The 57,671-nt window shown below is 42.1% G+C and carries 53 protein-coding genes and 3 pseudogenes (1 of these 56 running past the window's edge); 31 read left to right on the top strand and 25 right to left on the bottom strand.

Annotation, left to right across the window (positions count from 1 at the left end; translation table 11 throughout):
• The 5 genes and pseudogenes from RMY63_RS22075 to RMY63_RS22055 all read left to right on the top strand — a co-directional run.
• Window positions 1-66 (top strand): annotated as a pseudogene (locus RMY63_RS22075) (transposase); its annotated part reaches 153 nt to the left of the window's first position; the annotation flags it as partial.
• An 85-nt stretch (window positions 67-151) separates the two neighbouring features.
• Complete coding sequence (locus tag RMY63_RS22070; protein WP_322730762.1) at window positions 152-1,612, top strand: protein kinase domain-containing protein; 1,461 nt, start codon at window positions 152-154, stop codon at window positions 1,610-1,612.
• Between the two features lie 683 nt (window positions 1,613-2,295).
• A complete protein-coding gene (locus tag RMY63_RS22065; protein ID WP_322730761.1) occupies window positions 2,296-2,655 on the top strand; it encodes a Mo-dependent nitrogenase C-terminal domain-containing protein in 360 nt (119 codons plus the stop codon).
• 21 nt (window positions 2,656-2,676) lie between these two features.
• Window positions 2,677-2,949: a cupin domain-containing protein gene (locus RMY63_RS22060; RefSeq protein WP_322730760.1), complete on the top strand. Its 273-nt coding sequence runs from the start codon at window positions 2,677-2,679 to the stop codon at window positions 2,947-2,949.
• A 394-nt stretch (window positions 2,950-3,343) separates the two neighbouring features.
• A complete protein-coding gene (locus RMY63_RS22055) occupies window positions 3,344-4,090 on the top strand; it encodes a creatininase family protein (protein ID WP_322730759.1) in 747 nt (248 codons plus the stop codon).
• Between the two features lie 161 nt (window positions 4,091-4,251).
• Here the strand turns inward: RMY63_RS22055 and RMY63_RS22050 are convergent, their stop codons facing one another.
• The 5 genes from RMY63_RS22050 to rimI all read right to left on the bottom strand — a co-directional run bounded on the left by RMY63_RS22050 (window position 4,252) and on the right by rimI (window position 10,781).
• A complete protein-coding gene (locus RMY63_RS22050) occupies window positions 4,252-4,434 on the bottom strand; it encodes a hypothetical protein (RefSeq protein WP_322730758.1) in 183 nt (60 codons plus the stop codon).
• Complete coding sequence (locus tag RMY63_RS22045; RefSeq protein ID WP_322730757.1) at window positions 4,431-4,703, bottom strand: hypothetical protein; 273 nt, start codon at window positions 4,701-4,703, stop codon at window positions 4,431-4,433. The genes RMY63_RS22050 and RMY63_RS22045 overlap by 4 nt, the downstream gene beginning before the upstream one ends.
• Before the next feature lie 188 nt (window positions 4,704-4,891).
• Window positions 4,892-6,934, bottom strand: a complete 2,043-nt coding sequence (locus tag RMY63_RS22040) for an AIPR family protein (protein ID WP_322730756.1) — start codon at window positions 6,932-6,934, stop codon at window positions 4,892-4,894.
• 165 nt (window positions 6,935-7,099) lie between these two features.
• On the bottom strand, window positions 7,100-9,568 hold the full coding sequence (locus tag RMY63_RS22035; RefSeq protein ID WP_322730755.1) for an ATP-dependent Clp protease ATP-binding subunit: 2,469 nt from the start codon (window positions 9,566-9,568) through the stop codon (window positions 7,100-7,102).
• Window positions 9,569-10,226: 658 nt separating this feature from the next.
• Window positions 10,227-10,781: a ribosomal protein S18-alanine N-acetyltransferase gene (gene rimI, locus RMY63_RS22030; RefSeq protein WP_322730754.1), complete on the bottom strand. Its 555-nt coding sequence runs from the start codon at window positions 10,779-10,781 to the stop codon at window positions 10,227-10,229.
• A 92-nt stretch (window positions 10,782-10,873) separates the two neighbouring features.
• Here rimI and lysA point away from each other — a divergent pair, with 92 nt between their 5' ends.
• The 6 genes from lysA to RMY63_RS22000 all read left to right on the top strand — a co-directional run bounded on the left by lysA (window position 10,874) and on the right by RMY63_RS22000 (window position 15,239).
• A complete protein-coding gene (gene lysA, locus RMY63_RS22025; protein WP_322730753.1) occupies window positions 10,874-12,283 on the top strand; it encodes a diaminopimelate decarboxylase in 1,410 nt (469 codons plus the stop codon).
• Window positions 12,284-12,391: 108 nt separating this feature from the next.
• On the top strand, window positions 12,392-13,315 hold the full coding sequence (cdaA, locus tag RMY63_RS22020) for a diadenylate cyclase CdaA (protein WP_322730752.1): 924 nt from the start codon (window positions 12,392-12,394) through the stop codon (window positions 13,313-13,315).
• Window positions 13,312-14,061 (top strand): isoprenyl transferase, encoded by a 750-nt coding sequence (locus RMY63_RS22015; RefSeq protein ID WP_322730751.1) that lies wholly within the window; start codon window positions 13,312-13,314, stop codon window positions 14,059-14,061. The genes cdaA and RMY63_RS22015 overlap by 4 nt, the downstream gene beginning before the upstream one ends.
• Window positions 14,062-14,215: 154 nt before the next feature.
• Complete coding sequence (locus RMY63_RS22010) at window positions 14,216-14,515, top strand: hypothetical protein (protein WP_322730750.1); 300 nt, start codon at window positions 14,216-14,218, stop codon at window positions 14,513-14,515.
• The gene (locus tag RMY63_RS22005; protein WP_322730749.1) at window positions 14,512-14,940 is read left to right on the top strand and encodes a type II toxin-antitoxin system VapC family toxin; all 429 of its coding nucleotides are present in this window, start codon (window positions 14,512-14,514) and stop codon (window positions 14,938-14,940) included. The genes RMY63_RS22010 and RMY63_RS22005 overlap by 4 nt, the downstream gene beginning before the upstream one ends.
• 155 nt (window positions 14,941-15,095) lie before the next feature.
• Window positions 15,096-15,239, top strand: coding sequence for a hypothetical protein (locus RMY63_RS22000; protein ID WP_322730748.1), 144 nt, complete (start codon window positions 15,096-15,098; stop codon window positions 15,237-15,239).
• Window positions 15,240-15,462: 223 nt separating this feature from the next.
• Here the strand turns inward: RMY63_RS22000 and RMY63_RS21995 are convergent, their stop codons facing one another.
• A complete protein-coding gene (locus RMY63_RS21995) occupies window positions 15,463-16,479 on the bottom strand; it encodes a potassium channel protein (RefSeq protein ID WP_322730747.1) in 1,017 nt (338 codons plus the stop codon).
• 242 nt (window positions 16,480-16,721) lie between these two features.
• Window positions 16,722-16,901 carry a hypothetical protein gene (locus RMY63_RS21990; RefSeq protein WP_322695359.1) on the bottom strand — a complete coding sequence of 60 codons (180 nt, stop codon included), beginning with the start codon at window positions 16,899-16,901 and terminating at the stop codon, window positions 16,722-16,724.
• A 125-nt stretch (window positions 16,902-17,026) separates the two neighbouring features.
• On the opposite strand from RMY63_RS21990, the gene RMY63_RS21985 reads away from it, so the two are divergent.
• The 3 genes from RMY63_RS21985 to RMY63_RS21975 all read left to right on the top strand — a co-directional run bounded on the left by RMY63_RS21985 (window position 17,027) and on the right by RMY63_RS21975 (window position 19,692).
• The gene (locus RMY63_RS21985; protein ID WP_322730746.1) at window positions 17,027-17,404 is read left to right on the top strand and encodes a hypothetical protein; all 378 of its coding nucleotides are present in this window, start codon (window positions 17,027-17,029) and stop codon (window positions 17,402-17,404) included.
• A 252-nt stretch (window positions 17,405-17,656) separates the two neighbouring features.
• Window positions 17,657-17,929, top strand: a complete 273-nt coding sequence (locus RMY63_RS21980; protein WP_322730745.1) for a hypothetical protein — start codon at window positions 17,657-17,659, stop codon at window positions 17,927-17,929.
• Window positions 17,930-18,408: 479 nt separating this feature from the next.
• Window positions 18,409-19,692: an aspartate aminotransferase family protein gene (locus tag RMY63_RS21975; RefSeq protein ID WP_322730744.1), complete on the top strand. Its 1,284-nt coding sequence runs from the start codon at window positions 18,409-18,411 to the stop codon at window positions 19,690-19,692.
• 47 nt (window positions 19,693-19,739) lie between these two features.
• Here the strand turns inward: RMY63_RS21975 and RMY63_RS21970 are convergent, their stop codons facing one another.
• From RMY63_RS21970 to RMY63_RS21960, 3 genes are all read right to left on the bottom strand, one after another.
• Window positions 19,740-20,345, bottom strand: coding sequence for a DUF4129 domain-containing protein (locus RMY63_RS21970; RefSeq protein ID WP_322730743.1), 606 nt, complete (start codon window positions 20,343-20,345; stop codon window positions 19,740-19,742).
• Between the two features lie 224 nt (window positions 20,346-20,569).
• Window positions 20,570-21,055, bottom strand: coding sequence for a DUF2243 domain-containing protein (locus RMY63_RS21965; protein ID WP_322730742.1), 486 nt, complete (start codon window positions 21,053-21,055; stop codon window positions 20,570-20,572).
• A gap of 125 nt (window positions 21,056-21,180) precedes the next feature.
• Window positions 21,181-21,618 carry an RrF2 family transcriptional regulator gene (locus RMY63_RS21960; RefSeq protein ID WP_292819127.1) on the bottom strand — a complete coding sequence of 146 codons (438 nt, stop codon included), beginning with the start codon at window positions 21,616-21,618 and terminating at the stop codon, window positions 21,181-21,183.
• A 538-nt stretch (window positions 21,619-22,156) separates the two neighbouring features.
• Here RMY63_RS21960 and RMY63_RS21955 point away from each other — a divergent pair.
• Window positions 22,157-23,380 (top strand): SEFIR domain-containing protein, encoded by a 1,224-nt coding sequence (locus tag RMY63_RS21955; protein WP_322730741.1) that lies wholly within the window; start codon window positions 22,157-22,159, stop codon window positions 23,378-23,380.
• A gap of 219 nt (window positions 23,381-23,599) precedes the next feature.
• Here RMY63_RS21955 and RMY63_RS21950 read toward each other — a convergent pair whose 3' ends face one another.
• From RMY63_RS21950 to RMY63_RS21930, 5 genes and pseudogenes are all read right to left on the bottom strand, one after another.
• Entirely contained in the window at window positions 23,600-26,560 is a 2,961-nt protein-coding gene (locus tag RMY63_RS21950; protein WP_322730791.1) for a tetratricopeptide repeat protein, read from the bottom strand.
• A 165-nt stretch (window positions 26,561-26,725) separates the two neighbouring features.
• Window positions 26,726-27,325, bottom strand: a pseudogene (locus tag RMY63_RS21945) (S1 family peptidase); the annotation flags it as partial.
• Window positions 27,326-27,575: 250 nt separating this feature from the next.
• A complete protein-coding gene (locus RMY63_RS21940) occupies window positions 27,576-28,100 on the bottom strand; it encodes a COP23 domain-containing protein (RefSeq protein ID WP_322730740.1) in 525 nt (174 codons plus the stop codon).
• Window positions 28,101-28,305: 205 nt separating this feature from the next.
• Complete coding sequence (locus RMY63_RS21935; protein ID WP_322730739.1) at window positions 28,306-28,494, bottom strand: site-specific integrase; 189 nt, start codon at window positions 28,492-28,494, stop codon at window positions 28,306-28,308.
• A gap of 27 nt (window positions 28,495-28,521) precedes the next feature.
• Window positions 28,522-29,871, bottom strand: a complete 1,350-nt coding sequence (locus RMY63_RS21930) for an ATP-binding protein (protein WP_322730738.1) — start codon at window positions 29,869-29,871, stop codon at window positions 28,522-28,524.
• 437 nt (window positions 29,872-30,308) lie between these two features.
• On the opposite strand from RMY63_RS21930, the pseudogene RMY63_RS21925 reads away from it, so the two are divergent.
• Window positions 30,309-30,935: pseudogene (locus RMY63_RS21925) on the top strand (hypothetical protein); the annotation flags it as partial.
• A gap of 149 nt (window positions 30,936-31,084) precedes the next feature.
• A complete protein-coding gene (locus RMY63_RS21920) occupies window positions 31,085-31,486 on the top strand; it encodes a transposase (protein WP_322730736.1) in 402 nt (133 codons plus the stop codon).
• A gap of 7 nt (window positions 31,487-31,493) precedes the next feature.
• Here RMY63_RS21920 and RMY63_RS21915 read toward each other — a convergent pair whose 3' ends face one another.
• A complete protein-coding gene (locus tag RMY63_RS21915; protein ID WP_322730735.1) occupies window positions 31,494-31,640 on the bottom strand; it encodes a hypothetical protein in 147 nt (48 codons plus the stop codon).
• Window positions 31,641-32,121: 481 nt separating this feature from the next.
• On the opposite strand from RMY63_RS21915, the gene pyrE reads away from it, so the two are divergent.
• From pyrE to RMY63_RS21900, 4 genes are all read left to right on the top strand, one after another.
• Entirely contained in the window at window positions 32,122-32,718 is a 597-nt protein-coding gene (pyrE, locus tag RMY63_RS21910; protein WP_322730734.1) for an orotate phosphoribosyltransferase, read from the top strand.
• Window positions 32,719-32,749: 31 nt separating this feature from the next.
• Window positions 32,750-34,162, top strand: a complete 1,413-nt coding sequence (locus RMY63_RS21905) for an amidase (RefSeq protein WP_322730733.1) — start codon at window positions 32,750-32,752, stop codon at window positions 34,160-34,162.
• Between the two features lie 6 nt (window positions 34,163-34,168).
• Window positions 34,169-34,492, top strand: a complete 324-nt coding sequence (locus RMY63_RS41880; protein WP_416212541.1) for a GFA family protein — start codon at window positions 34,169-34,171, stop codon at window positions 34,490-34,492.
• 586 nt (window positions 34,493-35,078) lie between these two features.
• Window positions 35,079-36,614, top strand: a complete 1,536-nt coding sequence (locus tag RMY63_RS21900; RefSeq protein ID WP_322730732.1) for an FAD-dependent oxidoreductase — start codon at window positions 35,079-35,081, stop codon at window positions 36,612-36,614.
• A gap of 324 nt (window positions 36,615-36,938) precedes the next feature.
• On the opposite strand, the gene RMY63_RS21895 is transcribed toward RMY63_RS21900, so the two are convergent.
• From RMY63_RS21895 to RMY63_RS21880, 4 genes are all read right to left on the bottom strand, one after another.
• Complete coding sequence (locus tag RMY63_RS21895; RefSeq protein WP_322730731.1) at window positions 36,939-38,177, bottom strand: acyl-CoA dehydrogenase family protein; 1,239 nt, start codon at window positions 38,175-38,177, stop codon at window positions 36,939-36,941.
• Window positions 38,178-38,213: 36 nt separating this feature from the next.
• Window positions 38,214-39,560 (bottom strand): LLM class flavin-dependent oxidoreductase, encoded by a 1,347-nt coding sequence (locus tag RMY63_RS21890; protein WP_322730730.1) that lies wholly within the window; start codon window positions 39,558-39,560, stop codon window positions 38,214-38,216.
• 78 nt (window positions 39,561-39,638) lie between these two features.
• Complete coding sequence (locus RMY63_RS21885; RefSeq protein ID WP_322730729.1) at window positions 39,639-40,313, bottom strand: O-methyltransferase; 675 nt, start codon at window positions 40,311-40,313, stop codon at window positions 39,639-39,641.
• Between the two features lie 81 nt (window positions 40,314-40,394).
• Window positions 40,395-41,000 (bottom strand): nitroreductase family protein, encoded by a 606-nt coding sequence (locus RMY63_RS21880; protein ID WP_322730728.1) that lies wholly within the window; start codon window positions 40,998-41,000, stop codon window positions 40,395-40,397.
• A gap of 265 nt (window positions 41,001-41,265) precedes the next feature.
• Here RMY63_RS21880 and RMY63_RS21875 point away from each other — a divergent pair, with 265 nt between their 5' ends.
• The 4 genes from RMY63_RS21875 to RMY63_RS21860 all read left to right on the top strand — a co-directional run bounded on the left by RMY63_RS21875 (window position 41,266) and on the right by RMY63_RS21860 (window position 45,317).
• Entirely contained in the window at window positions 41,266-42,003 is a 738-nt protein-coding gene (locus tag RMY63_RS21875; protein ID WP_322730727.1) for a hypothetical protein, read from the top strand.
• A 360-nt stretch (window positions 42,004-42,363) separates the two neighbouring features.
• Window positions 42,364-43,317, top strand: a complete 954-nt coding sequence (locus tag RMY63_RS21870) for a D-2-hydroxyacid dehydrogenase (protein ID WP_322730726.1) — start codon at window positions 42,364-42,366, stop codon at window positions 43,315-43,317.
• Window positions 43,318-43,338: 21 nt separating this feature from the next.
• The gene (locus tag RMY63_RS21865; protein WP_322730725.1) at window positions 43,339-44,943 is read left to right on the top strand and encodes an FAD-binding protein; all 1,605 of its coding nucleotides are present in this window, start codon (window positions 43,339-43,341) and stop codon (window positions 44,941-44,943) included.
• Window positions 44,943-45,317, top strand: coding sequence for a ferredoxin family protein (locus tag RMY63_RS21860; RefSeq protein WP_322730724.1), 375 nt, complete (start codon window positions 44,943-44,945; stop codon window positions 45,315-45,317). The genes RMY63_RS21865 and RMY63_RS21860 overlap by 1 nt, the downstream gene beginning before the upstream one ends.
• 71 nt (window positions 45,318-45,388) lie before the next feature.
• On the opposite strand, the gene RMY63_RS21855 is transcribed toward RMY63_RS21860, so the two are convergent.
• Together RMY63_RS21855 and RMY63_RS21850 are read right to left on the bottom strand one after the other, a co-directional pair.
• Window positions 45,389-46,123: a CatB-related O-acetyltransferase gene (locus RMY63_RS21855; protein ID WP_322730723.1), complete on the bottom strand. Its 735-nt coding sequence runs from the start codon at window positions 46,121-46,123 to the stop codon at window positions 45,389-45,391.
• 7 nt (window positions 46,124-46,130) lie between these two features.
• Window positions 46,131-47,135 carry an aldo/keto reductase gene (locus tag RMY63_RS21850; protein ID WP_174709858.1) on the bottom strand — a complete coding sequence of 335 codons (1,005 nt, stop codon included), beginning with the start codon at window positions 47,133-47,135 and terminating at the stop codon, window positions 46,131-46,133.
• Window positions 47,136-47,320: 185 nt separating this feature from the next.
• Between RMY63_RS21850 and RMY63_RS21845 the strand changes: the two genes are divergently transcribed.
• Entirely contained in the window at window positions 47,321-47,446 is a 126-nt protein-coding gene (locus RMY63_RS21845) for a hypothetical protein (protein ID WP_322730722.1), read from the top strand.
• A 665-nt stretch (window positions 47,447-48,111) separates the two neighbouring features.
• Window positions 48,112-49,371: a nitrogenase component 1 gene (locus tag RMY63_RS21840; RefSeq protein WP_322730721.1), complete on the top strand. Its 1,260-nt coding sequence runs from the start codon at window positions 48,112-48,114 to the stop codon at window positions 49,369-49,371.
• A 1-nt stretch (window position 49,372) separates the two neighbouring features.
• On the opposite strand, the gene RMY63_RS21835 is transcribed toward RMY63_RS21840, so the two are convergent.
• Window positions 49,373-50,064 (bottom strand): IS1 family transposase gene (locus tag RMY63_RS21835; protein ID WP_322730720.1). Its coding sequence is split into 2 segments (ribosomal slippage): window positions 49,373-49,740 and window positions 49,740-50,064, totalling 693 coding nucleotides; the frame shifts between segments, so codons are not numbered across the junction.
• An 11-nt stretch (window positions 50,065-50,075) separates the two neighbouring features.
• Complete coding sequence (locus tag RMY63_RS21830; RefSeq protein WP_322730719.1) at window positions 50,076-51,839, bottom strand: ABC transporter ATP-binding protein; 1,764 nt, start codon at window positions 51,837-51,839, stop codon at window positions 50,076-50,078.
• A gap of 403 nt (window positions 51,840-52,242) precedes the next feature.
• On the opposite strand from RMY63_RS21830, the gene RMY63_RS21825 reads away from it, so the two are divergent.
• Window positions 52,243-52,365, top strand: coding sequence for a hypothetical protein (locus tag RMY63_RS21825; protein WP_322730718.1), 123 nt, complete (start codon window positions 52,243-52,245; stop codon window positions 52,363-52,365).
• Window positions 52,366-52,666: 301 nt separating this feature from the next.
• On the opposite strand, the gene RMY63_RS21820 is transcribed toward RMY63_RS21825, so the two are convergent.
• Window positions 52,667-53,938, bottom strand: coding sequence for an MFS transporter (locus tag RMY63_RS21820; RefSeq protein ID WP_322730717.1), 1,272 nt, complete (start codon window positions 53,936-53,938; stop codon window positions 52,667-52,669).
• 334 nt (window positions 53,939-54,272) lie between these two features.
• Here RMY63_RS21820 and RMY63_RS21815 point away from each other — a divergent pair, with 334 nt between their 5' ends.
• The 3 genes from RMY63_RS21815 (at window position 54,273) to RMY63_RS21805 (ending at window position 57,522) form a co-directional block, all read left to right on the top strand.
• Window positions 54,273-55,235 (top strand): TauD/TfdA dioxygenase family protein, encoded by a 963-nt coding sequence (locus RMY63_RS21815; RefSeq protein ID WP_322730716.1) that lies wholly within the window; start codon window positions 54,273-54,275, stop codon window positions 55,233-55,235.
• A 144-nt stretch (window positions 55,236-55,379) separates the two neighbouring features.
• On the top strand, window positions 55,380-56,261 hold the full coding sequence (locus RMY63_RS21810) for a TauD/TfdA dioxygenase family protein (RefSeq protein WP_322730715.1): 882 nt from the start codon (window positions 55,380-55,382) through the stop codon (window positions 56,259-56,261).
• Window positions 56,262-56,448: 187 nt separating this feature from the next.
• Complete coding sequence (locus RMY63_RS21805) at window positions 56,449-57,522, top strand: aliphatic sulfonate ABC transporter substrate-binding protein (RefSeq protein ID WP_322730714.1); 1,074 nt, start codon at window positions 56,449-56,451, stop codon at window positions 57,520-57,522.
• The last annotated feature ends 149 nt before the right edge of the window (window positions 57,523-57,671 follow it).

Below are 57,671 nucleotides of genomic sequence, written 5' to 3'. Positions count from 1 at the left end.
GCCAGGGGAGAGCGAGGAAACTATACTACAGAACGTGTTAAATTTTACTCGAACCATTCTCCTTAACTTTTTGTTACATAACTATAAATTTTTCCGCCGACTTACTTAGTTTTGGGGAAAACTATCTTATGAATATCGCTTGTAATCTCCCATGACAATACAGCTGTTGAATGATCGCTATCAAGTTATCTGCACACTGGGTGCTGGTGGGTTTGGTGAAACCTATCTAGCTGAAGACACCTATATGCCTTCAAAGCGCCGTTGTGTGGTTAAACAACTAAGACCGATTCACAACAATCCCCAAATTTACCAGTTAGTACAAGAGAGGTTTCAACGCGAAGCAGCTATTTTAGAAGAACTCGGTGGCACAAATGACCAAATTCCGGCATTATATGCCTACTTTTCTTCAGGTGGACAATTTTACTTAGTTCAAGAATGGGTTGAAGGCGATACCTTAACCGCAAAAGTCCAGAAGCAGGGGCTATTTAGTGAAGGCGCTGTTCAGGAATTATTCATGAATTTATTACCAGTCCTGGATTACGTTCACTCTAAGCATATCGTTCACCGGGATATTAAGCCGGATAACATTATTGTGCGTTATCGGGATGCTAAACCAGTGCTGATTGATTTTGGTGCTGTGCGGGAGTCAATGGGAACAGTAGTAAATTCTCAAGGCAATCCTACCAGTTCGATTGTGATTGGTACACCGGGCTATATGCCGAGCGAACAAGCCGCAGGTAGACCAGTTTATTCTAGTGATTTATACAGTTTAGGAATGACGGTAATTTATTTGCTGACTGGTAAACAAGCGCAACAACTAGAAACCGATTCCCAAACGGGTGAAATTGTCTGGCGGCAATATGCCAGTCATGTTAGCCCAATTATGGCAAGAGTAATCGATCGGGCGATCGCTTATCATCCACGCGATCGCTACCCTACAGCCAGAGCAATGCTAGATTCTTTGCAGAGCATAGCAAATCCAATTCCACCAACGCAACCCCTCTTGACTCAACCAACTGTAGTCTCTGCACCGCCACCTCAGACAGCACCTGTTAAACCACAGCCTAGCTCTCAAAGTAGCAATGGTCAGAATAATATTCTCATGGGCAGTTTGATTGCAGGTGGGTTAATTGGTGCATCTGTGATTATTAGTCAAGTGTTACCAAAATCTTCTCAATCTACAGCAGACAAAACAGTATTACCTTCAGAAACACCGTCAAATGTTACAAGCCCCGTGGTGGAAACTCCCAAATTTACACCAACTACCCCATCTGTTCCAACTCAATCACCTTCCTCGACTACATCAATACCGCCAATTGATACCACGACTCTCAACAATTATTTCTGGCTTTCTCAAAGACTTGTAACCGATGCAGATTTGAATGGTAAAAGCGGTTTTGAACTAGATATTATGCGAAATTCGATTTTTGCCATTCATGGCCGCCGTTTTGATAATATTGAATTGCAAAATTACTTTAATAACCAACCTTGGTATCGTCCTACATATTCACCAAAGACATTTCCACCTAAATTGCTGTCAAAATTAGAGCAACAGAATGTAGAATATATCAGCAAATATCAGGCTAATACTGGGTTAAGATATTTTAAATAATAAGTTTTTCATCATCAGGGAGTGAGGATTGAGGAGAATAACCAATACTTTTCTACAAGAGGCTGTGCTAAAGGTAAAATCTCACGGTGAGTAGTTGCACAAAGCTGATTATAAAAACTGTAGAATTACTCAGTACAAGTGCCCCTTGCTCTTGTATAAGTCCTTACATTAGTTTTGACTTATCAATCGATTTATGGCTACTTATTAGATAATATCTAGGTTAGCTTGTGTAGCATATCAGACAATTTTATGGATATTCAATACCCTAAAATCGAAAGATATTAGGGGCTAATCCTAGCGAAATGTATGTTGAGTCAGAACAAAACTGTGTTTGTGTACCATAAACTACATCTCTAGATACTAGTCAGTTTCCGAACCAGGCATTTATATATAATATATAAGATTGTTATTTTTAAGATTAGAAATCCATAAGTTAAAGAAATGCCATTTTTATATTTTCTTTGTTATTTTGTATTTAACGGGACAGTTCTTCATGATTTGGTGGGCTTAAATAACAATTAGTTAAACCATTTCTCTTCCCAAAGATGCATGTAAATTGTTTGCATTATGCTTACTTTGCTTCTTAATCTACAAGCACAGTGCAAATTGACTAAACATATTACATGGTGATATTCTCAATCGGCAAATAGTTCATATTCACAAGGAAAACCTTGCCTAAAACTATGCTTAAAACACAGAATCAGCGTATTTTTCTGCCTGCTTTTATTAAACCTTTAGAAGAAAAGAATCAAGCAGGTAGTAAAAAGCAATTTGCTCAAACCAAATTAGATTTACTGCAACCATTACGTAAATGGCTCGATAAAATTGAGATTCAGAATCGGAAATTAGCTAGATTTATTGCTAAATTAATTCCTGCCCAGTGTCCATTTGAGCGTGATCTCATGCTTTTTGGTCGCAAAATAGGACACATTCCGCCAATGTGCAAGCTGAATCCCCTTTATAACGAACTTGTCTACTTGCGTTTTCGCGCTTTGTGTTATCTAGTAGATCAGTGTGGAGAGGATATTCAATCTTACTGCTGAATATAACTAGTAAAAAACAATATGGAAATTAAAATTGAGCATCAACCCAGACAAGAATATCTCAATGAATTAGGTGTATTTAAATGGGAAATTTGGAAAAAGGAAGTTTCAAAATTCCCTTGGACTTATGATTCTCAAGAAACTTGCTATTTTTTGGAAGGTGACGTACTTGTTACTCCTGATGGCGGAGAACCAGTGCAAATGGGTAAGGGTGATTTAGTGATTTTTCCCGCTGGTATGTCCTGTACATGGGAAATTACAAGGGACGTAAAGAAGCATTATTACTTTGAGTAGTCAAAAATCAAAATTGATCAACTTTTTTTCTTGATTATCCAGAAAAGCAACATTTCATAAATCAATTTTGATTTCTATCATCGGAAGGTTTGCAGCGAGTATCGTAGGCTAAAATAGCAGAATCAGTAAATTGCTTATATCCATCTCTGTCAAAACTTGTTGCAACTCCGTCGCCTAAACAATATTAGTAGAAATAGATCGCTGATTATCTCCAAATTTGGCAGTAAACAAAGATCCCCGACAACTTTTGCGAAGTCGGGGATCTTGTGCTATTACCAGCACAGAAAATTCAGAGAGTTCATAATCATGTTAGTGGGAGTTTAGTTACAGAATATGCTGTTTAGCAGCAAAAGGTTTGATCCCACCGCAATTTTATTGAGGAAAATCATTAACAATGTTACTGCATTTAAGTACTTGGCAAGAAGTCGAAGCTTATTTACAGCAGTCAAAGGGGATTATTTTCCCTATTGGCTCCACAGAACAACATGGGCCAACAGGGTTAATTGGTACTGATGCTATTTGTGCAGAAGCGATCGCAGCCGGTGTGGGTGATGCAACTGGTGCGATCGTTGGCCCTACAATCAATGTAGGGATGGCACTACACCATACTGCTTTTCCTGGCTCAATCAGTCTGCGTCCCAGCACTTTAATTCAAGTAGTGCGAGATTATGTAACTTGTTTAAGCAAAGCTGGTTTTAGCAAGTTCTACTTTATTAACGGACACGGTGGTAATATTGCTACCCTCAAAGCTGCTTTCTCAGAAACTTATGCTCATTTGGAAGATTTGCAGATTGCCAATGCTCAACAGGTGCAATGTCAAGTGGCAAACTGGTTTATGTGCGGTTCTGTATATAAGCTAGCTAAAGAATTATATGGGGATCAAGAAGGTTCTCATGCAACGCCAAGCGAAGTCGCCCTAACTCAATACGTTTATCCAGAAGCGATTAAGCAAGCACCCCTTTCACCAGAAGTTGCAAGCGGACATAGGATTTATAGCGCTGCTGACTTTCGAGTGCGTTATCCAGATGGACGCATGGGATCAAATCCAGCTTTAGCAACACCAGAACATGGTAAGCAATTTTATGATTTAGCAGTGAAAGAACTTAGCAATGGATATTTGGAATTTGTGAACGCAGAATAAAACTTATGAAAATACATTGTAGAGATGCGGGTAAAATCGTGTCTCTGCATCAAATATCTTGCGAAAGGTTATTAAATATCTGGTGAAATTAAAAAATATACGTTATCCAGAATCCTTGTAGAGATGCCTTAACGTGGTGCAGCGTTCGCGATAGCGTCTCGCTAGATTTGCAGGTGCTCATACAGTAAAGGTAAACCCAATAAAACAACTGCTTCTGGTGGTAGACAAAGGTAATCTGTAAAACCTGTGTCTATAACAAATTCAATAGTAAAATCTGGTAGATTTGGCAGTCGAAATTGTACATTAACGGTTGCGTGTGCATCCTTGACAATACCAGAAATCACTGCGAATCACGCTCCAGAAAACCACAGAAAGAAACAGCAACTTTGTAACCAATGCGAATACCATATAGTCGAGCAAATGGGTGTTTGTTACGTAAATATCGTGCTGATTCTATACCTATTTTGTCAACTGCATATTCACCTGTTTCTATATCAATAATCACCATCTTACCGATGTTTTCTTCTTGCTCTACTTGTTGACGAATGCTGTTTTCATATAGTTCTTTCGCACGTCGTGCAACTTCTTCGCGGCTTAAAAGTATGGCTTGCACGTTCTTGCTCCTTAATTCCTGCTTTGTATTGATTTTATCTCAACATCTCAACATATAACTATGTGCGTTAGCAAAGTTTGCCGTAGGCATCCAGCTAAATTTCACAATTGGGATAAAAACGAAAATCTATGTAAATTAGTTTGAGGCACGAAACTCAACACTAATATCAGATTAGTTAGGCTTGTTGCTTAATCTATTAATTCAACATTTGTTGCAAAGTTGGATCTGTCATTATTCCCCATTTCAAATTTGACGTTTTTATTGGAAACTAACTCTTTGATATCTCCTTTGTAAGCACGATTATCAAAGTATACATTTTCATATTGGTATCCACGTTTAATGAAACCGTACCAATGCCCATTTTCCTGTTTTATTCTGAAAATCGTTCCTTTATAAACTGTTTCAGCATCTTTTTCAGTTGTTGGAACTTGATTTTGAATAAAATGCTCACATGATTGTTGGATAAGCAAATCCGTGAATTCCTTATTATCTTTGATACTAAAACGGCTTCTACTTTCAGTCCATAGATTTTGTGTTGTATCAAACATATACAATACTTTGCCTATTTGATTTTTAAACTGAGGTTCTTTCAAAAAAGCTAATAGCTTATCACAATAGGAATCTAAGGCTCTTGATTTTATAAGTTGTTTGGGAGGAAATTCGCCAACGCTATACTTGAATATTAGATAAAGATGTGCCTTATATGGTCTGTACTTCTTATCAATCCATTCTTCTCTAAAATATTTCTCAAATATGTACCAAGTTAGAGTACAGATGTAGTATGGGCAGGGGCTATGATCATCTCTAAAAATCTTTCTTTTTTCTTTTTCTCCGGCATATTCTTCTAGCAATTTGGCTTCGTGTCTGTGGGAAGCATGAGGAGAATTTAAAAACATACCGACAAATGCTTGAGTTAAAATCCTCAAATTGACTATTTGCGTTTTATTTATAAGTGGGTCATTGTTATATTGTTTTGCACGTCTTTCATAATAAATTTTTACATCATTTTCAAATGCAAGAAAAAATGGCTCTAAAGTTTCTTGATGAAAAGGAAGCGTGGCCTCAAAAGCTTCGTCTAAAACTTGATTTTGCTTATTTGTCCCTCTAACTATTTTATTAGATATACTCAAGTTTTCTGTAGAGATGAGTCTTACAAGTAACTGTGCTTTTTTAATATTTGAAGTATTTTTAAGATTGAAAAGAGAATTACTTGTTTGACACCCATTAACAATTTGAGGATTCTCAATTTTAACTAATTTGTCCCGAACTTGCTCAAAATCACTACAGACTATAGTAATACCATTATTGCACAGCAAGAACATTTCAGGGCTATCTGTTATCGTTTTTTCAATTTCACTGTTTACTGCTCCATTAGCACCTAAATAATCACGAACATTATCATTGAATAAAGAGCGGCGCAATGTTCCATCTTCTTTTTCCAAAATTTTCAGAAATTCTGAAGCATTACAAGTAAAGGCATAAGCTTTTTTAACGTCTGCTTTTGAGTCTACAATTAGAGGGAAAATATCAATAATATTCATTTGGACTTCAAACTTATTTTCCAATTCTCGGCAAAATTTAATCAGTTGCCTTCCACCTATAACGTTTACTTCAACATTGCCAAAAAAATATCCACCTTCTGTAAGTTCTTTCTTAAGCAATTTCAGGTTTCCCTTAAAGTTTTCATCTGTCGGTTCTGTTCCAGTGCTAATATAGTAAAGATAAATACTTGGATTTTTCTCAAGTTTTGAAATTATTTTATTGTCAGAATAGATAAAGTTTTTAATATCTCGAAATTCTTTAATTTTACTATTTTCTGTCAAATAACCATCTGAAAAAAAGTTTTTTACACCCGTTCCAAAGGTGGTAAATTCTGAAGTATCAAACTTTGTCTGCATTTTGGACTGAATAAACACAAACTCAACATTGATTTTCTTATTTGCTTGGGTAATTTGGCTTACTTCATCACTATTTCGCACTAATCTATCATTAACCTTGATTCCTATTCCATCTATACCAGTGTCGTAACCACCACCGATACAGACAAAATCTAACAATTCTGCATCTGCTGTAAAAATATCCGGGTAATCTAAACTTAACAAAACATAATTTACAAATTTTTCAAACGCTTTTGCATCTTTTTTTTTGTCTTCTTCAGAAGATGCAGTAGTAGAAATTATTTCAAATGCTTGTTTGAAATTATTGAAATGACCTCTTAGAATAGGTTCCATTATGATTCTCTCTATGTGAGTAAGCCAGAATAGTCCAGTATAATAACTACACCACCAAATGCAAAGTAGGTGTTGTTAATTTTTTAATACAAAAAACGGTAGAGCAATTAATACTCTACCGTTTTCTAATTTTTTATTTGAGACTTAAATCCCAAACCCTAAATCTTACTCAACACCTTGGGGTAACAATTCCCGACGCTGTTGAGAACTAACTTGCACAACGCCATTCTCATCCACATCAACTAAGGCTGTATCACCATCCTTAATGCGACCAGACAGAATTTCTTCTGCTAGGCTATCTTCTAGCAGGCGCATAATTGCCCGACGTAATGGCCTTGCGCCGTAGCTGGGACTGTAACCTTCAGTGATCAAACGATCCTTGAAGCGATCGCTAACTTCTAAGGTGATACCCTTTTCAGTAAGACGACCAAATACTTCCTTGAGCATAATTTCGGCGATTTGGGTCACTTCAGGCTTGCTCAACTGACGGAAGACAATAATTTCATCGAGTCGGTTGAGGAACTCTGGACGGAAGTACTGCTTCAATTCTTCGTTCACCAAGGAGCGAATCCGGTTGTAAGTTGACTCGCTAGCATCTTCGGAGAATTCAAAGCCGATACCGCTACCGCCTTTTTCAATTACCTTAGAACCAATATTGGAAGTTAAAATCAGCAAAGTGTTCTTGAAGTCCACCGTGCGACCTTTGGCATCAGTTAACCGACCGTCTTCCAAAATTTGCAGCAGCATATTGAATACATCGGGGTGTGCTTTTTCGATTTCGTCGAACAACACCACGGTGTAAGGACGCCGCCGCACGGCTTCAGTTAGTTGACCACCTTCGTTATAACCAACATAACCTGGAGGGGAACCAATCAGCTTGCTGACGGTGTGACGCTCCATGTATTCGGACATGTCTAAGCGGATCATCGCTTCTTCGGAACCGAAGAAGTAAGCAGCTAAGGATTTCGCCAACTCGGTTTTACCTACACCAGTCGGTCCAGAGAACACAAAGCTAGCGATGGGTCGATTAGGATTCTTCAAACCGACACGAGCGCGACGAATTGCCCGTGAAACTGCTCTCACAGCTTCATCTTGACCAATTAAACGCTGATGCAAGGTGTCTTCCATATGCAGCAGCTTTTCAGATTCAGATTCGGTGAGTTTGTTCACCGGTACCCCAGTCCAAGAAGCGACAATGTGGGCAATGTCTTCTTCTGTAACTACAGGTTCTTCATGTTCAGTGCCAGTTGCATTGGTCTTGCTTTGAGCGATCGCCCGGATTTCAGCTTTGATTTCCATTTCGCGATCGCGCAATTCCCCAGCTTTATCAAAGTCTTGAGAGCGCACCGCGTCATCTTTTTCTTTTAATATCTGACGCAGTTCTTTGTCTAACTCTTTGGCTGCGGGTGGCAGCTGGGAGTTAATCAAGCGCACTCTCGAGCCAGCTTCATCAACTAAGTCGATGGCTTTATCTGGAAGGTAGCGATCGCTAATGTAACGATCTGATAACTTCGCCGCCGCTACCAATGCTTCGTCGGAGATTTTCAGTTTGTGGTGTTGCTCGTAGCGTTCGCGCAAACCATATAAAATTTCAATTGTTTCATCAACTGTAGGTTCGCCAACCATTACTGGTTGGAAACGCCGCTCTAGCGCTGCATCTCGCTCGATGTGCTTCCGGTATTCATCTAGGGTTGTAGCGCCGATGCACTGCAACTCACCTCTGGCCAAAGCTGGCTTGAGGATATTCGCTGCGTCAATCGCACCTTCTGCCGCACCTGCACCAATTAAGGTGTGTACCTCATCAATCACGAGAATGACATTACCCGCAGAGCGGATTTCATCCATGATTTTTTTCAAGCGTTCTTCAAATTCACCCCGGTACTTGGTTCCTGCTACAAGTAAACCAATATCCAGCGTGACAACGCGTTTATCTTCGAGGATATCAGGGACATCTTTGGTGGCAATGCGTGAAGCTAAACCTTCAGCGATCGCTGTTTTACCAACCCCTGGTTCCCCAATCAGCACTGGGTTATTTTTGGTTCGGCGACCCAATATTTGAATCACCCGCTCAATTTCTTTGGCGCGTCCTACCACTGGATCGAGCTTATTGTCCATCGCCATTTGGGTCAGGTTTGAACCAAATTCATCCAGAGTCGGGGTTTTTGTGCGCCCGGATGAACCGCCTGGTGAAACTTCGGCAGTTTCTCCCAACATCCGAATGACTTGAGTTCTTACCTTAGATAGATCCACACCGAGGTTTTCTAGCACTCTGGCTGCGACGCCTTCCCCTTCGCGGATTAGGCCCAACAGCAGATGCTCGGTGCCAATGTAGTTATGCCCCAGTTGGCGTGCTTCTTCCAAGGAGAGCTCCAAAACTCGCTTTGCCCGTGGCGTAAACGGAATTTCCACGGCCACAAAGCCCGATCCCCGGCCTATAATTTTTTCAACTTCAATCCGAGCATCTTTGAGATTGACGCCCATTGATTTCAGCACCTTCGCGGCCACACCGGTGCCTTCACCAATCAGACCCAAGAGGATCTGCTCAGTGCCGACAAAATTGTGGCCTAAACGGCGGGCCTCTTCTTGGGCCAGCATGATTACCTTAATGGCTTTTTCTGTGAAGCGCTCAAACATGGCTTTATCCCATCATCTGCGGTCGTGCCGGTATGCTGATTTTAGCACAGGCAAAGCTTTTGGATGCCTGTATAACAGATTATAGACATCCTGAAGCTATGACTTGAGTTGATAGGCTAATTGTTACTATTGACTACTTTTATCTAGCTAGTGTACTGAGGAGCTTTAGTTCACCAGCATTTTTGGGATTTATTACGAATAGCTAATTGCTTAAATTAAGGGTTTCTTGACTCAATCCCAAACATTTATTTATAACATATATATTTCTTAATATCAAGCAAAAATAATTTATATAATATATTTTTATAGTAAAACATTTTTTGTTCAAATATTTAAATTTAGATTAGTGTAGCAAAGTTGCATTTTTTTGCTGAGGCTGATCGCAAGCCTCAATAATTCAAAATTAATAATCCCTAACACTTAAACCAATTCGCAATTCGCAATGACGCTCGTTCGCCCTTGGCGTCTCCCCTTCTCCCAAAGGGAGAGGCTAGCGCCAAGGGAGAAGACTCGCTACCGCTTCGCTAACCCAATTCGCAATTCGCTTTTTCCGTGTTGTAACGGGGATAAAGACAAGAGCCACAACACTTGTGGCTTGATAGAAGCCGGGGATTTAAACCTTTACACTTTATTAAAATAATTCATAATTAATTACGAATTACGAATTAGTTAAAAAGTGCCAAGAGGATTTGTCCAGGCGATCGCTGACAATGGAATACCACTGGTCTAAAGTTGCTTGAAATTTGGGGTGTTGTAAATCTGGTAGCCAAAGGATTAAAGCGTCCTCATCGTTATCTTGGTAGTAACGCCGCCGCCGCCCTGCTGTTTTGAAGCCAAATTTTTGATATAAAGATATAGCCCCCAGGTTGGAAGCTCGCACTTCCAGGGTAGCTCGCTCCATTTTGCGATCGCAAGCTGTCTTAATGAGTGAATATAATAAAGCCTGTCCCAAACCTTGACGGTGATATTCGGGATGAACCGCCAAAATTGTAATGTGAGCTTCCTCTAAAATTGACCAAAAGCAACCCATCCCCAGCAGTCTCGAATTATAGACAGGAGAGAATAAACCCAGCAAATCGCTGTTAGGACTGTCCAACTCTCGTTGGTAGCCCTCCATTGTCCATAGACCACCAAAACAGGCTCGATCCAGTTCTAACAAGGCACTCAGATGTTCTGGGGTGAGTAATTTAATTTCTAAGTCTAATGAAATCACATTTATTGAATAACGTTACAAACCCTTTGTAAACTGGGAATTGGGAGATGAACTCAAAGCCCGTAATTTGAACAAGGAAAATTTTTATAGTTATGGTATCGACTCACCCCACTGGGGTTCAACATTCTGGAAGTCAATATTTACCTCAAAGGCGTGACACCAACGCAAATCCATCGCCCAATCAAGAACTTTTACCCTTGACTGCCAGAGTTCATGATCATGACCTCTTGGAGATTGGTGGGTGTGATGTCACAACCCTAGTTGAGCAATTTGGTTCACCTTTATATATTTTAGATGAAGAAACCTTGCGTTCGGCTTGTCAGCAGTACCGAGATACTTTCAAGCAATACTACAAGGGCGAATCTCAAGTATTGTACGCCTCAAAAGCTTGGAATTGTTTAGCAGTTTGTGCGATCGCGGCTTCTGTTGGATTAGGAATAGATGTAGCATCTGGGGGAGAGCTCTACACCGCCCTACAAGCGGGTGTCAGTGCTGATAAAATCTACCTTCATAACAATAACAAATCTCGTGAGGAACTAATTTTTGCCATAGAATCCGGTTGCACTATTGTGGTGGATAACTGGCACGAGTTACGTACTATAGTAGAAATTGTAGAGAAGTTGTATACAACTCTACAAAAACCTCGAATTATGTTGCGGTTGACTCCAGGTATTGAATGTCATACGCACGAATATATCCGCACGGGACAACTAGATAGTAAATTTGGCTTTGATCCCAATCAGCTAGGGGAATTGTTTGCTTTTGTCAGTCAACAATCTGTCATTAACTGCGTAGGGTTACATGCTCATATCGGTTCCCAAATTTTTGAGCGCCAACCGCATCAAGATTTAGCTGCTCTCATGGTGCAGTGGCTGCGAGATGCCGCAAAGTATGGTTTAAAGATTACAGAGTTAAATGTTGGTGGCGGTTTAGGGATTAAGTATATAGAATCAGACGATCCCCCTAGCATTGAAGAGTGGGTGAAGGCGATTTGTGAAGTAATTCAAGCAGCTTGTGCAGCCGAAAACCTGCCTTTGCCGAAATTACTGAGTGAACCAGGGCGATCGCTAATTGCCACGGCTTGCGTTACTGCTTATACTATTGGTTCATCCAAAGTTATTCCAGAAATTCGTACCTACGTGGCAATTGATGGCGGAATGTCTGACAATCCCCGCCCGATTACTTACCAATCAGTTTATCGGGCAGTCATTGCCAATAAAATGTCTTCTCCCTTAACCCAAACAGTCACAATTGCTGGTAAACATTGTGAATCAGGAGATATTCTGATTGAAAATGCACTACTTCCAAAGACTGAACCAGGGGATATTCTCGTAGTTATGGGAACTGGTGCGTACAATTACAGTATGGCATCTAACTACAACCGCTTGCCCCGACCGGCAGCAGTCGTAGTGGCGAATGGCGAAGCAAATTTAATTTTGCAACGTGAAACTTATGAAGATTTAATTCGACAAGATCGCCTACCAGAAAGACTAAAAAAATAGTCATTTGTCCTTGGTCATTAGTCATTAGCCAGGAACTAATTACAAATGACTAATGACTAATGACTAATGACTAATTGTAATTAGAGACAAAAGTTTAATCCAGATGTCATGAGAGATTGGTGGAAGCAATGGCTGACAAACCTGGGGTGGTCACAGTCCTTGCTACTTGGGACTCTGGATATTGTCTTAGTGCTGGCGCTGACGTACATGATACTAGTTATTATTAGTGAGCGCCGGACACTATGGATGGTGCGGGGATTCATTATCTTAATGCTAGCCTCAGGACTAAGTGGCAGATTCGGACTACCTCTGCTAAGTTTTGTACTAGAAAAGTTGGTGATTGGTTGTGCTGTGGCGATGGCAGTTGCTCTACAGTCAGAATTTCGGCGGTTTCTGGAGCAATTGGGGCGTGGTGAATTCCGCCAGCTGTTTCAACCCGACCGTCTGGCAATCCCCAAATCTGATAGTGTAATTGATGAAATTGTTGAGGCTGTTAAAGAATTGTCAAAAAACCGCATTGGAGCTTTATTAATTGTGGAAACCACAGGGCCAATTGATGAGCGAGATTTTTCTGTGCCAGGGGTAAAGCTAAATGCGGAAGTTTCTAAAGAACTAATCCAGACAATTTTTCAGCCGAAAACTTTGTTACACGATGGAGCGACATTGATTCGTGGCTCACGGATTGTGTCATCGGGTATAATTTTACCACTTTCGGGACGCACAGCCTCGCGCCAGTTGGGAACACGCCACCGGGCAGCAATGGGAATTACTGAGCGGGTCGAAAATTGCATTTGTGTCGTTGTCTCTGAAGAAACGGGTTCTATTTCCTTAGCGGAACGGGGAACCCTAAATAGACCGCTGACGATTAGGACGCTGAAAGAGTCATTAGAGGCTGTTTTGTCTCCAACCGTAGATAGGGAAGCAGGTGCTCCTGGTCTGTTGAGTTTTGTTCGTCGGATAGGTGGGAAGACACTAGCACTAGTTTCACGTTTACTCAGATTACCATCGACCGCTTCTCGAGATAAAAAATGACAGCACAACAAACTAAACTGCAAGATTTACCTACTGATTTAAAACGAGAATTATTGCCGCAGCACGTTGCGGTGATTATGGATGGTAATGGTCGATGGGCTAAACGTCAGGGTCTACCCCGAATTATGGGTCATAAACGAGGAGTAGACGCTCTTAAGGATTTACTTCGCTGTTGTCAGGATTGGGGAATTCAGGCGTTGACAGCTTATGCTTTTTCAACGGAGAACTGGAAAAGACCGCAGGAAGAAGTAGATTTTTTGATGACTCTATTTCAAAGAGTTTTGCGCCAAGAACTGCGGGAAATGGTCGAAGAGAATGTTCAAATTAAGTTTGTCGGGAATTTGCAAGACCTGCCACGATCGCTCCAACAAGAAATATCCCGTTCAATGGAAGAAACTAAGGATAATCGTGGTATCCGGTTTTCGGTAGCAACTAATTATGGCGGACGGCAAGAAATTTTACAAGCTTGTCAGGCGATCGCAAAGCAAGTCCAGCAAGGTATGCTACAACCCGATGAAATTAATGAACAGGTGTTTGAAAGGCACTTGTACACAGCCGGAATTACTGACCCAGATTTGTTAATTCGCACCAGTGGAGAAATGCGCCTTTCAAATTTTCTTCTCTGGCAAATGGCTTATGGAGAAATTTATATTACCGATGCTTTCTGGCCCGATTTTGACCGGGCTGAGTTTCACCGCGCCCTGTGTGCCTATCAGCAACGAGAACGGCGATTTGGGAAAGTTTAGCGAATGGGAATAAGGTAAGCTGTTGTGTCTTTAATTTTCCAGAGTGTTCTTGTTGCAACAAGGGTTTGTTAGCGTTTCTCTATATCTTGGAAAAATTAGATACAATTGTAATAAAAGAAAATGTAATTTTATCAGGTCGAGGTAAATAAATCTTGTGGATAACTGGAATATTTTATTAGAAACTACAGCTGATGGTTTTACTACAGCTACTGTCCTAGAAGTTCCTGATTGCCAAATAAAAGATAAAACGAAACTTGGTGCAGTTGAAAAAGTTCAGCAGCTATTACAAAAACGTCTAGCCAAAGCCGAAATTTTTAAGATTCCAGCGCCAATACAAGCACTGGAAGAGGAGAATCCTTTAATGAAGTTTGCTGGAATTTTTCAGGACGATCCAGATTTTATGGAAATTATCAAAGAAATGAGAGCAGAACGCGAAGATAACAGTGAAATATGAGCTTATGGATTATCGATACTGACCAGGCTTCACTGTTTCTAGCTGGAAATAAGTCAATCATTGCTCAAGTTGCAACGCATTCTAATAATGTAGCAATTACCGTGATTACTGTGCAAGAGCTATTTAATGGTTGGACTGGGAGATTGAATGATCCTGCACAAGCTAATAATCTTGCTCACCTTTACACCAAGCTGTGGGAAACTACCGAGTTTTTCAAGGTAATAACTGTTTTTAATTTTGACAAAAATGCCGAAAATCGCTATCAAATATTAAGGCAAAGCTCTAAGGCTCTAGCAAAAAAGAGAATTGAAAAAGACCTACGAATTGCATCAATTGCTTTGGCTCAGAATGCAACAATCGTTACACGTAATTACAAAGATTTTTCACAAATTCCAAACCTGAAAATAGAAAATTGGGCAGAGTGAAAATTTCATAAAAGCGATAACGATGAGCGATCGCACTACAATATTGGCGATTTATTTGTCCGCTCATGGAAAACCAAAACGCGATCACTCACTAGGTTTGTAGCATTTATGTATTAGAAACGTACTCACCCAAAAAACTCAATGAGCGATCGCTTGTGCCAATTTCATTAATCCACTCCCAAAATCCCAAAACGCGAATCGCATTTTCTGGTAGCGATCGTTTGACTTTTAAGATAGTCGCTAGAAGATTGGTGATGCCTGCGGCGGTAAACTACGCATTTAGCATTCATAGTGCGTAGACGCACAGCGGCTTGTCGATAGACATCGCCCTCCTGCCTTTTCAACCGCGATTGCATCTCAACTCAAACGATGAGCGATCGCACTGCTGAACTTTTCCACGATCACTAATTTAGAAACTTGGCTTGCAGAAAATAGCTAGGCGATCGCATTTATACCAAGGGATTGGGGATTGGGTGAAAAGTCTTTTTGTGTCTAAGTTTTATCATCTGTTAAAAAATAAAATCAGTTATTTTTCGGTTGTCGCAGTTTCTTGGAATTCATTGGGCCGAGAATTTGATTCAGGCTACGCAACTGCTCTGCTGTACCCATACCAATTAGCCGATCTCCCGGCATTAAAATCGTATCGCCAGTGGGGCCACCGATTAAAGTCCCATCAACACGGTGAATTGCCAGAACCAATGCCCCAGATTGCGATCGCAATCTCGCCTTTTGCAAACTTTGACCCACAACAGGACAGAAAGCCGGGTCGAGTAAAAATTCTTCCATATACAACTGGCGGTCTGCACCTGTCAAAATCCCATCTACAAAGTCTAACACCTGGGGTCTGAGTGCCGCAGCAGCCATCCGCTTCCCACCAGTAATATAGGGGGATATCACTTCATCTGCGCCACCGCGTCGTAACTTCTGCAAAGCTTCTTCTGTACTTGCTCGTGCGATCACCCGAATTCCTGAATTCAGTGTTTTTGCTGATAAAACAATATATAAATTTTCAGCATCAGAAGGAAGGGCTGCAACAATACACATCGCCCGTTCAATACCAACTTTTAGGAGTGTGTCATCTAATGTAGCGTCACCTTGGTATGCTGTATAACCTTCAGCCTGCGCCCTTTGTATTGATTCCGTCTCCGAATCAATTACTACAAAAGCTACACCTTCTGTCCGAAATTCCTTGGCAATTTGCCGACCAGTCCGACTAAATCCACAGATGATGTAATGTTCTGATAAGGATTCCATTAACCGCCTCTGTTGTTGTAGCCGAATTCCTTGTTGAAAATAGCCTTGAATGATCGCTTCTGTAAATCTGTTGACAATGTAACCGATATTGACTACACCCAACAAAATCAGGGCAATTGTAAATAATCGTCCTCGGCTACCTAGTGGATGCGTCTCTCCATATCCCACAGTTGCTAAAGTGATGATTGTCATGTAAGCCGCATCTTCCCATGACCACCCCTCCACTAACGAGTACCACAAAGTGCCAATAAAGAAAACACCACCAAGAGCGATCGCCCCAGCCATCAACTCCTTTTGGATACGTTGATATTTTTGCTCAAGTGTTGAGAATGAGGTAACAATAGTACTTTTAACCTACTTTTTCTAGTTTTCTATTAACTTTAAAGTTATCTATAGTTATTTAAACAGATATCAAAAGAAACATTTAAAAGTAAGTAGGCAACGAAAAGAGTATTGCAAGAGATTGGCGTACTCCATCATCCAATCTAACGATTTGAGTGTCAAACTAATAGTCCAATAACTCAGGACTACTTACCTTTTTTCTTATCTAGTGCTTCTTGGATAGCGCGTCTACAGAATTCTGGAGGATCTTCTTGTGCTTTCACCTCTTCCTTCATTTCCTTAGTAACCCGAAAGTTCAGTTGTTCGGTTAGTTCTTTACTTGGTTGATTTCCAAAATTTTCAGGTTTACCTTTAGGGTTAGGCATTGTTGAGAGATGTGAAAAACGCTTGAATCGATGTTAACAACGAAATAAAGTTTAAATCGGTAGGTATCATCCCTGGAAAAGTTGTTACCTACCGATACCACTTTTACAAGAGGTAACTCTATTTTATGTTCACGCGTTCCGAGTTAGAAATCAAAACTATCCCAGAATTACGCGACTTATGCCGTGGATACGGTATTAAGCCTACAGGAAGTGCAGCATACAAAGTCAGCTACATGACTTCTCTGATGGCATTTCCTCAGCTAGCACTCCAGCAGGTAAGAGAAGGAAGGGGATTAAAATCTCCTGGATTTAGCGTCATTCAATTTTTTGAAGGGGTGATAGATGAAATGAATTCACCCACAGATGAGCAAGCAGCACTGATCAAAATAACCTTGGAAGGTAGGAGAATGGCTTACCCCGATAGGTTTGACCAAGAGAACTTGCTGAATTTGCACAAAGCTAAGATGCACCTTGAAATGTTTGTTGGGCTACTAAGCCAGTAACATTTTCAATTTATCGCTAAACTCCCTTCATCGCAGAGGGGAGTTTTTTTGTACTTATCTCTTATACCTCTGAAGTTGTTCAAGTAATACTCCAAAAACTAAACAGAACCCTTCTTGATGTAAAGGGGTTTCAGATGTGAGACTTTAAAGCTATGAGAGCGCTTCCAAAGCAGGAAAGGTAAGAAAAGTGGGAAAAGTAGGGAATTTTGTATCAATAGTTTACTAGTTTGTTGATATGCAGTAATCTGATGTATGGAATACATAATTAAATATTTATTAGAGAAACTCATGGCTGACATTAAAATCACTGATTTACACAAAACTGATGCAAAAGCCCCACTGATGGAAGAACTGTCCGAGGAGGAAATGAGCGCAGTGCTAGGAGGAGCAGGAGATGGAATACAGAACGATTTTGCGGGGACGGGGTTTATGTTCAGTGTAGGCAACCTTATCGTGAGCGGTGGGAGCAGAGTGAAGTTGTTTAACCAGAATTCTGATAACGCAGCAGATCCAAGTAGTACATAATAGTACACAACTTCTTTCATAAAAGTAATCAATAGTTTTGAAAATAATAGTTTAAAAACTAATACCTTTTGGGAGCTTTCCTAGAGGGTATTAACTATGATGGAGTGATTTCACTTGAGCGATGCTACAGCTTTCCCACACACAGCAAGGGTAATTTCTTCATGTACCCTAGCACCGTTAAAACCCCAGGTTAGACAGCAGTTGACGAGTGAAGTATGTACTCCGTAAGAAAACCCCTGGACTCTATGCAAGACTTGCGGTGCCTAAGTTGGGCTGCGCCTATGCAAATTGCCTGTCGCTCATACTCTTGCTCAAGCGTTGAGTAAAAAGTTTTTTTTAACCACCGCCGTGCGTTCGAGGTTATATAAGCGTTAGCTTAAGAAGAAGTACGAGCTGTGCATAAATAAAAAGTATTTTTTAGGGATTTCTAGGAAACTAGTAAATAACTATATAATGAAAAACTTTCAGGAGGAGCGGTAGTGAGCCTACAAACTCTCGTTGACCAAGCCACCATCCCCCCAGATTCAGGGTCTGTAGCATCTAGTCCCTTTGATACAGATAGCTTTAATGAAGCTGTCATGTCTACCTACGCTCGGTTTCCCTTAGCCCTAGAACGGGGCGCTGGATGCCGGGTTTGGGATACGCAGGGGCAGGAATATCTGGACTTTGTAGCGGGAATTGCTACTTGTACTTTAGGACATGCCCACCCAGCGATGGTAGAAGCGGTAACACGCCAAATCCAAAAGCTGCACCATGTCTCTAATTTGTATTACATTCCTGAGCAAGGTGAATTGGCAAAATGGCTTGTCGATCATTCCTGTGCCGATCGCGTATTTTTCTGCAACTCTGGAGCTGAAGCTAACGAAGCTGCAATTAAACTGGCGCGGAAATACGCCCACACAGTATTAGACATTGAAAAACCGATTATTCTAACCGCCAATGCCAGTTTCCACGGAAGGACTTTGGCAACGATTACCGCTACAGCACAACCGAAGTATCAAAAGTACTTTGATCCCTTAGTTCCTGGGTTCCACTACGTAAATTACAACGATATTAACGCTGTGGAAGTGGCGATTAGCGAGTTGGATGAAGGCGATTATCGGGTAGCGGCGATTCTGATCGAGCCATTGCAGGGAGAAGGCGGTGTACGTCCAGGAGATGTTGCCTATTTCAAAAAGCTCCGGAAAATTTGCGATGAAACTGGCGTTTTGTTGATTTTTGACGAAGTGCAAGTTGGTATGGGGCGTAGCGGCAAATTATGGGCTTACGAACATCTCGGCGTTGAACCGGATATTTTCACCAGTGCTAAAGGCTTAGGTGGGGGTGTCCCCATCGGTGCAATGATGAGCAAGAAATTCTGCGACGTTTTTCAACCAGGGGAACACGCCAGTACCTTTGGCGGTAATCCTTTTGTGTGTGGTGTAGCACTCAGTGTTTGCCAGACATTGGAACGAGAAAATATTTTGCAGAATGTGCAAGACAGGGGCGAACAGTTGCGATCTGGATTGAAAGCGATTGCAACGAAATATCCTCAGCATATTAGCGAAGTTAGGGGTTGGGGTTTAATCAACGGTTTGGAATTACGAGCCGATATTCAAATAACCGCAGCAGATATCGTCAATGCTGCCATCAAAGAGGGCGTATTGCTAGTACCAGCCGGGCCAAAAGTAGTCCGATTTGTGCCACCACTTATTGTTACAGAGGCGGAAGTCAATACTGCTTTGGAAGCTGTGGATCGAGCGATCGCGATTTTTACCAAATAGAATATTGTTTGTTTTGTGTAGAGACGTTGCAATGCAGCGTCTCTTTTTCATTCCGGGGAAATTTCTCGATAAGCTTGCCGACACTGCTCATAATTGTCTGGCAAAATCTCGGCATTCCCAAAACATAATTGCTCGTGAGTGGTAATTAAAGTTTCATAAGGTTGTATGGGAGTCACAGACGATCGCAGCAATTGCAGATATTCTCCATCAGTACGGCTGAGTTTGTGGGGTGCGATCGCATTTTTATCCAACTGCTGCAACATTGCTAAATAAACACAACGGCAAGCCTCACGGTAATTACCTTGACGATAAAATTCTTGCGATCGCTCCAACAAAAGAGCAATGGATGACTCATTGGAGCGAGTTTTTACGCGAAAATCAGTAAGATTGCCACTTCTATTTAGCCAAGAATATATATAGGGACTGAATTCTCGCCATAATCGCCAACCTACCCACGCTATAAATAATCCCAGTACCAGCCAAAACAGGAATTTCAGCAATTCACCAAGCCTTGGGCTAATTGACCATCCAGTAGGCAATTCGGGTATTGCCTGTTCAAAGCGGTAAAACTGGTATTCCCACCATTCACCCGCTTGTTGTTGGAATTGAGACAAATGCCAACTCCAGCTAGTTTTTTCAAAAGTATCTGTCATAAGGGGGAGTGGGGGGCAGGGGGCAGGGGAGCAGGGGAGCAGGGGAGAAGTAGCAGTAAGTCTTTCCCCTCTGCCCCTTGTGCCCAATGCCCCTCAAGAGTGCTGAGTCATGTTAGCGGTAGCGGGGCGTTTAGCCCGTACTGAGTGCTGAGTTGGGAATCTTGCTTCTTTACTCAGGACTCGGAACTCGGAAAAAAGGAACTGTTTTGCCCCATGCCCAATGACTAATGACTAATGACTCTTGACTTTTTTATCATTAGCCAGCCGATGACAACAAGTAGCGCACCGAATGCCAGAAATCCTAAATCCCAAGCTAACTCATTTGGGCCTGGTTTGACATGATGGACACCGAGAATTTGGTGGTCAATTAAACCTTCAACCAAGTCGAACAACCCAGTCCCAATCAGTATCGATCCAATAAAGGTTTGTGATGACCAAGGAACATCATCACGTCTTCCAGCACCCCATAATAACACAAGTCCTGTCACGGTGAATACCCAATCTAAGGTATGAAATAACCCATCCCATACCATGTTCAAATCTATATTCGCCCTATTTGTCAGAGGTCTAATGTTACTGAGCATGTGATGCCACTGGAGGATTTGATGCAGTAAAATTCCATCTATAAAGCCTCCAAGACCCACACCAAGAAAAATTCCAGCAGTGATTAGTGGTGCGTGTCGGTTGAGGATTTCACTTTTTGCCTCCATTGTCAACCTCATAGATAGGTTTTTTCCCAAAATACAACTCTTTTAAGAGAAATATCTTCTATCTTGAGGCAAGTACGATCATTCAATTTACTAATTACGAATTAGTAATGATTTGGTCATCCTTCCTAAATGTAATACATTAGTTCCTTCTGTTCTCGGATTGATCTTCGTTCACAAAGGTCTTGGAGTGTATATTTTTCCAAAACGGAGTTAGCAGCCTGACGTGCTTCTTGCCAAACTTCCTGAATTAGCTCACCTTCTACCGTGTTGGGAGTCGGCTCACAGGGAGAGACAACAATATCTGACCCTTCCATGCAGCTAAAAGCATCCAAGACTGTAATCTTTCCGGGATCTCGTGCCAGAACATAGCCACCTTTGGCTCCGCGTATACTCTTAATTAAACCTCCACGTCTTAATGTTGCCAGGAGTTGTTCTAAATAGCGGTTTGGGATGTCTTGCAATGCCGCTATCTCTCGAATTTGTAAGGCTTCACCGTTAGGGTAGCAGGTTGCCAACTCTAACAGGGCTAGAAGTGCATATTCTGATTTGTTAGAGATTACCACAGGCGCAATATTTTAAGCTCATATTTAAAGATACAAAGTTTTTGAGTTCGTTTCCCTAAGCGACTGCGAAGAAAAACTTTACAATCAACCTATTGTTGACCGGCTAACTCTACTTTAAAGACCTTCTAGCATACAAGCAATTACTTTTTTTTTTAAATTCGATAAATAAAAGTGATTGATGAGAGTACACAGTCTTCCTAATTTGTCTAAGTCCCGGTAGCAGGACTATATTGCTATAATCCCGCTCCCGCAGAGAGCGTAACGAATTGAACGTTAGGAAAATATTTGAAATGGTCTGTAAATATTAATTATTTTGGTATTCAAGAAAAAAATATGTGTTTTATTATAATTACAATACTCAAAGAAATAGCTTAAGATACTTTTGTCCAAATAAATGTGAATAAATTATATAACATTTATGGACATCGCCTTATTCATCTTGATCCGAGATGTTCGACGTGAAAGTTGTACATCTCGGATCAATACTGATTGATATGGCTTAAAATAATAACCATTTTTATTCAAACCCAACAATAGCATGAATTCCGTTTCTAACGCCCCAAAGGTTTTCATTAGCTACAGTCATGATTCACAGGAGCATAGAGACAAGGTTTTAGACCTCGCCAACCGTTTGCGGGCTGAAGGAGTTGATTGCAACATCGACCAGTATGAAGAATCATCTTCGGAGGGGTGGCCCCGATGGATGATGAACCAACTAGAATGGGCTGATTTTATAGTTGTAGTTTGCACCGAGCAGTACGATCGCAGATTTCGAGGTCGGGAAGAACTAGGTATAGGACGAGGAGTCACTTGGGAAGGAGCAATTATTACTCAAGAACTCTACGATTCCCATGCAAAAAGCACAAAGTTTGTCCCCATTATACTTTCTTCTACGGATGGAAACTTTATTCCTATTATGATTCGCGGGTTTAGTCGGTACGATTTGTATACCGAAGAGGGATATCAAGCCTTCTACCGCCGTCTTACCAATCAACCGCTTAACCTGAAACCCCCATTGGGTAAGAAGGTAGAGCTTGCACCGCGTGTATTACCAGCATTACCGCCACGCGAACGCAAACAAACTTTCGACTATCAGAACACTCTGAATCAGCAAAAATCTGGAACCAGAGTTGTAGTCCCAGAAGTATCCCAGAATAGCAATGTCACTCCTGAGACCAAAACAAAAAACAATAAAGTGATAATTACTCGTCAGCTTGCGCTATTTATTGGCATTATCACCTTTGTTTCTAGTTTACTTATATTCCCTTTTTTAAAAAATCCTTTTTTGTTTTATGATTCCAATCAAGATTTTAATCAAGATTCTAATCAAAATTATAAAGTTAGCATAGAATATCCCCCAAATTGGCAAGCTAGAAAAGGAGACCCAATTAAAGGTGAAATTGCTAAATTCGTCTCTGAGAAAGAAAATCAATTTGATACTTTTCAAGAATATGTCCTAATTAGTATTGACACTCCAGAATCACCAAAAACATTAGACGAATATACCCAAAAAACCGTTAATCAAATTAGTCATGAATTGACAAAGGATATTATTTCTCCACATCCAGTACTGTTAGCTGGTAAGGAAGCGCGTCAAATAATATACACAGAAAAATCTCAAGGGCAGAGTTATAAAAAAAAACAAATTTGGACGTTAAATAACGATAAATTTTATGTCATTACCTATGTGGCGAAACAGGATAAGTTTTCTCAATTCGAGCCAAAAGTACAGCACATGATTAATTCGTTTAAAATCGATTAATGCTACAACTCCCATCACCAGCCGCCACGTTACACCTGAAAGTCTTACTACAAAATGGTTACAAAAATAAAGGTGACAGCTTGGCCACTTTTACCCCATTTACGGTAATATATCCTATCTTGTTTCGTTTTTTTTATTTTAAATTAGACAGAGAGTAATAGCATCACAACTATACAGGATTTATCATGGATTAGGTAAACGATATTTAATCATAGAAGACTACTTCTGAAGTTCTCTTACTTTGTCCATTACTATTTTGTACATTTCCTTATTATCTTGTTGCTGATACAATTCTGCGGATTTTTGAAAATCTTCACTCGCTCTCTGTTTATCTCCTTGTTTAGCGTAAGCAAGTCCTCGATTGTAGTAAACTTCAGCAAATTTAGAGTCAAAAATTTGCGCTCTGATGATGCTTACATTAAAAGCACTTTTGTCAGCGTGGATCGCTCTCAATTTTACAGATGTTCCCACTTTGCCACGAATTAGTTGAACCGCCTGTTCTAAATTCATACCGGTAGTAGACTTACCATCTATTGCTAAAATTTGATCCCCTGGTTTCAGTCCACCTCTTTGAGCGGGAGAATTTTTAATTATCTCAGTAACTATCAATACTTTCGTTTGCGGATTAAGTTCTGTTTTAACACCTATCCCTGAAAATTCTTGAGGACGCAACACTTGAGTGTAATCCTCAATCGCTTCTTTGTATTGCTTCAAATCCGCACGTACCAATCCTCGATAATAGTAAGCATCTAGCGAATTAGGTTGTAGACGTAATACTGTGTTAAAATCTTCAATCGCTTTTTGCTTTTCATCTTTCTGAGCTAAGGCGAAGGCGATGGCTCGACCAAAATAGGCTTCTGCATAGTTAGCTTTAAGGCGAATCGCTTCGTTATAATTAGTAATCGCTCCATCATAATCTCCTTGGCTACGGCGAGCGTTAGCTCTTTTTAGGTAGACTTCTGCATCTTGAGTATTTAATCCTTCCTTGCTGGAATTATCTTGGCTTACTTCCTTAACCTTCGTAGCAGTAAACTCACCATTTTGAGTTCTTCCAGCAATATTATTAGCTCCAGCCTCAAGAGTATATACACCTTTCAATTTATCATTTCCTATAAATTCAATTTTCACTTTAGTATCAAAAAAACCAGCAGTTTCTAAAGTGCCAACAATTCCTGATAAATCCGCAACATTATTTGAATTTATAACTCCTTCAAGTAGTCCCTCTCCATTAAGCCCTTGAGTAAACTCTATTTGAACTTTAATTTTACGAGATTTAAAATCTATTTCAGCTATCTTTATAGTGACATGACCAGGATATTTATAAGTTGTATTTAAAGCATTTCCTTGATATGTAGCAACATTTCGTAAATCAACATTTGATGAAAAACTTTGAATCTCTTGTATTCTAGCCTGTGCTTGTTTTGAAAAGAAATCTTTTCCTTGTTCTGTAAATAGTCTCACAGCTTGTTGAAAATTTTCTAAGGCTGCCTTGGGATTTTCTATCTTATAATTAGCAAGCCCTCTAGAATAATAAAATTCTCCAATCAATGGATTAATTTTAAGGGCTTTATCATAATATCTAATAGCTTCTTGATAGTCTCCTTCGTTATAATAAATTCCACCCCATCTAAAATAAAAATACGGATTTTTGGGGTCAAGTTGTATTGCTTTTCCTAAGTCATTTATTCCTTGCTGTTTATCTTCTAAATAATATCTAAAAATACCTCTGTTGAAATAGCCCCCAGCATAATATGGGGCAATTTGAATAGCTTTGTTGAAATAATCTAAGGCTGCATTTTTATTTCCCGATGTATATTCTTCATGACCCAGACTTATATATGCATCAGCATAGTCGGGAGAAATCTCTATAACTTTTTTAAAATCTGCGATGGCTTGCTGTCTACGTCCTAAATAACCGTAAACTAAACCCCGATTATAGTATGCCAAAGGATGAGGTTTAATTCCAATTGCCTTGTCATAAGCTATAATAGCATCTTCATAACGTCCCAATGTTTGCAGTACAGTTCCTTGCCAAATATAAACAAGTAAATCCTCGGGCTTCAGTGCGATCGCTTTTTCAAATGATTCCAAAGCCTCTTTATATCTGTTTAAATTGATTAAAGCTTGACCTCTACCTCGCCAAGCAGGAGCAAATTCTTTCTTACTTTCCTGGCTAGCTTGAATTGCTTTATTAAAAGCATCTAAAGCTTCTGAGTATTTTTCTTGACTTAATAGCGACAATCCACGCGCATACCAGGCTTCATAGAGTTTAGGACTGATTCTTATCGCTTGATCAAAAGCTGCCAGTGCATCTTCATAGTTAGATAAACGCCACTGCTGATTACCAAAATTAAGCCAAGCGACTGCATCGCTATTATCTGTTGGTTGTTTTAACTTAAGTAAAGCTTTAACTATAGAATTTTGTTCTTTATCTGTTAGTGGTAATGGTTGTTTGTTGTAAATTTTTAGTTGCCCTGACTCTATCCCTGTGTGAGTAAGTAAACTCAAAAAGGTACTAATTGGAATACCAAGGCTATAACCAAGATTCATGGTACGACGGCCATAGCCAGCTTGTTCAACCACTACCTCTGCTTCTGCTCTTCCGTGAATTCCAATAACATCTCCACGAGAATCTAAAATAGGTCCACCGCTAACTCCACCCTCAGTAACGTTAGTATAAACTAAACCATAGCCGTAAGTTAAACGAACTGGGTCTTTCGCCTGTAAAATTCCCCATTGTTTCTCGAAAAGAGTTCCAGCAGTGAATAGAGGAATAATTTTTCCCTCATTTGGTTTTGAGCCTACCCATCCAGAAACGAAAACTAAACCACCCTTTTTTTCTAAATCATGGTTCGCCAGAGTTGCAACTTGGTAGTTTTCGCTGCTAGTAAATTGCAATACTGCTAGGTCTACTGATAGTTTTTTCACTGTGTTGTCGCTAACTTTAACTATATGGCTATTTCCATCAGGGGTGACAACTTTAACTTCCAAATTAGTTTGATCTCGCAACACATGTTCAGCAGTTAGTACATAGTAAGTATTTTCCTTCTTGGCAATAATAACCCCTGAACCGTTACCCTTTGGCAATTTGATTAAGACTGTTATCTCTTGAGCAATGCTATTTACCTCATTTGCTATTGCAGGTAGTCCTTCATTCGAGGGGCTATTTGACGCAGGCAAGGCATCCTGCGAAATATATTGGGGAGCTAGTTGAGCTATTGTCTGAATTGGAATTCCCCAACTGTAGCGGCTCATTAAATCACGCTCTGCGGGGGTGGGTTGAGAACCATCCTCATAAATGTAAGGATTGCCCCACAGGGGATTCGCATGGATGCCATTGATACCAATAACTTTTCCTTGACGATTGAGTATCGGACCTCCGCTCATACCCTTCTCAATATCGTTGCTATACCCTATCCGATAACCTTCTTTGAGAGCCTGCTGTGGCACTAGCCTTACTTTTCCTTCTGTAAAGACAAATCCATTTGACTGAGATGGGTCACTATCAAAAGGGAATCCTGCGGAAAATATTTGCTCGTTGACTGCTATTGTCGATAAATTACCTAAAGAAGCCACGGCATAATTAGCATTGCCACGAAATTCCAAAAAAACTAAATCCTTACCTTTAAAGTTAATTCCTTTGACTAAATTTGCTTGATAGATGCGACCATCAGGAGTCTGAATGCGAGACATTTGTCCTCGCTTTAAAACATGTTGATTGGTCAAAACAGTATAAAACTCTCCGTTTTTCTTAATTAAAACCCCCGATCCTCCACTATCTCCAGATAAAATTTTGACTGTTATCGACTGAGCTAATTGTTTCAGTTGCGTTTGAGGCAACTGAAGAGTAGGTTGTTGAGCAACAACTCTTGGAGCAGAAACACAAACATAAATTACCTGTACAGGCAGTATTAGTAATACTCCTATCCAAGTAACTAACGCCATTGATTGATTAATGCCCTGTTGTCTCATATTGATTTATAGCCCTCGAAATATAATATTTTTCCCATTGCATTCCAATACTAGGTGAGCTTTACCTAGCCGAGGTAAGAGGCTCAGTATAGCTAGCAGTAATCAAGCAGGAATCCTAATATATTGAGATGTAAAAATGGTTAATACACCCAAATTTAATACTGAATATACAAATTCTTGTACCCAGCTAGGAAAGCAAAGTAGCAACTAAAAATGCTTGAAATTACTCATTTTTTTGTACTAAGTCTAACTTTTTTTGTATGTCGTAGTAGTACTGAATAGAACCATCTTGTTTTTGAGTGAGCGGGCCTTCCGCACGAAAACCCACACCTATAAGTTTTTGAATGACTTCATCAGGATTTTCACCATGTCTTAACGTGAGCAGCAACTGACTACAAGGAGCTCCATAATCACTGGTAGCGCATATAACTGGTTGACCGCTCATAATTCCACTCGTGATGAATTTTAGAACTTCTTTTTCAGAAGCAATCTGAAATCTACTAGAAACCTCTTTACAACGTGATTCTGGGGTATACTCACCACCCCAGTTTTTTGACCAGCGAATTACTGCTATCTTTTTTCCAGTTTCAGTACGTGCATAGGTAGTAGGTGTGCCATCTCTACTTTTGCCGCAGGAGTAAGTTGTTGTTGTTTGTGCCTGAGCCAAGCTTGGATAATTGATTGTAGCAATATAGCTAAAGGCAACTGTACTGAGGGCTAAGACCGTAACAAATAACTTTAGTCGCATAGTTTTATGACACTTTTGTGTTTAGCTTTGAAACTCTTTAAATTCAAAAATTAGATTGTATGTATCAACTCTAGTATGTATATTTTCGTAAAAAAAGAAGAAGGATAAATTTAATATTTGGTTTTTAATTTAAGTAATATACACTACTTGCTAAAGGAACAATGATTTTTACAATATAAATCTTCACATTGAGAGCGATCGCTAATTAAAACGGCTCAGACCATCGCTTAACTAAAACTTCTCCAGAACTCCTATCAGGGCTAACGTGCAGATATTTATTCGTAGTATCCAAACTTGTATGCCCTAAAGTAGCCCTCACCAAATGCACCGGAACACCTTCTTCGATTGCGTGGGTAGCATGACTGTGCCTAAACCAGTGGGCTGAAACATTCATGGCAAGCAAAATTTTGAGTGCAAGCCGCTATACATGGAAATTTCTCGAAAATGGGAGAATGACTGTAAAGGTAGTTCCGGCACCGATCGCACTTTCGACTGTAATCTCGCCGCCGTGTAAATCTACAGCTTGCTTGACGATGGACATCCCCAATCCCATTCCTGGGATATTCACTGTATTAGTAGCGCGATGGAAGGGTTCAAAGATGTGTTCAATGTCAGAAAGGGGAATGCCAATACCAGAGTCTTGAGTCTGAAATATAGCTTGCTGGTTGCTAGTGGTTACAGAAAACCTAACGGTACTATCAAGGGGAGAGTATTTTAGACAATTCGACAATAAATTACTCAAGATTTGCCGTAGTAGTTTGGCGTCTAAATTAGCCCTTGTACATTGGCACTCACTGCTAAAAACGATCGCGTGTTGTGAGCGATCGCTCTGTTGTAATTCTTCTAATAAATCGCGGCAAAATTCTACTAAATTTATGGGTGTTGGGTTAAACTCTAACTTGCCTGTTTCATCCTGACTCAGTACCAATACATCATTCAATAACTGGGTTATATGCATCACTGATTTTTGAATGCGGCGCAGGTGGGTATGTTGTCGCTGTTCGCTCCAGAGGTGGCGATAATGTTCTAAAAGTTCTGCAGAAGAGTGGATGGTAGCCAAAGGGGTGCGAAACTCATGGGAGGTGATGGTAAGCAAACGGGATTTAAGTTCGCTAAACTGCCTTTCTTTAGCAAGTGCTTGTCGCATCGCCTCTTCTGCCCATTGCAGCTTGGCTTGGGTTCGCTTACTTTCGCTAATATCGCGTAATAGCCAGCGTAGACCAACTAACTTACTATATTGATTATGGATAGCAACTACCTTAACCGCAGCCATAATAGGTGTTTTGTCACACGGTCGCAGGTTGACTTCCCACTCTTGCATTTTCCAGTCTGGAAATTGGGTGCGATCGCGCAGATGAGTTATTTTTAAATGAAAAGCAATTATTTCTTTCTCAAGTACAAAAATCCCTATGGATTTGCCCAACAACAAACTTTTAGAAATGTTAAGCAGAGTGGTAGCGGCTGAGTTAGCTTCCTGAATTATCCCTTTTGTATCAGTCACAAAATAAGCGTCTGGTACTTCCTCAAATAGTTCTTGGTAGCGCTGACCTTGTGCTACCAAGGCTTGTTGAGTATTGGATAATTCTTCATTCTGCTGCTTTAAATCTTCATTTACTAGTTGGAGTTCTTCCAAAGCTAGGTAAACTTCTTTGAATACTGCGTTGACGAGTTCAATATCTGCTTGTACTTTTTGCTGTTCACTCTGGCGTTGCAAGAGGGCGACGCGCTTACGCATATTCTCTATCTGCAAAGCTAAATCGTCCAAATTCACGCTCTTGCTCCTAAATTTTAAAGTTGGGTTTTATTTTAGATTCCCTACTTGGACGATCTTAACTTTTGGAGTTTAGCAGTTATCAGTAATTTTAGTGTAGTTTTAGGTAATTTTTATTTTTTGGGGCGATTAGGACTGAATACAGCAGAATTCAGAAGTAAAACACTCTTTCTAGCTGGTTTTAAGACGAATCGTTGTGTAATATCATGTCCGCATAATTAGTTATGATTTCCACAGCGGCACGCGTTGCTAACCCTCAGATTCCAGACAATCCGACTATATCTGGAAAACTAGTACCAATGGTTTATTCGCTGCATCTGCACGGCGAACCTTCTAAAGTACCAGCTGATACAACTATCGATGCCATGCGTGGACACGGTAGGATACACACCACCAGAGGTGTAGATTACCAAAAAACTTATGGTGTCAAAGAAGGAGATATTGCGATCGCCCAAATAGCTACCCAGTTTATCGGTAAATCAGCTGCGCCACCTGAAACATCTTCAAGCACTCGGAATTACGAGCAAGCATGGGGAGAACGCGCCAACACAGGAAATTACTCGAAAGACGACATCATTATGGTATCCGGTTCTCAACCCAGAATACAGCAGGTTGGAGCGATGGATAACATTACCCTGCGGATGAAAGCTAATACAGTGCAAAATCTTCAAGACTGGTATGTAGCATCTGAAAAACTCGGTAAATCAGAAACATATCTCAATAGAATTCATGAGATAACTGATTTATACATCAAAGAAAATATCAGTCTTGAGAACGCTTTTAAGGCAATGGAGCAAGATATTAAGGAGCTAGAAAAAATTAATGAAATGACCAGTCTTGCCCAAAGTTTAGTTAAAATCATTGGACAGGAAGATATCAATGGCATTATGTCAGTACAAACAGAAAAATACCAAATTGCTACAAAAGCCCAAGACAAAATTTACTTACTTAAAGATAAAAATGACAACATATTATTATATGTCAAAGAAGGAAAAACCCAAGTAAGTAACATCACTGATGAAACATTACAGGATTTTCAACTCATGAATTTCCGTATAATCTGAATCAAAAGAAATAAAAGGAATTATTCAAAAAATAAGTAGTGGATTATATGAGATAACTTTAGCTAATGATAGTCGTGAACAACTTCAATCTTGACAAGAAATCTTGTCACAGAAATTAAATGAAATTGGTAAGTTAATGGGATAAGTTTTTGGGGCAAAAAGAGCGATCGCAGGTCAACAACCAGCTACGGGTGAGAGGATCACATCTTAATACTGATTGTTTTCAGATATTTATCAATCTAGTTTCTCAACAGTTTACTGATTCAGTACTAATTATTCAACTCGATAATGGTGCATTTCATAAAGCCAAACGTCTTCAGGTACCAAATAACATCATTTTATTATTTCAGCCTGCACATTCTCCTGAATTAAATCCAATTGACCAGGTTTGGCAATATATTAAGCGCCGACTTCGTTGGTTATTACCTAAAAACCTCGATGATTTACGTGCTGCTCTCTATCTTGAAATTGGAAAATTAACCAAACCAATTATTGCATCTATAGCCCAAAGGCAATATCTTATGGTGGCTTTATCTGTAGCCGGATTTTAGAGAATTGCTATGGCAGCACGACATCGGATTCAATGACGAGTTGTTTTAAAGAACCGACATCGACAACATTAGCTGCGGCGGCTAATTGTCGAGTGTATAGGCGTAGACCGTCGTAGACATCGCTTCTGTCATTCAAGGCAGCAATGGTTTTCAATCCATGTTGATTGAGTACAGATGCGTAGACACGTTAGCGTAGCCTCTCGTAGAGAAGCGGCTTGTCGTCAGACATCGCCTGCCCCATATCGCCTGGGCTTAAAATTCCAACAGTTTGAATTTGCATAGAAAACTTGATTCCAAAATGCTGCTCAATAAGTACTGATGTGCTTCGTTTGTCTGGGTACTTAGTACTCGTTGTTCAGCGTGGGTTTGGAGATTGAGTTATAAAACAAAATACGGTAAATTGATTGTATTACCGTATTTTATCTAAACAGGAAGTTATCACAAATTGTTCTAAGGAAGTAAGTTATACCAATTCAAAATTAAAAATGACGCTCTCTACGAGACGCTGTGCCTAGCTTGCTTCTCGGTAGGAGTACGCGGACTCGCTAACAAAATTCAAAATTCAGAAAACTAGATATCACAAGCCTTTGAGCTTATGTATATGTCGCATTCTCTTTTCAAATTGGTGTTATTTAATGACTCAAAAAGCAGAGCAAATTTTTGTTAACAAGGTTAAATACATGGAAGTTTTTGCCAAAGGCTCTGAAACCGAAATAATTAAAAGCGAAATAGCAAAGCAAATTTATGAAGTTTCACATCTAGTTGGCTCGTTTCAACTGCGCTCTGGACGAATATCAAGCGAATACTTTGATAAGTATCAATTCGAGGCAAATCCGAGCTTACTTGATGCTGTCGTGAAGCAGATGGTTAATCTGATTCCCAGTGATACTGAAGTATTGGCTGGTCTTGAACTTGGTGCTATTTCCATAGTCACACTTTTATCACACTACTCTGGCTTACCTACTGTTTTCGTGAGAAAAGAAGCGAAAAAATATGGAACTTCCCGATTAGCGGAAGGTGCAGAGATTAATAATCGAAAAGTGCTGATTGTAGAAGATGTAGTAACTTCTGGCGGTCAAATCGTCATCTCAGCCCATCAGCTTCGTAAACTTGGGGCTGAAATTGATTACGCACTCTGCGTTATCGAGCGCGAGGAAGGTGCTATAGATCGACTCTTTGCTGAAGGGATCGCACTGCTTTCTCTGCTCAAACGTCGTGACTTACCTACCTAAAAATCGCTAATTCTTATTCAATCCTAAAAATATGTCAGAAATTGCCAATTTTTCAGCTTCTCAATTGTTATCGCTTTATCGCGATCGCCAATTATCACCAGTTGAAGCAACCAAAGCCGCCTTAGAACAGATCAATACTTACAATAGCTCAGTTAATGCCTTTGCGATCATAGATGAAAACACAGCTCTTGCCGAAGCCCATGCCTCAGAAGCGCGCTGGTTAAATGGTAATCCCCTCGGCTTGGTCGATGGAATACCCTTTACTGCTAAAGATTTATTATTAACCAAGGGTTTACCAACACGCCGAGGGAGTAAAGCGATTATCGCCAATCAGCCTTGGGAAGAAGATGCACCTGCGGTAGCCCGTCTACGCGAACAAGGAGGAGTACTACTCGGAAAAACCACAACTTCGGAATTTGGTTGGAAAGGTGTCACCGATAGTCCTCTGACTGGTATCACTCGCAATCCTTGGAATACACAACTTACCCCGGGGGGTAGTAGCGGTGGGGCGGCTGTCGCCGCTGCATTGAGAATGGGAACACTCCATCTCGGTACAGATGGCGGCGGTTCGTCTAGAACACCCGCAGCATTAACAGGTGTGTTTGGTTTCAAACCTACTTTTGGACGTGTGGCTGGCTATCCATCAGCCCATACAGGAACTTTGTTTCATATTGGCGTTCTTGTTCGCACTGTTACCGATGCAGCAATCACGTTAAATGTTATTGCCCATCCTGATATCCGTGATTGGTATGCTTTACCAGATGCTCAACAGGACTATACTTTGAATTTAGACCGGGGTGTAGCTGGATTGCGGATTGCTTACAGTCCCAACTTTGGATACGCCGATGTCGATTCCGAAGTAGCCACCTTAGTGAAAGCCGCAGTGGATGTGTTTGCCAAACTCGGTGCTATTGTCGAAGAAGTCGATCCTGGTTTTGCCAATCCCCGGAGTATCTTCCAAACCTTCTGGAAAGCTGGTGCAGCCAAGCTACTGCGTGGTTTTAGTCCAGAACAACAAGCTGTGATTGAAGAAGGCTTGCAGGCTAATGCCAAAGAAGGCGATCGCATTACACTAACAGAATACCTTAGTGCCCAAGATGCTCGTGAAGTTTTAGGAAGACATCTGCAACGCTTTCACCTCAACTATGATTTGCTGATTACTCCCACTTTACCTGTAGTTGCTTTTCCCGTCGGACAAAACAGACCCCTGTCATATATTGACCATCCGGAACGAGATTGGTCACCTTTTGCTTACCCTTTTAATCTCACACAACAACCTGCTGCATCTATACCTTGCGGCTTTACCAAAAACGGCTTGCCTGTAGGTATACAAACTGTTGCTGCCAAGTACAGAGATTTACTGATATTGCAAGCAGCTAAAGCTTATGAAACTGTTTCTCCTTTCATTATGCCTTTGGAAGTGAACACAAATCTTTCCCAGTAATTTCAGATGTACTATAAAGAAAAAACGATGACTGAACTCATCACAGGAGGGTGTCTTTGCGGCTATGTGCGATATGAGTATAAGGGAGAACTAGAAGCCGCGAACTATTGCCATTGTCGAGATTGTAGAAAGACCACGGGTAGTGCTTTCAATATTGGAGTTCGCCTACAATCAGCCGCGCTGCATATCGTAACAGGTCAAGTTAAGAGTTATACGAAAAATGGAGACAATATTTTTTTTAATACCTCGTTGTGGGCAATGCCTTCTGGTGTGTCCACTACGCGGATGGTGGACTTAGTTTACACCTGTGGGGTTAATGCTGAGCACTGAGTGAAAAATACTAGTGCTTTCTCCCTAGCCCAAGAGTCTCTTTTTCATGTGTTATTGGTGTACGCAGTTTGTGACAGCTATTTTATTTAGGATGCGATCGCTCAAGCATCTTATACCAACGTTTCATGGCTCCTAGATAGTTTGCTATATCTAATATTTGATAAACTACGTCAAAAAATTGTGTTTCTCAATACATATTTTTTTGTATGTATTGTGTAAACTCTATCTTTAATGTCTAGTAATAGGTGAATGCCTAAATGGCAGACACAATTACCTCAAAGCTTTGCGGAAAAAAAATTTTATAACTCTGCAATCCACCTGTTTTTTTGGGTGTATGTCATCGGTTAAAAGCTTAATGCTTTCGTCTTCTGAATACTTCATTTATCGGCTATTCATCGGGGTTTGACCAAAATGTATCAGGCTCTTAATAGTGAATACATGAGTTTCAATTAGTTAGGAATTAACTAAACTTAATAGTAGCCGCAGTTAATATAAGTGACATTTCTTGAAAAGGCATTAGCGACACACACCATTTATTCGCTAATCTCTACAAGTTCTACATCCAATAAATTCAAGATAGTTCAAATTGAATCCCAACCAATACTACTGGCATATCAAGCCAGATGAACGAGAAACATCCTCTTCATCCTCCTTACTCCTATTTCTCAACGCTATCAATATGACAACAACAACAAACCCTGATTTCAAGGCTCTTGAGGCACTACGCCTAATCGGTCCCCATCCGGAAAACTGGGTGAGCGATCGCCCAGGCATCGACCACAATGTCACAATAGTAGGTGGTAGTGGTAGCGGTAGTGTCTTTGCATTTGCGCTACGGCGTGCAGGTATCGGCCGCGTGACAGTAATCGATGCAGCCGAGGACGAAAGCCTTGCAGGGGTGTGGCTGACACGAGCGCGGATGAAAAAGCTTCGCACGCCGAAGAACCTGCCCGGCCCCGAATTAGGCATCCCAGAACTATCTTTTCAAGCATGGTACGAAGCACGGCACGGCGCTGAGGCATACGCAGCTATAGACCGGATTCCACGAGTGACTTGGGCTGAATACCTCAACTGGTATAGGCAGATCCTCGGCATTTCAGTTCGTTACCAAACAAAGTTAGTACAGATAGAGCCAGCCGCAGGTTTCTTTCGCCTACACCTTGAGGTAAACGGTGTCCCACAGGTGGAAACCACACGTAAGATTATCTTCGCTAACGGTGTCGCGGGTACTGGTGGCCCAAACATCCCTCCAGTATTGGCTAACTTACCACGCACCCTGTACGCACATACCGCCGATGCCATCGATTTTGAAGTGTTGCGCGGTAAGACTGTTGCAGTGCTGGGTGCGGCGGCTTCAGCTTTCGATGCAGCAGGAGTAGCCCTGGAATCGGGAGCCAAAGCAGTACATTTGTTCGCACGGCGTTCGGCGATCGCATCTCTACCAGTGTTACGGGTACGGGGGTATCCTGGCGCTTACTACAACTATCCACAACTGCCTGATGCAGTTCGCTGGTTCCAAGCGTGGCGCTTTCGCCAAGTAGGTTCCACACCGCCACCGGATGCGGTTGAGCGAGCCATCGCCTTCCCCAATTTTCACTTACATTTATCTGCACCTTGGAAATCGGCACAGGAAAAAGGCGGACGTATCGTTGCCCAGGTGAAAAATGATGTTTTCGAGTTTGATTTTGCGATCGCTGGTACTGGTTATTTCGTTGACCCGGCAAAGCGCCCCGAACTAGCCGACTTTGCCCAACACATTGCCCTGTGGCGCGATCGCTACGAACCACTAGCCAACCAGCGCGACGATGATTTAGGAACGCACCCCTACCTGGGTAGTGCCCACGAATATCTAGAAAAAGTACCTGGCACTGCGCCCTACCTCAAAGACATCCACATCTTCAATCCAGCTGGTTTCGTCAGCTTCGGGCTACCCATTGGTGATGTACCCAGCATTCGCCGCGACGTGCCTGTAATAGTATCTCGCATCAGTCACGACTTATTTTTCACTGACTGGGAGCAGCACGAGGCACGCATCACCAGCGACAACATTGCACCGGACTTTGAGGACTCACTATACGCCGCCGCAGTGTGGAAGCAGCCAGTCAAGGCTTCAGTCAGCTAAGTCTGCGTAGGATTAAGAAGCAGAGGGGCTATTAGCTAGGGGAGAAGAGAGTGTGGGCAATACTTGTCGGGTTTTGGGGAAAAGGGAAAGAAAAAACCTTTAGCCTTTTCCCCAAACCCAATTCCGAGTTAAGAATACAAAACCCGAGCAGTATAGCAGTCGAAGCATAAATTAGGACTATGTTGGTTGCTGAAACCTTTGATAATACTGAGTTTCTACTCAGCACTCAGCACTCAGCACTCAGCACTCAGCACTTTGCTATATTGGGAGTGTGGGGAGTTTTTTGCCCCATCTCCTTATCTTCTCCATACCCTATACAAAACCTTAGAAGAATCCTCTTGTCGGCAGAGGCGTGCCATTAATTTCGTAGTCTCCGATTGCACGGGCTTTGAAGTGACTGGGGTTATGTGATGCCAAAGTCCGGGCGTTTCGCCAATGACGATCATAGTTGTAGCTTTGCTTGGTCGTTGAAGCTCCACCAACTTCAAATAGCAGGGTAGCAGAACGTAGTGCCAAGTCATCGACAATCAATTTGGCTTTGGCTGCACTTAAAGAAGCTGCTAGCGCCGCTGCTGTTTCCGATTCTTCACCCTGGGCTTGGGCAGCAGAAAGGCGATCAAGAGCATCAGCGGCGGCCAGCACGATCGCTTCGGCGGCAAAGGCATTGGCGGCAATCTGACCGACGGTCTGCTGCAATAGCGGGTCATCTGCTGCTTGCTCGGTTACGGCATGGTAGAAGGTTCTAGGTCTTTTACGGACGAGGTTTGTTGCATCGCGCAAGACGCTGCGAATAATCCCAGCGTTAATTGCAGTCAGAAACAATTGCGGCACAATGTTGTAGGGTAGGTTATCTTTATCTGTATCTGTATCAAGAATTACTTCATCTGCCTCTACCCAAACATTAGCGAACGTAGTCGTTCCCGTACCCGTCAACCGTTGCCCAAAGCCGTCCCAGTCGTCTATCAGATCAATTCCCTCACGCTTAGTAGGAATGAGTATGAATGCTATAGCGTCATCGGGTGTTAACACGCGTATAAATATCAAGTCTGCATAAATACTACCAGTGCTGTAATACTTTTTACCATTGAGACGATAGCCGCCGTTATCGGGTGTTAATTTTGTATTTACCACCGCACCGCCACCAGATCGCTTCGCTTCCAGTTCGGTGGTAGCGAGTCCGATAATCGCTCCATCAACGACTGCCTTGAGCCAACGGCGGTTTCTCTCACTGCGGGGAGCGCGCAAAATTCGCTCGGTCACGGAGAAATGATTCCGCACAATGTGAGCGACGTTCGGATCGGCATCTCCCAAACGAATCACCACCTCTAACAGTTCCCGCGCTGAACTACCACCACCACCTTCAGCAACGGGGATACGCAATGCACCTAAGCGCGATCGCCTAATTAGGTCGATGACATCAAAAGGCAGGATGCGATCGCGATCGCGCTCCGTTGCCCCCAGCGCGATAAAATCCAACAAGGTTTGCAGTTCGGGAGGGTTGGCTGTGACAGAAGCAGAGAACTCAAAGGTGGAATCTAAAGCTTTTTCTTCAATGTGGGTCATCGTTTTTCTCTCTGAATATTTTTGGAATAGCTACATTTAGCTGACAGATGCGGTTGTGGGCTGGAAGAAGCGGTTAGTAGGGCGAGCAAGTCCCAGATTTTCGCGCAGCGTCTTGCCTTCGTACTCCTGGCGGAAAATCCCACGGCGTTGGAGTTCTGGCACAACCTTGTCTACGAAATCATTTAGCCCTTCAGGAAGAAAAGGGAACATAACATTGAAGCCATCAGACCCTTCCTCGGTCAGCCATTGCTCCATTTCATCGGCGATCGTTTGGGGTGTACCGACGAAAGCCAGCCCGCCATAACTACCGATACGTTGCGCCAGCTGACGAATCGTCAGGTTATCACGTTGCGCCAGCGCGATCACTCGTTCTCGTGAGGTTTTTCCGGCGTTAGTCTGCGGGATTTCCGGTAAGAGGCCATCTGGATTAAAACCCGAAACGTCGTAGCCAAGGGCGCTGTTCAGGCTGGCGATCCCACTGTCATAATGTACTAAGCTGTCCAAATGAAGACGTTTAGCACGCGCCTGTGCGACGGTTTCACCCACGATGACTAAGACACCTGGAAGAATTTTGATGCTATCTGGGTCACGTCCTATCGCCTGTACACGACCCTTAATGTCGGCAAAGAATGCCTTCCCTACTTCCAAATTGCTGGCTGATGCAAACACGACCTCGGCGGTTTCGGCGGCCAGTTGACGACCTGCTTCGGAAGCTCCCGCCTGAACGATCACCGGCCAACCCTGGACAGGTCTAGCGATGTTCAATGGCCCCCGCACCGAGAGATGTTTTCCTTTATGATCCAGAACGTGAATTTTTTCGGGATCGAAATAAATCCCTGATTGCACATCTCGAATAAAGGCATCGTCAGCGAAGGAATCCCAAAGACCTGTGACAACATCATAGAATTCCTTAGCCCGCACGTAACGTTCGTCATGCTCTACTTCCTCTTCTAACCCGAAGTTGAGCGCTGCATCGGGATTTGATGTGGTGACGATGTTCCAGCCAGCGCGACCGCCACTGATATGGTCGAGAGACGCGAAGCGGCGAGCGATGTGGTAAGGCTGGTCGTATGTTGTGGAAGCAGTAGCTACCAGTCCGATGCGTTCGGTAACGCTGGCAAGGGCAGAAAGCAAAGTGAAAGGCTCAAAGGAAGTGACAGTATGGCTGCGCTTGAGAGCGTTCATCGGCATATTCAGCACCGCTAAGTGATCGGCCATGAAGAATGCGTCAAACTTGCCCTGCTCTAGTTTTTGAATAAATTGTTTCAGCGCCGGGAAGTTGAAATTAGCATCAGGAAAAGCCGCAGGATAGCGCCAAGCGCCAGTATGTATGCTGACTGGGCGCATGAATGCACCTAGTTTTAATTGCTTCGATCTGCTCATCTTAAATGGGTTATTAGTGAATACAAGTCTTTAAGTATGGAAAAGACAGCCGATGTAACGGGCGATCGCTTTTGCAACTCAAGAGTCGCTAGTCACGATCGCGATCGCAAAGCCGTCGTAACCTTTACTACCCACAGTTTGGATCTCTGTAGCACTCACACGCGGTTCTGCTGCTAGTAGCTCGTTGAAGCGGCGTATCCCCTGCACACTACTATCACTACTAGCAGCATCGATCACCGCCCCATTACGGACAACATTATCGGCAATAATTAAGCTACCACGATGGGAAAGCTTCAGCGCCCAAGCCAAGTAATCGGGATTGCTTGGCTTGTCAGCATCAATAAAGATTAGGTCAAATGGATCGTGTCCTTCGGTGGCGATCTGTGGCAATGTATCCAGCGCCCGCCCGATGCGTATATCTACGAGGCTGGACAGACCAGCGTGTGCAATGTTACTACGGGCGATTTCGGCGTGCTTTGGGTTAGCCTCCAGCGAGATCAAGCGACCGTCAGCAGGTAGCGATCGCGCTAGCCAAATCGTGCTGTAACCACCCAATGTACCAATCTCTAGGATGGTGTGCGCCTTCTGGATTTGCGCTAATAGCAACAGCAGTTTGCCCTGATTGGGTGACACATTGTGCGATGGTAGCCCTGCATCAGCAGCAGTTTGCAGCGCTGTATCCAGGGCGAGGTCGGGCTGAACAAACAAGTCGGTGATATAGCGATCGACCGCAGCCCAATTTTCTTGGGTCATATAGTAATTCTTTTTTGTAAATTTCCTTCGCGTTCTGCTTTGGAGTATGTCGAACGTATCTACATACTTCAGCCTCGATCTTTAGTCTTTTAATAAGGCTGAGGTATGTCCCCACTGTCCAGTAAAGACAAATTCTTTCAACGGCTTGCGAACACGAGGAGCCAGTTCGCGATCGCGTAGTCCATCAGGGAGGCTTTGGGGATCGCCAGGATAACCAACTGTCACCACAGTTGCAGGCTCATAGTCTTCTGGAATTTGGTATATTTCTCTCGCGGTATCTGCATTAAATCCCGCTATTTGATGGGCAAATAAACCAAGAGAAGTCGCCTGAAGGATCAGGTTTTCTAAAGCCAGTCCGACATCATGAAATGCATGTCTGTTTGTTTTTCCGTCGTCAGTAAGGATTTTAGCGACTGCAAGTATCAGTACCGGAGCATTTTTCGCCCATCCTTGATTAAACTCAACCAAGGTACTAAGTAGACGATTGTATTCCGTTGAGTCATCTTTAGTGGCAACAATAAAGCTCCAAGGCTGATGATTGTAGGAAGAAGGTGCCCAACGAGCTGCTTCTAGCAATGAGAGTAGCTTATCCTGCTCAACTAAGCGTTCGGCAAAAGCTCTAGGACTCCAACGACTCTGGATAAAGTCATGAACAGGGTATTGCGTTTGGGCAAGTTTCTGCGTCATTTTAATGAATTTCCTTATCGATACTCTATTTGGATTGACAGTAATAAACTGTCTATGCCTGCATCACTCATTAATAATTAATTGCAGTTTTTCAGCGACTTGTAGCAATTAAAAAAACTTTTTTTTAGACAAAAAATATTTTACTACGGTTAATCTATAGAATAACGGGTGTTGTTCTCATGGTACTGCATCAACGAGAGGATAATCAAGCATCAGCTACGAAAAAATTCAGAAAGATCCGAAATATTGGCATAAATTGCAAATAATGACCAACGAGCGAATAAATCAAGTAGTCCAAAATAATGCTGTATGGTGCGATAGCATTTGCCAGATCCACGGTAAACCGGGTAAATTCATGGACACAATATGGGTGAATCAACATGAAACTCCTCGCTTTTATCCAAACGCTGTGACTCTATCGAAAACCAAAAAATCTACTGAACAGATAGAGTGGATTCAATATCTCGCCAAGTCTGGTTTATCTAGGCAATTCGGAGTCAAGGATAGTTTCTGTACACTTGACCTTGCCTCATTGGGATTTCGGATATTATTTCAAGCAGAGTGGATCTATAGATCGGCATCGCAGCCTCGACCAGATACAGACATTGCTGGGATACATTGGGTCAAACTCTATGAAGAGTCCGAACTGGCTGATTGGGAAGCTGCGTGGAATAGTAATTCAGCCAAAAAGATGCGCCAAAAGCAACCACGCATTTTCTTATCTTCTCTGCTGGCGAATGAGGATATTGCTGTTATTGCCGGATATCAGGAGCATCGTATTGTTGCTGGGGCGATCGCAAATCGTGCTGTAGATTGTGTGGGACTGACGAATATTTTTATACCTACTGCCGATGCAGAGAATTTTTTGTATGTTTGTATTGCCAAGGTAATTGACATCTTTCCCTATCTACCGATTGTTGGCTATGAAACAGGACAAAAAATTACTAAATTGCAGACTTTAAATTTTGAGCCACTGGGTTCCCTAAGAATCTGGGTAAGATAAATTTAAGGCAAAAACTGATACACTAACTGTATTTTTTTGCAAAAAATATTTCACAGTTTACAAAAAAAACAAGTAAGTTGGCAATTGAAGATAATTAGGATTAAGAAACGGAAATTTTTAGCCTTTTTTTACAAAACTTAGCAAAGCTAACAATCTAGGCTTTCATTGATTTTTAGATGTAAATAGTGAGCCAGCATGAGCAATCCAGCATTGCAGGAGAGAAACAACTTTGTTGATTAATTATATAATACGGTAAATTTATCGATTTATAGTATTATGTTTTCAGTGGCGATCGCTTCCTTTGATATATTGCTTGCATTTATCCATGCTCATTGACTATTTAGCGTGAAGGATTAACCCGTGGTCAAACTAATTTTACCCATAGAACTTACTACCGAGATTGAGCCACATCTACCATCGGATACAAAATTTGTGCGGGTAGATAGTGATGGTAATTTTGATAGCGATCCCAGTGATGCTGAAGTTTATCTGAATGGATTTAAATTGAAGCCAACCACTCTACATAAGGTGCTGGGAGCTGCTCCTGGAATACGTTGGCAACAGACTCCTAGTGCTGGTGTGAATCACATTTTGACACCGATTTTTCTCGAACACGATATTATTCTGACTAATGGCGCGGGGGTTCATGCGATTCCGATTTCGGAATTTGTCTTAAGTTTGATCCTCTATCACGCCAAACAGTTACGGCAATTGCAAGCTGCTCACGACCAACGTACTTGGCGAAAAAGCTGGTTAGTACTGCCAGAGTTAGCAAATTCAACTGTATTAATTCTTGGGACTGGGAATATAGGTCAAGCGATCGCAGCTCGTATTAAACCATTTGGGGCGAGAGTTTGGGGCGGTCGTCGTCGTCCTGAACCTCTACCAAATTTTGATAAAATCGTCGGCACAAATGAATGGCACGCATTGTTGCCAGAAGTTGACTATATAATTGTGGCGACACCTCTAACACTAGAAACCAAAGCTTTAATTGATGAAACTGTACTGCGATCGCTACCCAGTCATGCTTATTTAATTAATGTGGGTCGAGGTGCGGTTGTGGATGAATCAGCATTAACTAAGGCTCTCACTGAAGGCTGGATTGCAGGTGCAGGATTAGACACAGTTTCTATTGAACCACTACCGCCAGAAAGTCCTCTATGGTCGTTGCCTAACTTGTTTATTACACCCCATACTTCCGCAATTACCCCAGCATTGAAAGGACGCATTACAGACTTGTTCCTTGATAACTTAGAGCGTTACCGAGGCAATAAGCCTTTACGGAATGTAGTCAATAAGGAAGCAGGATACTAAATAAATTTATACAGCGATGATATGAATACAAAAACTTTTCAAGTCTCGGCAGCACAGAGTTTAATTACCACTGATGTCTTAGTTCTGGGTGGCGGGCCGGCTGGTACTTGGGCAGCACTTTCAGCAGCAAAGCAAGGTGCCCGTGTCGTCCTAGCGGATAAGGGGTATTGCGGTACATCAGGGGCAACAGCTCCATCCAATACTGGGACATGGTATCTTCCCAAAGGCGCAGAACGTGATGCAGAAATTGAGCGTCGGCTGTCTCGCTCATCAGGACTTGCCGATCGCCGTTGGTTACAGCGTGTGATTGAGCAGGCACAAATAGGTTTAGATGATTTAGGGGATAACGGCTATCCTTTTCCTTTTGATGAGCAGGGCAATCCCTACCGTGCTAACTTGCGCGGGCCAGATTATATGCGCTTCATGCGACATAGAGCGATCGCAGCTGGTGTACGCATTCTTGACCATCATCCCGCACTCGAACTACTTTGGGCTGATGGTGCGATCGCAGGTGCAGCAGGTATTCATCCGCGCACTGGGAATCGCTGGGAAGTCAGAGCTGGTGCCGTTGTGCTGGCGACTGGCGGATGCGCTTTTCTGTCTCATGCACTAGGTTGCGATGGTAATACCGGTGATGGTTATCTCATGGCAGCAGAGGCAGGAGTCAGGCTATCTGGAATGGAATTTTCCTCACAATATGGCTTGTCACCTGCTCATACTTCTGTTACCAAGGGATTGACCTTTACCTTCGCCAGTTTTTATCTGGAAGATGGCTCTCCCTTACCGGAAACTGGGGAAGACCGAGCTGTACGTATTGCACGCCAGTTGCTTGCGGGTGAAAAAGTGTATGCCCTGATGAATCGCGGCAACCCTATCGAACATGAATGGTTGCGCCAGGGTCAACCTAACTGCTTTCTACCATTTGAGAGGATTGGATTAGATCCATTCCAGCAACCCTTTTCAGTGACGCTACGCTCCGAAGGAACTGTTCGCGGCGTAGGTGGGCTGGAAATTATCAACAATGATTGCGCTACAAAAGTGCCAGGGCTTTATGCCGCCGGTGATGCAGCCTCTCGGGAAAATCTTACAGGGGCAGTTTCAGGAGGGGGAAGCCCTAATGCATCCTGGGCGATTGCTAGTGGGACTTGGAGTGGTCGTGCAGCAGCACTTTTTGCTGCCTCTTTAGGCGAGAAAGCCGAGACACGCTTGGTTCGTGGTTTAGGTCAAGCAGGTTTGCGTCCCCGTAAACACCCAATAGAAGATGAGCTAATATCGGAAGCGATTAGTGCTGTTCAGGCTGAAACCTTGCCGCTTGATGTTAATTTCTTTCGTTCTGGAGCGAGGATAGCGCTGTCACGTCAACGTTTGGATGCAGTATGGGCAGATATTAGCGATTATCTAGTAGGTGAAGGTCGCAATGCTCTACGCGCACGGGAAGCTGCGGCGATGGCGGCCACAGCTCGCTGGATATGGGCGAGTGCGGATGCACGTAAAGAAAGTAGAGGAATGCACCGACGCACAGATTTTACAAAAACTGACGTACAACAAACAAGAAGAATATTTACCAGTGGTATCGATGATGTTGTGGTTGTCGCCGCAGAAAATCAGTTGCAAGAGGTAGCGTAATGATTGAAATTGTTGATAGCGATCGCTGTATCGGCTGTGATATCTGCGTAAAAGTTTGTCCGCGCGATGTCTTTGATTCTGGAGACGATGGAATAGCTGTAATTGCTCGTAAATCAGATTGTCAGACTTGTTTTTTGTGCGAGTTGTATTGCCCTGTTGATGCGCTTTATGTGTCGCCTTACGCCGAACTGGATGATGAGGTTGATACAGAACAGTTAATTACCCAAAACTTGCTAGGTAGTTACACCCGTAACATGGGTTGGCATCATGGCAAAATGGGAGGGACTGACAAAGATCCAACTCAACAACTTAGAATTTTGAATAGGGCAAGACAGGATAATGCAAGATTGATTGACACTCCCCTGGCTGAATAAATTTCGCCGGTAGGCTCGCAGATATATTAACGGAGGCGGAGCGATTTTGGATGGATGCCATCGACAAGTAATTAAACAGAAACATCCGCTCCATCGTGTTGTTCTGCTGGTGGCATCCCGATAAATTTCAATACATCTCCTTGTGGCTCTTTCCACTGGATCTCTGGTAGCCACTCATCCGGGTTTGTATATAGCAAATCTAAATTAGCCGCAATCTTCGCTGACTCCCAATCCCACCAAGATAGTTCTAGCAACCGTTCTACCGTTTCAGGTTTAAACCGATACCGAATTATCTTAGCTGGATTACCCACCACAATTGCATAGGCAGGAACATCGGAAGCAATAACAGCCTGTGCGCCCACAACTGCACCGTTACCAATTTTCACCCCTGATAAAATCGTTGCCCCATACCCAATCCAAACATCATGACCAATAATCGTTGCCCCCTTAGGAGCCGCATCGATATAACGTTCTTCTGGCACAGCTTCTGCGGATAACCACTTGAAAGGAAATGTCGTTGCTCTTGTCATAACGTGGTTTCCTCCAGCAAAAATGATGATATCCTTAGCCAGAGAACAAAACTTTCCGATCTCAATCCGGTCGTCAGGGGTAAATATTGCTAAACTGATGTGCTGATCGAAGTAGGTGTAATCTCCAACGTTGATACGCGGGTCTTGAATGTGAGCATTTAGCCAAATCGGAGGAGGCGCGTATTCAAGCATAGTCATAAAAGGTAAAATCAAGGTTTTTAACCCGCGTAGACGGGTTTTACCTCTGTAGCCGTGACTTCCAGTGGCCTGGTGCAAGATTACTCTATGGGCGATTTCCAGATGGGTGCTGATGCCCTAGTATAGGATGGGGTGTGTAAGGTTCTTCTAAGAATTTGCGCTCTTCATCAGAAAGCTCTAAATCCACCGCCTCCACAGCCTCTTTAAGATGTTCTATCTTACTAGCGCCAATTATGGGAGATGTCACACCTGGTTGATGCAATAGCCAAGCTAGGGCAATTTGCGTGGGTTTCACACCCCGTTTTCCAGCTAATTCAACTACGCGATCGACTACTTTAAAATCTGAATCTTGATAGTAGAGATTGTGAGCAAATTCGTCAGTTTTTGCCCGCAGTGTTTGGCCATGGTCTGACTTACTGCGATTCCCTGCTAAAAAACCCCGCGCCAAGGGACTCCAAGGAATAATACCAATCCCTTGATCTAGGGCTAAGGGTATCACTTCTCGTTCTTCTTCCCGATAAACTAGGTTGTAATGATTTTGAATTGATACAAAACGAGTCCAGCCGTGAATGTCTGCTGTATAAAGGGCTTTAGCAAACTGCCATGCGTAAACACTAGAAATTCCTAAGTAACGGACTTTACCTGCTTTGACAATATCATGCAGTGCTTCTAGGGTTTCTTCAATTGGTGTTTCATAGTCCCAACGGTGAATTTGGTACAAGTCTACATAATCAGTCTGTAGCCGCCGCAAAGAAGCATCAATGCTGTCAAAAATATGTTTGCGAGATAGTCCTCGATCATTAGGCCCATCGCCGACTTTGCCATGTACTTTAGTAGCAATAACAACTTGATCCCGTTTAGCAAAATCTTTCAGCGCTCGTCCGACAATTTCTTCACTAGCACCCAAGGAATAGACATCGGCAGTATCAAAGAAATTAATCCCCAATTCCAAAGCCAGTTTGATAAATGGACGACTTTCTTCTTCTTCTAATACCCATTCGCGCAATTTACGCGAACCATAAGTCATCGTGCCTAGTGTAATCCGGGATACTTTGAGTCCAGTTTTGCCAAGATTTACATATTTCGTCATACGGTTCGCTCTACTTTTTGTTGGGATGCTTAATAAGGTTGTGATATTTCTATAGCCTTTTGACATTGATTTGCCTAGAGTATTGCAGAGCTATGAGCATTGCTTTGCAAAAGCCAGGATACAAAATACTATATATCAATCGACTTATCGGAGTTATTAGCTATAATATTAAGAATTGCATATAAATGACAAATATGGAACAGGAAATCAGGAAATGTTTTGGAGAGGGGGCTGTTGGTAAAATCTCTCGGATCTACAAAGCGATCGCCACCGTCAATCCAACCAGGGCTACGGCTAAAGCTCTTAGTTGAAATCGTATATACTTTTCAAATTTAAAGAAAATTTTTTAATATAGTTCTGTTTGTGGATAGATTTAAAGTATTTTAAAATAAGTAAAGCTATAATTACCTGTATAAATTATTATTTTAGTGAAATAAAATACTTAAATTACTATTAGTAAAAAATAAATTTATTGGTTGGATGATAAAACAAAATATAAGGTACATAGAAAATATGAGTGTAAATTATCCTGTTTAATTATCTAATAATTTATATTCTAAAAATCTCAAAACAATATTTGATTTCATATATTATTAGCTATACTAATATTTAGATAAGCTAACACTAGCCAAAGAATTATAGTGTTTATCATCTGAGTGAGTTACATCTCGTTGCAGTGAGGGGCTACAGGCGAAGATGTAACTCATGCGAGGGCTGCCATAACAAGCCTTTCTAAAAATACAGGATGCATCAGAGGAGTTGCTTGTTTTATCTGAAATGCTAGTGCATCAATTGCTGTTTTTTGTAATTTCTCAGAAATCAGTCTCAATCAACTTTGTCTACCAGCATCTATAAAGACGAGTGGGGACTAGGCAGCAAAATTGGTAAGTAAGAAAAATAGGAGGTAGAGAGAAAATAATACTCTTAACTCCTCATTCTTGGCTGTTTTGTATTTATTTTTAGCACGAGGAAAAGCATGAAAAACACTCAAGTAACAATTAACGAACCCCTTAGCGAAACAGGTTGCAAATCTAACCAGAAACAACTTAATAGTCAGAAAAAACTCACTTGCACAAAACCACCACAACCAGGTGCAACCCAAGGAAATTGCCCTTTCGATGGAGCGATGGTTTCTGTCGGAGCTATTACTGATGCTGTTCATTTAGTACATGGTGCTGTTTCTTGTACTCACAATCCTTGGGCAACTCATGGTAGCCTCTCTTCAGGCTCCCAATTATACCAAACTGCTTTTACTACTGACTTTAGTGAAGGTAATATCGTTTTTGGTGGAGAAAAGAAACTGTACAAAGCGATTGTGGATGTTGCTCAACGCTATCATCCTGCCGCTATTTTTGTTTATGCTACTTGTCTGTCTGCTTTGATTGGTGATGATATTGATAGTGTTTGTAAACTAGCTGCACAAGAAATTAATCTTCCAGTTATCTATGTAAATGCGCCTGGATTTCTTGGTAGTAAAAATTTAGGGAATCGCATCGGCAATGAAACTTTATTGAATGCTGTCATTGGTACAGCCGAACCGGAATTTACCACACCATTCGATATTAATATTGTTGGTGACTATAATGTTGCAGGTGAAACGTGGAATATCTTACCATTATTCCAAAAAATCGGAATTCGCGTTCTTTCTAAAATTACAGGTGATGCTCGTTATCAAGAAGTTTGCTATGCTCATCGCGCCAAATTAAATGTAGTGCTTTGCTCAAATGTAGCTATACAAATGGCGCAAACTATGGCGGAACGCTATGGAATTCCTTATATTGAAGAATCGTTCTATGGTGCGACCAACTTAAACGATTGCTTGCGGAATGTTGCGGCCAAATTAAGTATATCCTTGGGAGATAGTGTTATTGCATGTGAACTGCAAGAACGTACAGAAAAGTTAATTGCTCAAGAAAATGCTGCTCTAGATATTGCTTTAGCTCCTTACCTTACTGATTTAAAAGGTAAGCGGATTATTCTTTCTACTGGTGGTGTGAAAAGTTGGTCGCTTATTTTAGCAGCCCAAGATTTGGGAATGGAAGTTATTGCAGCTACGGATGGCAAAACAACAGAAGAGGAGAAAGCTAAAATTAAACAATATCTTGGTGGGGATGCAATGCTTTTGTCTGACACAACTCCCCAGGCATTATTAAAGGTATTACACCAAACCAAAGCTGATGTGTTGATTACTGGGGCTGGCAATAAATATACAGGGCGTTGCATAAATGCGGGATGAATCAGGCAGACACGGGTATTTGTCTATACTTTAAATAATGAAGTAATAATCGAACTGAATACTTAAGCATATCCACGGATTTAGAATAGCAGAGTGTTTTTCGGTGTAGTCTTGCTAGGTAATGGCGCAAGCGGGTATTTTCGCCCTCAACTCTAGTCATATAGGTTTTGCTGACGATGTGGTCTCCTGGGTCAATAAAGCAAGGATAAACTTTCCAACCATCTGTGACGTAGAAGTAACATTGCCAACAGGAAACTATGTCCCACAAGAATTTAAATGTTTGTGAACTGCGATCGCCTATTACCCAAGCTAAGATACCCTCATGAAAGTGATTTACTGCCGTCCACAACCAAATTTTGTTTTTTTTGAACCGATGAAGGTTTCCAGTTCATCTAATTCTCCAACGGATGGTATGTCGTCGTTTGGCGGTACGTCGGGGAGTTTTTCACCTATTTGTTTTAACCAATAAATTACAGTTGTATGGTGAACACCTTTATCACGCTCTATTGCTCGAAATCCCATGCCATTGACGTATGACCTTAAACATTCAATCTTGATTTCATCTGAGTACCCTTTTGATGGACTGTAAACATCGATAAATTGACGACCACAATTAACACAAATGTGATTTTGTTTACCTCTTCGTTTACCATTTTTCCTAATTTCAGTAGAGTTGCAGTATGGACATTGCACAGTAGATGACCTCAATTCATCCCTCTATTATGCAACGCCGATATTCTTAATTGCATGTTGTATGCATTTGCATAGATACCATCCAATGCGATTAACTCTTCATGTGTTCCTTGTTCCTGAATCCCATCATCCGTTAAGACAACAATTCTTTGTGCATTTCTGACTGTTGACAAACGATGGGCTATGATAAGTGTTGTCCGGTTGTCAGTTAACTTCTCTAACGAATCTTGAACGGCCTTTTCACTTTCATTATCCAGAGCGCTCGTCGCTTCATCAAAAATAATAATGGGTGGATTTTTTAAGAAAAGCCGCGCAATACTTAATCTTTGCTTTTGCCCCCCTGATAATTTTACGCCACGTTGACCGATATCCGTATCATAACCGTCCGGTAACGCCATGATAAAATCGTGGGCATTCGCTTTTTTGGCTGCCTCAATGATTTCTTCCTTACTGGCATCAAGCTTACCATAGCGGATATTGTCTGAAACTGTCCCGGCAAACAAATATACATCTTGCTGAACAACACCTATGTTCCTTCTTAATGAAGATAAGCTAATATTCCTGATATTCTTACCATCAAGCAGTATTTTTCCCTTGCTGACTTCATAAAACCGGGGAATTAAGGAACATAAGGTTGTTTTACCAACGCCTGAAGCCCCCACTAAGGCAACATATTCGCCAACTTTTATATTTAAAGAGATGTTCTTTAGGACATGATCGTAGTCTTTTTTATACCTGAAGCTTACATATTTAAATTCCACATTTCCCTGAACATGCGTAAGTTCAATCGCATCTGCTGAGTCTTCAATGTCGGGTTCCACCTGCATAATGTCCATAAATCGGTCAAACCCAGTGATGCCTTCCTGATATAGCCTAGCAAAGTTAACAAATCTCTGAATTGGCTCGATGAGGATGCCGATGTACAACAAATAGGTGACCAAATCGGCTAAATTCAAAGAAGTATTAACAATAGCAACGCCGCCAAAGACAATCACCACGATGGTCATGAGTTGCGTAAAAACAGTCATCCCTTGATAAAAGTATGCCTCACTTTTATAACCGTCTCGCCTGCTCTCAACAAAACGATTGTTTGTGTAGGCAAACTTCCTTTTTTCTATTGTCTCGTTGGTAAAAGACTGTACTACCCTGATGCCTGCCAGCGTATCTTCAACTTGTGCGTTAATATCGCCGATTCTATCCTTGCTTGCTCTTAGCGCAGCATTCATTTTCTTATTGAAATAGATGGCATAAACGGTCATGATGGGAAAGAAGAAAAAAATGATTAAAGTAAGCTCGGCGTTAATAGTGTTCAAGATCGTAAAAGCACCGACGAACTTTAGTAACCCGATAGCAATATCTTCAGGCCCATGATGATACAACTCGCTAACCGACTCCAAATCATTGGTGATGCGGGTCATTAACTGACCTGTTTTTTGTTGATCGTAAAAACTAAATGACAGCTTTTGATAGTGCTCGAATAAATCACGACGCATATCGCTTTCCATCATGGTTCCCATCATGTGCCCTTGATAGTCAACAAATGTTTTGCACAAAGCATGAACGACAACCGAAGCGAGCATAACCGCACCCACTGTATAAATTTGACCCAGCGCATTGAGTGCATTTTCTTCTAAGACATTTTTAGTGATGTATCTCGCACATAAGGGGAGTATCAGGGTAGTGGCTGATATGATAAGCGCACATACCAAATCTGCAACAAGCAATCCTACATAGGATTTGTAATAAGACAAGAATTTTTTGCTTCGAGAACTCATAAAGTTTCTCCTCAAACAGATAAGACAGCAGTGTAAAGGTGGACAAAGAACCGGATCGCACCAATGTAGCAATGTAGTTGGTTAGCTTTTTTGAAAAGGTCATCAAAAGCCAAAAGCGGTTATGGTGATACCCATGACCGCAAAACAACGAGCGGCATAAGGTATCCTTCCCTGGCCGCTCGAAACAAAGCAACCACGGACGAAATAATCTGTAGCCGCGATCTTGATATCTTATAAATCAAACGGCCACGAGTGTGGCGTATACCCGTGGCCGCAAATATTCCCTGGGAAGTGAATGAACGAGTATAGGTATAATAAACGCTTTAACGCACTTTTATAGCGCGCCACGACAGCGCATTCGTACAACACCTATTAAGCGATCTATATTGAAAGCGATACGTCGATGAATCGGCATACAGCAAGATGGTCGAACTACGAGCCACCAGAATATGTGCGGCGGCGCGAAGACGAATGTATCGCTACGAAATCAACACAATTATCAGACGCTCACAAACGCCTCAAATAGATCAGTAATTGTTCACACAACCCGAAGGGCACTCTTTTGGTTAAAAGGCGCACTCCACAAGCGAGCGGGCCACGCCACACATAGCAGCATTGGTCAGCTCAGGTATATTGTGGGTAAAGCATGTCATCGTCGCGCCTCCGTAAGGATAGAGATACGTAGCTTGATAATAATATGCGGGCTAGCAGGTGTCAAGGCACCAATAAAAGGATGAAAAGAAAAAACTTTGGAAGGTAAGCAGGGCAATGGATGTAGAATTACAAATCCTGAAACATTTGGCATCTAACTAACAGAAGCGACTTGTTCACCGAGCAATCCAACGACTTACTGCTGGCAATTGTGCAGAGAACCAGAGCGCACCTAAAATAATCAGACTACCACAAACAATCAAGGCATTAGTCGCACCAAAATTATCTGCCAAAGTCCCAGCTAACAAATTCCCAAAGGGCATTGTACCCACCATAGCTAGGGCGTAAAAACTCATTACCCGTCCGCGCTTATCCTCGGTAACTAGGGTTTGAATAATCATATTACTACTGGTAATGTTGAGGATAGAAAAGCAGCCTACAAATACCAGAATGATTATAGATAGCCAAACTTGACGCGAGAGTGAAAAGAATATCAAACTCATCCCAATGAAAACTTGAGCGACTACAATCAAACGCTCTAAGCCCACAATCCCTCGTCTGACACTTAGATACAAACAAGCAAACAACGAGCCAATCGGTGCTGAAGTGCTGAGGTGAGCCATCGTAGTTGCGTTCCCATTGAGAATCTTTGCTGCAAAAACAGGCATCAGCGCGACATGAGACATCCCGACGAAACCATGTAACGCTAGCATTAATAAAATTACTCTAATCGGCTGGAATTTCCAGACATATTCAAAGCCCTCCCGCAATTTCTCCAAAGTATCGCTAATGCCCGTAAGGGCTTGCATCTGTCTGACTTGCAGCCGCATCGCTAGCAAGGTAAATATGGCAGGAATATAGCTGAGGGTATCGTAAAGAAAACAATATTTTACCCCTAGTGTCGCAATCAAAATCCCGCCCATAGCAGGCCCCACTACGAGAGAGGAACTTAACATTACTGAGTTCAAGGCGATCGCATTACTCCAATCGGCGCGATCGTCTACGGTTTCGGTAACGATTGTATGGCGCACGGGCATATCTAATCCCTTGAGCAAACCATTGAAAGCACTCAGTACCAAGAGGATAGGAAAGGTAATCCAATTGGTAAAGGTGAGAATCGTTAAAGCCAGGGAAACGCTAATTCCCAATATCTGCACCACCATTAACAAGTCACGACGACTCCAGCGATCGGACAATATACCCGAAAAGGGAATCAGTAATAAGGTAGGTAAAAATTGTACAAACCCTGCAACTCCCAACAACCAAGGCGATTTAGTCAAATCGTATACCAGCCAAGGAATGGTTAACTGCTGGGTCATAAATGTTCCAGACATTGATAGTAACTGTCCCCAGAAAAACAGGCGAAAGTTACGCCAGCGCAAGGCGGGTAAATGGTGGTACGTGATATTACTGATGTTTTTCCCTAGTTGTCTATGCCAAATTTTCATGAGTAAAATTTTATTATGGTCTACTAATAATTAGATTAACTAAGAATTATCAAATAATCGCGTAGTTTACTACCCAGGCATCGCTGATCTATCTGAGCTAAGACTTTTGCACATTGACATCGGATCGCTATAGAAGAGGATTGGTCTGCAAAAACGTAGGAAGTTACTATTTAGCAAATGTATACTACGTTAAATCTATCGAGATAATGTATAATAATTTCAGTTATGCTCCCAGCATGGGAATGTTGCTAGCAGATATTGGGTATCGGCAAAATTCCCAAGGAAATAGGCGAGTGTGAACACCTCCCGACAGATCAAACTCTGGAGAATCCTAATGGGCTACAAACATATAGAAGTTAAACAGGTAGCTGGTTTCATCGGTGCAGAAATCGGCAGCGTAGACCTTTCCCGCTCTCTTTCTGAGGATCAAGTCCAAGAAATTCGCAAAGCGCTATTAAAGTGGAAAGTCTTGTTCTTTCGTGGTCAGAACATCGATCATGCTGCCCAGGTCGAGTTCACATCTCGTTTTGGCGAAGTGACTTTCGCCCATCCCTTGGGAGAGCCTGAACCAGTTCCGGGATTTCCCCAGATCAAACCCGTAGACCGTAAGCTTTATGAGCAGCAGTATGGTTTTCGCACTGGCGGCCCTTGGCACACAGATGTAACGGCGGCGATCAACCCACCAGCAGCGTCAATTTTACGTGCAGTTAATGTCCCTAGTTTCGGTGGTGACACCCAGTGGAGTAATCTTGTGGCAGCTTATGAGGGACTCTCAGCACCCCTGCGATCGCTAGCAGATACATTAAAAGCGGAACATCGCTTCAATGGAGGCGGTTATCAACCCCGCAACAATAAATTCGACGAGCGCATTGCTGTCAATCCTCTAGTTTCTATTCACCCAGTCGTCAGAGTTCATCCTGAGACTGGTGAGCGTGCCTTGTTCGTCAACCCTGGCTTCGTCTCCCGCATTGTTGATGTGTCACCAGAAGAGAGCAGACTGTTGCTAGAGTTGTTCTTCAACCAAGTCACCAAACCTGCATATACCACCCGCTTCCGTTGGAACAACAGTGATATCGCCTTCTGGGACAACCGCGCCACCGTGCATTTGGCTCCTCAAGATTTGGATCATCTGGATGTCGAACGTCTCCTTTATCGCACCACCATCACAGGCGATGTTCCAGTAGGGGTTGATGGTTTCCGTTCAGAAGTGGTTCAAGGCGAAGCTTTCAGTGCTGAAGTACCAAGCGTCTTCAAGCAGAAAGCTGAGTCTAAGGAAGTACAACCAGTCCTTTCGTAAAACTGAGTTATAAGTCATGAGTGCTGAGTAAATTAAAAAGTACTCAGTACTTATGAACGCAGACATGAACCCCTTGTTGCTCTACAAGGGTAACTTTTGCATGACCAGTTGATCGTATAGTCCTAAATCTAAGGAGATCCGATTATGACATTCACGGCAAGCCGGATTGATATTACACCCACCGAAGCGGCTCTTGGTGCAGTGATTACCGGATTCGATGTTAATTCTGTGGAACCAGAGGTAATTCTGCAACTCAAACAGGCATGGCGCGATCGCCATCTTCTCATCTTCAAAAACCAAATATTAACTGACGATCAGTTGTTAGCCTTTGCCAATTACTTTGGCGATATTCTCCAGCAGCCTGCCTATGTCCGCAAAGGAGAAACAGAAGAGTACCTGCCACCCCTAGTTCTCACTCTCGCAAATGCTGCTCCTGAAGAAAGCTCAGTCAATATTCGACCGAACTATCAGGAACTTTTACCCCACATCGATCACTACTGGCTGCCTATACCATCTAGCGGTTCTTTCTTATATGCAGTAGAAGTACCTGAGAATGGCCCTAATACCTATTGGGTAAATTTGGCTCAGGCTTATGACGAGCTAGATGATACCACCAAAGAGCAAATTTCTGGCTTACAAGTTCGCTACTTCAATTCCTATGGCAGTAAGGATCGCGATGAGTATGGTAATCCTAAATATGCAGATGGTCGCGCTCCTGAACCAGGCGAACGAGTAGCAATTCATCCTCTGGTTCGCACACATCCAGATACAGGCAAAAAGATCCTCTTCTTCAATGCAGCTAGCGATGTAGACATCGTAGATTATGACCATGTAGAAGGAGCAAAACTAGTTGCAAAGTTGCAAGAGCATATCAAACAACCCCGATTTGCCTATCGTCACCAATGGAGCAAGGGCGACCTACTTTATTGGGATAACCAAGCAACAGCTCACTACCGACCTGAATTTGATGCCAATGCCACTCGTATTCTCAAACGAGTTAGCCTCCGGGGTAGTCGTCCTTTCTAAAGGTTTAGCAGTTTAAAGATATAGGACAAAATAGCTTGTTGATCGTTGAGATTTAACAGCCAACGATCAACAGGAACCATTGTGTTGGGGAGGCAGCGCATTGGACGGGTTCCCCGGCTTGAAGCGACTGCCGTCGGCTATGACGACTTGTAGCAAATGACATATCAACTCCACGGGATTGAGAGCCATGATTAAACCTTATGTCAGGAAACGATTAATTTCCAGGCGAGATTTGCTTTATACCTTGTATGGGTTCGCCTCTTTCGCCACATTGGTAGGCTGTGGAGCAAATGCTGGTAGTGGAAACAAGAATACGACAAGTAACAATAACAACACTATTGGTAGCAATAATAGTAAGCCTAAACTTATTCGGCTTGGCTTCACATCATTTGGCGATCTAACAAGAGAAAAAGGTGTAATCGAAAAGCGTTTAGCTCCTTTGGGAGTAGATGTTAGCTGGTCAAAATTTATTTCCGGGCCACCCCTGCTGGAAGCCTTAAGTGTGGGTAGCCTTGATGGGGGACAAGTCGGGGAAACGCCGCCTATCTTTGCTCAGGCTGCTGGTAACAATTTGGTTTACCTGGTGAATATGCCGGCGGGTACGGGGGAAAGTTACGGGATTGTTGTGCCAAAGGATTCTTCTATTAAAACGGTGGCGGATCTTAAAGGCAAAAAGGTTGCCTATGCCAGAGGAACTGCTCTGACCTATTTTTTGGCGAAAGCGCTGGAAGAAGTTGGGCTGAAGTTTAACGATGTTCAAGGTGTGAATTTGACTGTTGCTGATGGACGAGCAGCATTTTTAAACAAAACTGTTGATGCCTATGTAGCGATCGACCCGACACTGATCAAGCTTCAACAAGAGGGAACGATCCGAGTGTTGCGGGATGCTCAGGGAATTAAAACACCAGGCTCTTTCTACTTAGCTGCGAGGGAATTTGCTAGTAATAACCTTGAACTCTTCAAAGCAATTCTAGAAGAGTATTATCAAGTTGGAGAGTGGGCAAATCAAAACAGGCGAGCTGCGGCCCAAATCCTTGCTCCGAAGTTAAAGGTTGATATGCCAACGATGGAAACAATGTTGTCTCGGCGCAAGTACGATATGCAACCTATTAATGAGCAAGTGCTACGAGATCAACAGCAGGTTGCCGATCTGTTGTACCAGTTAAAAATCGTGCCAAAACAAGTCGATGTCCGGGAAGCAACTCTGACTTCTCAGCAGTATGCGGCAATTATACCGGATAGTATCAGAAATAGGGCATGATTTAGCGATCGCAAACTAGCTAAACGAAAATAAAGAGGCTGTGTCAGAAGATGCAAGACTGGGTGAAAAAGAGGATAACTAATGCTGAATAGCTAATAAGTAGCTAGACATGATTAAATATAAAACGCTCAACTGAATAATTACCATTG

Origin of the sequence: Nostoc sp. ChiQUE01b (genome assembly GCF_034531255.1) — a bacterium.
Taxonomy (GTDB): domain Bacteria; phylum Cyanobacteriota; class Cyanobacteriia; order Cyanobacteriales; family Nostocaceae; genus Nostoc.
This window is presented reverse-complemented; position numbering and strand designations above follow the sequence as displayed.

Bases quoted from the DNA above. Each gene is read 5' to 3' on its own strand.
- RMY63_RS41880 (WP_416212541.1), top strand. From the start codon at position 34,169: ATGTACTATAAAGAAAAAACGATGACTGAACTCATCACAGGAGGGTGT.
- RMY63_RS21840 (WP_322730721.1), top strand. From the start codon at position 48,112: ATGAAAAACACTCAAGTAACAATTAACGAACCCCTTAGCGAAACAGGT.
- RMY63_RS21895 (WP_322730731.1), bottom strand. From the start codon at position 38,177: ATGACCCACATTGAAGAAAAAGCTTTAGATTCCACCTTTGAGTTCTCT.
- RMY63_RS21845 (WP_322730722.1), top strand. From the start codon at position 47,321: ATGACAAATATGGAACAGGAAATCAGGAAATGTTTTGGAGAGGGGGCT.
- RMY63_RS21830 (WP_322730719.1), bottom strand. From the start codon at position 51,839: ATGAGTTCTCGAAGCAAAAAATTCTTGTCTTATTACAAATCCTATGTA.
- RMY63_RS22060 (WP_322730760.1), top strand. From the start codon at position 2,677: ATGGAAATTAAAATTGAGCATCAACCCAGACAAGAATATCTCAATGAA.
- RMY63_RS21890 (WP_322730730.1), bottom strand. From the start codon at position 39,560: ATGAGCAGATCGAAGCAATTAAAACTAGGTGCATTCATGCGCCCAGTC.
- RMY63_RS21995 (WP_322730747.1), bottom strand. From the start codon at position 16,479: ATGGCTGGGGCGATCGCTCTTGGTGGTGTTTTCTTTATTGGCACTTTG.
- RMY63_RS22070 (WP_322730762.1), top strand. From the start codon at position 152: ATGACAATACAGCTGTTGAATGATCGCTATCAAGTTATCTGCACACTG.
- RMY63_RS21880 (WP_322730728.1), bottom strand. From the start codon at position 41,000: ATGACGCAGAAACTTGCCCAAACGCAATACCCTGTTCATGACTTTATC.
- RMY63_RS22055 (WP_322730759.1), top strand. From the start codon at position 3,344: ATGTTACTGCATTTAAGTACTTGGCAAGAAGTCGAAGCTTATTTACAG.
- RMY63_RS22040 (WP_322730756.1), bottom strand. From the start codon at position 6,934: ATGGAACCTATTCTAAGAGGTCATTTCAATAATTTCAAACAAGCATTT.
- RMY63_RS21865 (WP_322730725.1), top strand. From the start codon at position 43,339: ATGAATACAAAAACTTTTCAAGTCTCGGCAGCACAGAGTTTAATTACC.
- RMY63_RS21820 (WP_322730717.1), bottom strand. From the start codon at position 53,938: ATGAAAATTTGGCATAGACAACTAGGGAAAAACATCAGTAATATCACG.
- RMY63_RS21825 (WP_322730718.1), top strand. From the start codon at position 52,243: ATGAATCGGCATACAGCAAGATGGTCGAACTACGAGCCACCAGAATAT.
- RMY63_RS21935 (WP_322730739.1), bottom strand. From the start codon at position 28,494: ATGAATGTTTCAGCCCACTGGTTTAGGCACAGTCATGCTACCCACGCA.
- RMY63_RS21965 (WP_322730742.1), bottom strand. From the start codon at position 21,055: ATGGAGGCAAAAAGTGAAATCCTCAACCGACACGCACCACTAATCACT.
- RMY63_RS21905 (WP_322730733.1), top strand. From the start codon at position 32,750: ATGTCAGAAATTGCCAATTTTTCAGCTTCTCAATTGTTATCGCTTTAT.
- RMY63_RS21860 (WP_322730724.1), top strand. From the start codon at position 44,943: ATGATTGAAATTGTTGATAGCGATCGCTGTATCGGCTGTGATATCTGC.
- RMY63_RS21980 (WP_322730745.1), top strand. From the start codon at position 17,657: ATGGAATACATAATTAAATATTTATTAGAGAAACTCATGGCTGACATT.
- RMY63_RS22035 (WP_322730755.1), bottom strand. From the start codon at position 9,568: ATGTTTGAGCGCTTCACAGAAAAAGCCATTAAGGTAATCATGCTGGCC.
- pyrE (WP_322730734.1), top strand. From the start codon at position 32,122: ATGACTCAAAAAGCAGAGCAAATTTTTGTTAACAAGGTTAAATACATG.
- RMY63_RS22015 (WP_322730751.1), top strand. From the start codon at position 13,312: ATGACAGCACAACAAACTAAACTGCAAGATTTACCTACTGATTTAAAA.
- RMY63_RS21985 (WP_322730746.1), top strand. From the start codon at position 17,027: ATGTTCACGCGTTCCGAGTTAGAAATCAAAACTATCCCAGAATTACGC.
- cdaA (WP_322730752.1), top strand. From the start codon at position 12,392: ATGAGAGATTGGTGGAAGCAATGGCTGACAAACCTGGGGTGGTCACAG.
- lysA (WP_322730753.1), top strand. From the start codon at position 10,874: ATGGTATCGACTCACCCCACTGGGGTTCAACATTCTGGAAGTCAATAT.
- RMY63_RS21810 (WP_322730715.1), top strand. From the start codon at position 55,380: ATGACATTCACGGCAAGCCGGATTGATATTACACCCACCGAAGCGGCT.
- RMY63_RS21805 (WP_322730714.1), top strand. From the start codon at position 56,449: ATGATTAAACCTTATGTCAGGAAACGATTAATTTCCAGGCGAGATTTG.
- RMY63_RS21990 (WP_322695359.1), bottom strand. From the start codon at position 16,901: ATGCCTAACCCTAAAGGTAAACCTGAAAATTTTGGAAATCAACCAAGT.
- RMY63_RS22065 (WP_322730761.1), top strand. From the start codon at position 2,296: ATGCTTAAAACACAGAATCAGCGTATTTTTCTGCCTGCTTTTATTAAA.
- RMY63_RS21875 (WP_322730727.1), top strand. From the start codon at position 41,266: ATGACCAACGAGCGAATAAATCAAGTAGTCCAAAATAATGCTGTATGG.
- RMY63_RS21815 (WP_322730716.1), top strand. From the start codon at position 54,273: ATGGGCTACAAACATATAGAAGTTAAACAGGTAGCTGGTTTCATCGGT.
- RMY63_RS21970 (WP_322730743.1), bottom strand. From the start codon at position 20,345: ATGACAGATACTTTTGAAAAAACTAGCTGGAGTTGGCATTTGTCTCAA.
- RMY63_RS22005 (WP_322730749.1), top strand. From the start codon at position 14,512: ATGAGCTTATGGATTATCGATACTGACCAGGCTTCACTGTTTCTAGCT.
- RMY63_RS21885 (WP_322730729.1), bottom strand. From the start codon at position 40,313: ATGACCCAAGAAAATTGGGCTGCGGTCGATCGCTATATCACCGACTTG.
- RMY63_RS21940 (WP_322730740.1), bottom strand. From the start codon at position 28,100: ATGCGACTAAAGTTATTTGTTACGGTCTTAGCCCTCAGTACAGTTGCC.
- RMY63_RS21955 (WP_322730741.1), top strand. From the start codon at position 22,157: ATGAATTCCGTTTCTAACGCCCCAAAGGTTTTCATTAGCTACAGTCAT.
- RMY63_RS21850 (WP_174709858.1), bottom strand. From the start codon at position 47,135: ATGACGAAATATGTAAATCTTGGCAAAACTGGACTCAAAGTATCCCGG.